The sequence below is a fragment of the Roseateles sp. YR242 genome, assembly GCF_900109745.1.
Lineage (GTDB): Bacteria > Pseudomonadota > Gammaproteobacteria > Burkholderiales > Burkholderiaceae_C > Roseateles.
Genome location: NZ_FOAV01000006.1, coordinates 226252 through 283922, shown reverse-complemented (window position 1 = coordinate 283922; position 57671 = coordinate 226252). Strand labels below are relative to the sequence as shown.

39 protein-coding genes and 1 pseudogene (2 of these 40 only partly in view) are annotated in these 57671 nt (G+C 67.1%); 20 read left to right on the top strand and 20 right to left on the bottom strand.

What is annotated here, in order from left to right; translation table 11 throughout:
* The 7 genes from BMY53_RS14210 to BMY53_RS14180 form a co-directional block, all read right to left on the bottom strand.
* A protein-coding gene (locus BMY53_RS14210) for an acyl-CoA dehydrogenase family protein (protein WP_092947123.1) crosses the window boundary here: on the bottom strand, window positions 1–226 show its beginning. It extends 1025 nt beyond the left edge of the window; the window shows 226 of its 1251 coding nt (coding positions 1–226); its start codon is at window positions 224–226; the stop codon falls past the left edge of the window.
* An 11-nt stretch (window positions 227–237) separates the two neighbouring features.
* A complete protein-coding gene (locus BMY53_RS14205; RefSeq protein WP_092947122.1) occupies window positions 238–1539 on the bottom strand; it encodes an acyl-CoA dehydrogenase family protein in 1302 nt (433 codons plus the stop codon).
* 68 nt (window positions 1540–1607) lie between these two features.
* On the bottom strand, window positions 1608–2060 hold the full coding sequence (locus tag BMY53_RS14200; RefSeq protein WP_092947121.1) for a GXWXG domain-containing protein: 453 nt from the start codon (window positions 2058–2060) through the stop codon (window positions 1608–1610).
* 25 nt (window positions 2061–2085) lie between these two features.
* Complete coding sequence (locus BMY53_RS14195) at window positions 2086–3249, bottom strand: NAD(P)-dependent alcohol dehydrogenase (protein WP_092947120.1); 1164 nt, start codon at window positions 3247–3249, stop codon at window positions 2086–2088.
* Complete coding sequence (locus BMY53_RS14190) at window positions 3246–4709, bottom strand: aldehyde dehydrogenase family protein (protein WP_255370197.1); 1464 nt, start codon at window positions 4707–4709, stop codon at window positions 3246–3248. The genes BMY53_RS14195 and BMY53_RS14190 overlap by 4 nt, the downstream gene beginning before the upstream one ends.
* Window positions 4706–5461 (bottom strand): tetratricopeptide repeat protein, encoded by a 756-nt coding sequence (locus BMY53_RS14185; protein ID WP_092947119.1) that lies wholly within the window; start codon window positions 5459–5461, stop codon window positions 4706–4708. The genes BMY53_RS14190 and BMY53_RS14185 overlap by 4 nt, the downstream gene beginning before the upstream one ends.
* Window positions 5461–7527, bottom strand: coding sequence for a rubber dioxygenase RoxA (locus tag BMY53_RS14180; RefSeq protein ID WP_218151234.1), 2067 nt, complete (start codon window positions 7525–7527; stop codon window positions 5461–5463). The genes BMY53_RS14185 and BMY53_RS14180 overlap by 1 nt, the downstream gene beginning before the upstream one ends.
* A 273-nt stretch (window positions 7528–7800) precedes the next feature.
* Between BMY53_RS14180 and BMY53_RS14175 the strand changes: the two genes are divergently transcribed.
* The 3 genes from BMY53_RS14175 to BMY53_RS14165 are packed head-to-tail and all read left to right on the top strand — an operon-like array spanning window position 7801 to window position 12159.
* The gene (locus BMY53_RS14175) at window positions 7801–9357 is read left to right on the top strand and encodes a long-chain-fatty-acid--CoA ligase (protein WP_092947118.1); all 1557 of its coding nucleotides are present in this window, start codon (window positions 7801–7803) and stop codon (window positions 9355–9357) included.
* 2 nt (window positions 9358–9359) lie between these two features.
* The gene (locus BMY53_RS14170) at window positions 9360–10523 is read left to right on the top strand and encodes an acyl-CoA dehydrogenase family protein (protein ID WP_092947117.1); all 1164 of its coding nucleotides are present in this window, start codon (window positions 9360–9362) and stop codon (window positions 10521–10523) included.
* 10 nt (window positions 10524–10533) lie between these two features.
* Complete coding sequence (locus tag BMY53_RS14165) at window positions 10534–12159, top strand: GMC family oxidoreductase (protein ID WP_092947116.1); 1626 nt, start codon at window positions 10534–10536, stop codon at window positions 12157–12159.
* 90 nt (window positions 12160–12249) lie between these two features.
* Here the strand turns inward: BMY53_RS14165 and BMY53_RS14160 are convergent, their stop codons facing one another.
* Window positions 12250–14967, bottom strand: coding sequence for a winged helix-turn-helix domain-containing protein (locus BMY53_RS14160; RefSeq protein ID WP_092947115.1), 2718 nt, complete (start codon window positions 14965–14967; stop codon window positions 12250–12252).
* Window positions 14968–15198: 231 nt separating this feature from the next.
* Between BMY53_RS14160 and fadB the strand changes: the two genes are divergently transcribed.
* From fadB to BMY53_RS14140, 4 genes are read left to right on the top strand one after another with little or no spacing between them, the layout of a single operon-like run.
* Window positions 15199–17454, top strand: a complete 2256-nt coding sequence (gene fadB / locus BMY53_RS14155; protein ID WP_092947114.1) for a fatty acid oxidation complex subunit alpha FadB — start codon at window positions 15199–15201, stop codon at window positions 17452–17454.
* Complete coding sequence (locus tag BMY53_RS14150; protein ID WP_092947113.1) at window positions 17451–18233, top strand: SDR family NAD(P)-dependent oxidoreductase; 783 nt, start codon at window positions 17451–17453, stop codon at window positions 18231–18233. Before fadB ends, BMY53_RS14150 begins: the two co-directional genes overlap by 4 nt.
* Before the next feature lie 32 nt (window positions 18234–18265).
* Entirely contained in the window at window positions 18266–19447 is a 1182-nt protein-coding gene (locus BMY53_RS14145; RefSeq protein ID WP_092947169.1) for an acetyl-CoA C-acetyltransferase, read from the top strand.
* Window positions 19448–19476: 29 nt separating this feature from the next.
* Window positions 19477–20307 carry an enoyl-CoA hydratase-related protein gene (locus BMY53_RS14140; RefSeq protein WP_092947112.1) on the top strand — a complete coding sequence of 277 codons (831 nt, stop codon included), beginning with the start codon at window positions 19477–19479 and terminating at the stop codon, window positions 20305–20307.
* A 174-nt stretch (window positions 20308–20481) separates the two neighbouring features.
* Here BMY53_RS14140 and BMY53_RS14135 read toward each other — a convergent pair whose 3' ends face one another.
* From BMY53_RS14135 to BMY53_RS14105, 7 genes are all read right to left on the bottom strand, one after another.
* Window positions 20482–22149, bottom strand: coding sequence for a PepSY-associated TM helix domain-containing protein (locus BMY53_RS14135; protein WP_092947111.1), 1668 nt, complete (start codon window positions 22147–22149; stop codon window positions 20482–20484).
* A gap of 6 nt (window positions 22150–22155) precedes the next feature.
* A complete protein-coding gene (locus BMY53_RS14130) occupies window positions 22156–22539 on the bottom strand; it encodes a DUF4134 domain-containing protein (protein ID WP_255370196.1) in 384 nt (127 codons plus the stop codon).
* Window positions 22536–22835 carry a hypothetical protein gene (locus BMY53_RS14125; RefSeq protein ID WP_143074074.1) on the bottom strand — a complete coding sequence of 100 codons (300 nt, stop codon included), beginning with the start codon at window positions 22833–22835 and terminating at the stop codon, window positions 22536–22538. Before BMY53_RS14125 ends, BMY53_RS14130 begins: the two co-directional genes overlap by 4 nt.
* Before the next feature lie 15 nt (window positions 22836–22850).
* Window positions 22851–25049 carry a TonB-dependent receptor gene (locus BMY53_RS14120; protein WP_143074073.1) on the bottom strand — a complete coding sequence of 733 codons (2199 nt, stop codon included), beginning with the start codon at window positions 25047–25049 and terminating at the stop codon, window positions 22851–22853.
* 234 nt (window positions 25050–25283) lie between these two features.
* Window positions 25284–27461 (bottom strand): S8 family peptidase, encoded by a 2178-nt coding sequence (locus BMY53_RS14115; RefSeq protein WP_177200878.1) that lies wholly within the window; start codon window positions 27459–27461, stop codon window positions 25284–25286.
* A gap of 380 nt (window positions 27462–27841) precedes the next feature.
* Window positions 27842–28456: a CAP domain-containing protein gene (locus BMY53_RS14110; protein ID WP_255370195.1), complete on the bottom strand. Its 615-nt coding sequence runs from the start codon at window positions 28454–28456 to the stop codon at window positions 27842–27844.
* 143 nt (window positions 28457–28599) lie between these two features.
* Complete coding sequence (locus BMY53_RS14105; protein ID WP_177200877.1) at window positions 28600–29187, bottom strand: alpha-ketoglutarate-dependent dioxygenase AlkB; 588 nt, start codon at window positions 29185–29187, stop codon at window positions 28600–28602.
* A gap of 94 nt (window positions 29188–29281) precedes the next feature.
* Here BMY53_RS14105 and BMY53_RS14100 point away from each other — a divergent pair, with 94 nt between their 5' ends.
* Window positions 29282–30787, top strand: coding sequence for a DASS family sodium-coupled anion symporter (locus BMY53_RS14100; RefSeq protein ID WP_092947106.1), 1506 nt, complete (start codon window positions 29282–29284; stop codon window positions 30785–30787).
* A 72-nt stretch (window positions 30788–30859) separates the two neighbouring features.
* Here BMY53_RS14100 and acpA read toward each other — a convergent pair whose 3' ends face one another.
* Window positions 30860–32569, bottom strand: a complete 1710-nt coding sequence (gene acpA, locus BMY53_RS14095; protein ID WP_092947105.1) for an acid phosphatase — start codon at window positions 32567–32569, stop codon at window positions 30860–30862.
* Window positions 32570–32803: 234 nt separating this feature from the next.
* Between acpA and BMY53_RS14090 the strand changes: the two genes are divergently transcribed.
* From BMY53_RS14090 to BMY53_RS14070, 6 genes and pseudogenes are all read left to right on the top strand, one after another.
* Window positions 32804–34210, top strand: a complete 1407-nt coding sequence (locus tag BMY53_RS14090; protein WP_092947104.1) for a cytochrome-c peroxidase — start codon at window positions 32804–32806, stop codon at window positions 34208–34210.
* 247 nt (window positions 34211–34457) lie between these two features.
* On the top strand, window positions 34458–36314 hold the full coding sequence (locus tag BMY53_RS14085) for a ShlB/FhaC/HecB family hemolysin secretion/activation protein (protein ID WP_092947103.1): 1857 nt from the start codon (window positions 34458–34460) through the stop codon (window positions 36312–36314).
* Window positions 36311–36379 (top strand): annotated as a pseudogene (locus BMY53_RS26810) (ESPR-type extended signal peptide-containing protein); the annotation flags it as partial. The gene BMY53_RS14085 and the pseudogene BMY53_RS26810, both read left to right, overlap by 4 nt.
* A 114-nt stretch (window positions 36380–36493) precedes the next feature.
* The gene (locus BMY53_RS14080) at window positions 36494–45907 is read left to right on the top strand and encodes a hemagglutinin repeat-containing protein (RefSeq protein WP_255370193.1); all 9414 of its coding nucleotides are present in this window, start codon (window positions 36494–36496) and stop codon (window positions 45905–45907) included.
* Window positions 45897–46412, top strand: a complete 516-nt coding sequence (locus BMY53_RS14075) for a hypothetical protein (RefSeq protein ID WP_092947101.1) — start codon at window positions 45897–45899, stop codon at window positions 46410–46412. The genes BMY53_RS14080 and BMY53_RS14075 overlap by 11 nt, the downstream gene beginning before the upstream one ends.
* Before the next feature lie 61 nt (window positions 46413–46473).
* Window positions 46474–47181 (top strand): glutathione S-transferase N-terminal domain-containing protein, encoded by a 708-nt coding sequence (locus BMY53_RS14070; RefSeq protein WP_092947100.1) that lies wholly within the window; start codon window positions 46474–46476, stop codon window positions 47179–47181.
* Window positions 47182–47256: 75 nt separating this feature from the next.
* Here the strand turns inward: BMY53_RS14070 and BMY53_RS14065 are convergent, their stop codons facing one another.
* The 4 genes from BMY53_RS14065 to BMY53_RS14050 all read right to left on the bottom strand — a co-directional run bounded on the left by BMY53_RS14065 (window position 47257) and on the right by BMY53_RS14050 (window position 51864).
* The gene (locus tag BMY53_RS14065; RefSeq protein WP_255370205.1) at window positions 47257–47457 is read right to left on the bottom strand and encodes a SlyX family protein; all 201 of its coding nucleotides are present in this window, start codon (window positions 47455–47457) and stop codon (window positions 47257–47259) included.
* A gap of 115 nt (window positions 47458–47572) precedes the next feature.
* Window positions 47573–49429, bottom strand: a complete 1857-nt coding sequence (locus tag BMY53_RS14060; protein ID WP_092947098.1) for a DUF885 domain-containing protein — start codon at window positions 49427–49429, stop codon at window positions 47573–47575.
* A gap of 238 nt (window positions 49430–49667) precedes the next feature.
* On the bottom strand, window positions 49668–51551 hold the full coding sequence (gene feoB, locus BMY53_RS14055; RefSeq protein ID WP_092947097.1) for a ferrous iron transport protein B: 1884 nt from the start codon (window positions 51549–51551) through the stop codon (window positions 49668–49670).
* Entirely contained in the window at window positions 51544–51864 is a 321-nt protein-coding gene (locus BMY53_RS14050) for a FeoA family protein (protein WP_092947096.1), read from the bottom strand. The genes feoB and BMY53_RS14050 overlap by 8 nt, the downstream gene beginning before the upstream one ends.
* Before the next feature lie 435 nt (window positions 51865–52299).
* Between BMY53_RS14050 and BMY53_RS14045 the strand changes: the two genes are divergently transcribed.
* The 6 genes from BMY53_RS14045 to BMY53_RS14020 all read left to right on the top strand — a co-directional run.
* Entirely contained in the window at window positions 52300–53280 is a 981-nt protein-coding gene (locus tag BMY53_RS14045) for a BMP family lipoprotein (protein WP_255370192.1), read from the top strand.
* Between the two features lie 16 nt (window positions 53281–53296).
* Window positions 53297–54910, top strand: a complete 1614-nt coding sequence (locus tag BMY53_RS14040; protein ID WP_092947094.1) for an ABC transporter ATP-binding protein — start codon at window positions 53297–53299, stop codon at window positions 54908–54910.
* Window positions 54907–56058, top strand: a complete 1152-nt coding sequence (locus tag BMY53_RS14035; protein WP_092947093.1) for an ABC transporter permease — start codon at window positions 54907–54909, stop codon at window positions 56056–56058. The genes BMY53_RS14040 and BMY53_RS14035 overlap by 4 nt, the downstream gene beginning before the upstream one ends.
* Complete coding sequence (locus BMY53_RS14030; protein ID WP_092947092.1) at window positions 56051–57016, top strand: ABC transporter permease; 966 nt, start codon at window positions 56051–56053, stop codon at window positions 57014–57016. Before BMY53_RS14035 ends, BMY53_RS14030 begins: the two co-directional genes overlap by 8 nt.
* Window positions 57017–57112: 96 nt before the next feature.
* Window positions 57113–57541 (top strand): cytidine deaminase, encoded by a 429-nt coding sequence (locus tag BMY53_RS14025; RefSeq protein ID WP_218151233.1) that lies wholly within the window; start codon window positions 57113–57115, stop codon window positions 57539–57541.
* A gap of 10 nt (window positions 57542–57551) precedes the next feature.
* Window positions 57552–57671 carry the 5' end (the start) of a purine-nucleoside phosphorylase gene (locus BMY53_RS14020; protein ID WP_092947090.1) on the top strand. 738 nt of this gene lie beyond the right edge of the window, so only the first 120 of its 858 coding nucleotides appear in the window; the start codon lies at window positions 57552–57554; its stop codon lies off the right edge, out of view.

Sequence of the window (57671 nt, the reverse complement as noted above, 5' to 3'; positions counted from 1 at the left end):
ATTCGGAGAAGCCCGCACCCAGCAGGCCCAGCTGTTGCGAGAAGGCGCGCCACAGCGGGGGCTCGTGATGGGCCTTGGCCAGCAGCTTCGCACGCGTCTCGATATCGAAATGATCACTCAGGAACCGCGACAGGCTGTCGCGCAGCATGGCCTGGGTCTCGTCCAGGGCAAAGGCGCTGGCGCTGGGGGCGGTGGGGGCGGCAGCGGTGCCGAAGGTGTCCGTCATGCCCGTTTCCTTCAATGGCCGGCCAGCAGATGGGCCGCGACGATGTTGCGCTGGACCTCGTTGGTGCCGGCATAGATGGAAGCGGCGCGGTCGTTGAGGTAGGCGGACATGGCAAACACTGAAGCCTCAGGGACGCCCAGTACCCTGGCGAGCGCCTCCCCATGCATCGCCTCATCCGCACCGGCCTCTACCCCTGCATCTACCCCTGCATCTGCCTCCTCCATGGGCAGCTTCACCTGACCGTAATGGGCCGCGATATCCAGCCCCAGCTCGGTGATGCGCTGTCGTGTTTCAGAGCCCAGCAGCTTGCCGATGGAGGGCCGCACACCTGCCGGTTCACCGCGCTGCTGCGCCGCAAGCGCTCGCAGCTCCATGGCCTGCACGGCGTCGACCTGGCAGGCGAGGTCGGCCAGCCGGGTGCGCAATTCCTCCCGCTCCGGGCTGGGTGCCGCGCTGGCTGCGAAGGCGTCGCCCAGCGCCCGCTTCAACCGCTGCAGCCGTGCGCGCAGCAACGGTGCCCAGGCGCTGCCACGTTCATGCTGAAGCAGGAACTTGGCAATGGCCCAACCCTGGTTCTCCTCGCCGATCAGGCCGGAGACGGGAACCCGCACGTCATCAAAGAAGACCTGGTTGAGTTCGTGATCGCCTGAAATGCTGCGGATCGGCCGTACCGTGACGCCCGGCTGCTGCAGATCCAGGCACAGGAAGCTGATGCCGGCCTGCGGGCGCCCGCCACCGGCGGTGCGCACCAGCAGGAACATGCGGTTGGCATGGTGGGCGTGGGTGTTCCAGATCTTGCTGCCGTTGACCACGTAGACATCGCCTTCAGCACTGCCTTCACCACTGCCATCACCGTTGCCCTTCACACCGGCCAGACGAACCGCCTTGCACTGGAGTGAGGCCAGGTCGGATCCGGCCTGCGGTTCGGAATAACCCTGGGCCCAGTAGTCACTGCCGCTGCGGATACCCGGCAGCCAGCGGCGCTGCTGCTCGGGCGTACCGAAGGCGATGATGACGGGCCCCACCATGTGCGTGCCCATGGGCGCCAGCGGCGGTGCGTCGGCCGCGGCCAGCTCGCTGGCGAACAGGTAGTGACGCAGTGGGGACCAACCCGTTCCCCCATGCGCCACCGGCCAGTGCGGCACGCTCCAGCCACGTTCGGCCAGGCGCCGATGCCAGCGAATGCCATCGGGATAGTCGCTGAAAATCCCGGAGCAGCGCCGGCCCGCTGCGCGCAGGTCCGGCGTCAGCGCCTCATCCAGGAAAGCCCGTACTTCGTCGCGGAAGGCCGCGTCCTCGTGGGTCAGGATCATGGTGAATCGAGTATCCGCGCTTCGCCTCGCTGCTGTCATCGTCTGTTGCGACGAAGCCTGCCACCGGCTCAGGGCAGGCGCCGCAGCCAGAAGTACAAGGGGCTGCTGTCCCCGCGCCTGTCCATCACGCCCAGCACGCTGTCGTTATCCAGGCGCTTGAAGTGGTCGATGATGGGGTGCACGTCATACACCATTGACGCGGTAGGCCCGGTGGCACCCGGTGGCACCACCATGCGCAACCGTGCCGAACCCATCACGGGGTTGACGACGCGCTGCCCTTGCGCGTCCTCGCAGACGATGGGGTCGACTGCCTCCGTGCTGTTGAAATTCTTCCCCACCCAGCGCAACTGGCCGAGCAAGGGCTCGCCGGGGTGGCCGGTGTTGAACACGCCGCCGCGCCAGCGTCCCAGCATGAAATCGGCCTCCACGGCGGGCAGGCTGGCAAACCAGCCGTCCAGCTCCGTCAGTCCGATGCGTTCCTGGGTGCTGCGCTTCAGCACCTGATCCAGTTCCGTGCTCATGGTTGCTTCTCCTGTGCGTGGATGCTCAAGGGCCGTCAACAACGGTGGCGTTGGATGGCGCTGACTTGACTGGTGCGTTGGAAGGGTCGGAAGGGTCGAACACCAGCACGGGCTTGATCACCCGGCCGGCGCTCATGTCGGCCACGGCGTCGTTGATCGCCTCGAACGGATAGGTGCGCACCAGCCGCTCCAGCGGCAGCAAGCCGTCCCGGTACCAATCGATCATGCGGGGAACGAACTGGACCGGATCGGCATCGCCTTCTATCGTGCCGCGCAGCGTCTTGCCGCTCAGCATCAGGGCATTGTGGTTGAGCGTGAGCGTGGCGTCTGGGCGGGCCACGCCGGCACAAACCATGCGACCCCTGGGCCGCAGCAGGCGCTGAAAAGTGGCCTCGATGACGGCCGGCGCCCCGGTGGTGTCCAGCGCATGGGTCAGCCCTTCCCAGCCTGCGACGATGGGGTGTGCCGCTGCGATGCCCTGTTCATCGGCCAACGCGGTGGCGGTCGCACCCAGTTCCATCGCCAGTTGCAAGCGCTGCGGCTGGAGGTCGATGGCCAGGATGCGTTCACAGCCCATGATGCGCGCCGCCATCACAGCGGCAAGGCCGACGCCACCACAACCGGAGACGGACACGGCATGGCCGGGCCCGACCGCCAGCACTTGTGCCATGGCACTCATGCCGGTGAGAAATCCGCAAGCCAGCGGCGCCATCAATGCCGGCGGCAGGTCTTCCGCCAATGGCACCAGATTCGTGCTGGCCACGATGGCATGCGTGGCGAAGCTGGACTGGCCGAAGAAATGTCCCGTTAACTGACCGATCGGCGAGCTTCCGTCCAACCGCTGACCCAGCAGGCAGAAGGTCGCCAGATGACGGCAGTACGCCGGTGCGTGGCTGGTGCAGCTGGGGCACTCGCCACAGGCCCCAAAGCTGGCCAGCACGCGCTGGCCGATAGCCAGGCCCGTGACCTCCGAGCCGATGGCCTCGATGACGCCCACGCCCTCGTGCCCCAGCACGGCGGGCAGGGGCGTGCGCAGGTGCTGGTCGCGTGCGGCCAGATCGGTGTGGCAGATGCCGCAGGCCAGCAAGCGCAGCCGCACCTCGCGCCGTTGCGGCTCGGCCGCGAGGATGCAGTCCTCGATGGAGAAGCGGGTGTCGCCCCGTCGCGCGATCGCGGCGCGAATCCTCATGGGGCGGCGGGGACGCTGGTGGGGCGCCGCATCGAAATCACGCGCGGCTGCGTGAACTCGCGCAGGCCCTCCACCCCGAACTCCACCCCCAGGCCGGACTGCTTGTGGCCGGCCATCGGCTTGTGGGGCGAGAGGGTATGGATCTCGTTGATCCACACCGTGCCGGCCTCCAGCCGCCGGCCCACCGCCAGCGCTCGTGCGGTGTCGGCGCTCCACACCGAGGCACTCAGGCCGAAGGGCGAGGCATTGGCACGCCGCACCGCATCGTCCACATCGGAGAACTTCAGCAGCGGCAGCAGGGGTCCGAAGGCCTCGCGCTGCACCACCGAACTGTCCTCCGGCGGGTTGTCCACCAGCGTGACCGGGAAGAAATATCCCGGCCCCGCAGGCAACACACCGCCGCACAGGAAGCGGTGGCCGCGAGCGCGGCTGTCGTTGAGCATGATGCGCAGCCGGTCGTGCTGGGCCCGGTTCTGGATGGGGCCCAGCAGCACGCCATCGCCGTTGCCGGGGCCCACGAGGGTTTGTTGGGCCAGTTGCACCAGGGCCTGGGCGAGCCGCGGGTAGACCTTCTCGTGGATATAAAGCCGCTTGATGGCCAGGCAGAACTGGCCGCTGTTGGCAAAGGCGCCCCAGAAGAGCTGCGGTGCGATGGTCTCCACGTCGACGTCGTCCAGCACGATGGCGGCGTCGTTGCCGCCCAGCTCCAGCGTCAGCCGTTTGAGCGTGGGCGCCGCATTGGCCATCACCTGGCGCCCGGTGGCGGTGGCGCCGGTGAAGCTGATCTTGTTGATGTCGGTGTGTTCGGTCATCCACGGCCCGAGGGCATGGCCGCCACTGATGACGTTGAGCACCCCGTCCGGCAGCACGCCGCGCAGCAGCTCGCCCACCCGCAGCATGATCAGCGGGGTGTAGGGGGACGGTTTGAGCACCACCGTGTTGCCCGCCAGCAGGGCCGGCGCTACCTTGAAGATGGCCATGGCCAGCGGGAAGTTCCAGGGCACGATGGCCCCCACCACGCCCAGGGGCAGATGCTGCAAGGTGGCGAGCGTGGTGCCGTCATCCACCAGCGTCTGGTCCGGCAGGTCCAGCTTGGCGGTTTCGGCACACCAGTAGGCGCTGAGCTGCACCTCTTCCACCGCCCGCGCCAGCGGCTTTCCCTGTTCCCGGGTGAGCAGGGCGGCCAGTTGGTCCTGATGGGCCATGAGGGTGCCGGCGATGGCGCCCAATGCCTCGCGGCGGTTGTGGATCGGCGTGGCGGCCCATTCAGGTTGGGCCTGCCGGGCCGCAGCGACGGCGGCGTCCAATTGCTCCGCGGCCGCATCCGGTGCGTGGCCGAACACCTCGCCCGTGGCCGGGTCATGGAGGGCCAGCAACGCCGGGGAGCTGACGGTTCGCCCACCAATGGTCATCAGATGCAGTGCTTTGGTGGCGGTGGGCTCGTGGATGGAAACCGTCATGGTGTTGCTGCTTTCTTGTTGGCCATGTTGTCCGCCAGCTCGATGGATTGGCGAAGCTGCTGCGCAAATGGATGACCGCTGTCTACGCCCTCGAGGGCCTTCTGCCAGTGACGTTTGGCGCCCGCCGCGTCACCCCGTTCCAGGTCGGTACGGCCCAGCAGCGCATGGGCCATCACGTTACCGGGGTCGAGTTCCAGCGCCTTGTGCAGCTCGCGGTCGGCCTCCGGGGTGAGCTTGCGGCCGTTGGCCTTGCCGATGGCGCGGCCCAGGTCGGCATGCGCCTGGGCGCGGGAGGCGTTGTCCGACGGGCTCAGGGCCACGAGGCGGCGGTAGATATCCACCACGTCCTGGTCCCGGCCCATCACGCCGTAGGCGCGGGCCAGCATCACCCAGCCCTCGCGGTCCTGCGGCTGCTGCCGCAGGCGCTGTTCAAGCTTGGCGACCATCGCGGCCGCATCGGGCCCTGGGCCCGCCGCGCTTGACGCCTGCGTGCGGGGTGGTTCGGCCTGGGGTGGTGCGGCGCTGAGTGGTGGTGTGCCGAGTTGTGGTGTGCCGGGAGGGGCGGTACCGAGTGGAGCGGTGCCGGCCTGGCCCACGGTCACGGTTGGGTCGTTGGGGGCCAGGTCCGGGTGCCGCAATGCCAGCGCGCTGCCGATGCCCACCATGGCCACCGCGCCGAAAGCGACGCCGGCCAGGCGGGACCACCGCAGCCGGTGCGGCGGGTCCTGACGTGTGCTGAGGGGGGTATTCATCACAGCGTCTTCAGGTATTCCAGGAGGGCCCAACGCTCCTGGTCCGTCAGCGACTGGGTGAAATCATGGCCGCCATTGCTCTGGCCATACAGGTAGGTGTTGAAGTGCATGCGCGACTTGATCTGCTTGTCGGTCACTGGCGGCGGTGACTGGTAGGCCAGCGAGTTCTGCGAGGCCACCACATTCGCAATGGAGGCAAAGACGATGTCGGCGGTGGCCATGCCGGGTGAGCAGGGCAGGAAGGGGTTGCTCAGCACGTTGTCGCTGCAGGCCACCGAGTTGTAGCGCCAGCCCAGCTTGCTGAAGTCGTAGGAGGCATAGCTGTGGTCGTAGCCTTCGTTCTTGCCGTAGATGCCGGCCGGCGTGGTGTAGCGCTTCCAGATCTTGGGCCGGTCGGTGGGCTTGAGCACGCTCCAGATGTCCGGCACCGAGCCGTTGTGGAAGTAGGGCGCCGAGCCCCAGGCGCCATACAGCGGCGGCGCCACATAGCCAAACGGCTTGATCCATTCATTGGGGCCCACCGGCGAGTAGACGGCCCCGCCCTGGTCATAGACCGAGCGCGGCACCCGACGCAGGGCACTGGTCACCAGGTCGTCGTAATAGGCCGTCCAGTCCTTGCTGAGCTCGTTGTAGGCCCACCAGCTGCTGTTCCAGGCGCGGCGCTTGCGTTCGTCGGCCATGAGGCCCACCCGTTGCGGGTCGGTGTTGATGGTGGCCATCGGGGTGATGACGCCGGCCACACCCTTCAGGCGCGGGTCCGGCAGGAAGGCCGTGTTGGCCGCGTAGCGAGGCGCGTAAACGCCGTGGCAGCTGGCACAGGAGCCATTGCCGGGCTGCTTGGGAATGGCGGCATTGGCGCCGTTGGCCCAGAGGTCTCGGGTATGGAAGATCACCGCGCCCTGTTCGGCCAGCGTGGTGTTGATGGTGCCCGGGTAGGTGGGCGGTGACAGCGACATGAAGAAGTTGTTGTTGTCCTCGAACTCGGGCGCCAGTGCACGGCGTTCGGCGGCACTGCGCGTCAGGTTGGCCACGCCGAAGGCCATCTCCGAGCGCACGTTGTCCGAGGTCAGCGCGCCGTCCCAGAACTGGCGTGTCTTCCATGCGCGGTGCCACCAGTTCGGGGCCTTGGACATGCCGGCGGCATGCGAGGGGAACCATTCCAGCAGGCTGGGCGCCAGCAGCAGCGAGTCCATGTCCCAGATCGCCGGCAATGCGTCCAGGATGCCGATGGCATCGGTGGTGCCGCGGCCGACACTCCAGGGCAATGGCGCCAGCTGCAGCGGGATCGTGATGACGTTGGCGCGGAAGATGTCCGACTGGGTCAGGCCCGCGTCGTTGGCGTCGTTGGAGCGACCATGCAGGAAGGCGGCTTCGGTCTTGGTGCCCAGGCGCGAGTCGTGGCAGGCCGAGCAGGTCGAGCCGATGGCGCCATTCCAGCGGCCGTCCGGCCCCTTGTCCTGCATGAAGCCGATGGGCAGCTTGCCGCTGCCGCCGTTGGTGGTGTTGGGGTTCTCACCGGGCAGTGGGTAGGGGTTGCTCCACGGCGCTTCGAAGGCGCCATAACGCTTTTGCACCTGCTCGTCGAAATCCGATGGGCGCAGCAGGTAGCCCCAGGTCAGGTGCAGGTTGTAATAGCCCAGCGCACTGGAGAAGGGCTGGAAATACTGCTTGCCCCGGATGTTGGCCTGGCCGCGCGCCACGCTGGCGCGGAATTCGCCGCAGGTTTTCACGCGTGGAGGCAGCTTGGAGACCCAGGGGTCCGGCGGGTTGTGCAGGTCCACATAGAAGGCATTGAACTGCACGGCGGCTGCCGTGTTGGTGTTCACCCCGGGCGTGACCAGCTTGCGGGGGTCCACCGGCAGCAGGGTGCTGTCGGGTTTCCCCTCACAGGCTGCGGTCCAGGGCGCCCGTATGGTCTGCTGGTCCAGCAGGGGCAGTTCCTGGGCGCGGGTGGTGGTGGGTAGCACGCCACACAGGGTGCTGAGGGCGGCCGTGACAGCGGCGGTCAGCGCGGGGCGCGCGACCGGCGCGGCCAACGCAGGGGAATGCGGGCGCAGGGCAGTCATCGGATGTCTCCATGTCTCGCCTTCATGTGTCGCCGGCAGCCAGGGCCAGGGCCGCGCCAGGAAGGCGTGCATCAACGCGGCCCGGGAACGGTAAGCCCGCGTCTCGGGGACGACCCTCGTCAGAAGCGACGATTTTGGGTGGCCACCCCGAGGCGGTGGTCTTGCGTACACCGCCTGACTTTCGTCGCTTCGGACGATGGCCGGGATCGCCCTTGGCACCGATGCTGGACATCACAACAACGGTCCTGTCGAGACCGGTCAGGAGACAAGGTCATGCATCTGACGCAGGCATTGCACAAGGCGCTTCGGGAGCAGCCCGATCGCGACGCGGTCATCTGCGGCGCCGAGCGCCTGAGCTTCCGGCGCTTTACCGAACGTGTGGCGCGCCTGGCCGGCGCGCTGAAGCAACTGGGCGTGGCGCCCGGAGACCGGGTGGGGCTGCTGGCACTGAATTCCGCCCGTTCGGTCGAGTTCCTCTATGGCTGCTGGTGGTCGGGCGCTGTCATCAATCCGGTGAATGTCCGCTGGACGCCCGGGGAGATCGCCTATTCGCTGGACGACTGCGACACCCGCGTGCTGTTGGTGGACCGCAGCTTCGCACCCATGATTGCTGCACTGCGTCAACAGTCATCGTCGCTGGCGACGGTCATCTACTGCGGAGACGGCCCCACGCCCGAGGGCCTGCTTTCCTATGAGGCCCTGCTGGAAGCCGCCACGCCGGTGGAGGATGGCCGCTTTGGGGGTGACCACCTGGCGGCCGTGATGTACACCGGCGGCACCACCGGCCGGCCCAAGGGGGTGATGCTGAGCCATGCCAATCTCTATCTGAACGGCCTGTGTGCCGCCGCGGCCGTGCCCCGGCCGGAGCGCGGCGTGGGCATGGTGGTGGCGCCGTTCTTTCATGTGGGGGGCTGCGGGCTGTCGCTGCAGATGATGCAGCGGCTGGTGACACAGGTGGTCATTCCCTTCTTCGACGAGGTGGCCATCTTCGAAGCCATGCAGGGGGAAGGGGTGACCGAGACCTTTCTGGTGCCGTCCATGATCAAGCGCCTGGTCGAACATCCGCGCTTTGGTGATTTCCGCTTCCCGCGTTTTGCCGTGATGCTGTATGGCGCCGCGCCCATCGATGCAACGCTGCTGGCCCAGGCCATGGACGCCTGGCCCGGCGCCCAGTTCAGCCAGGCCTACGGCATGACCGAGCTGGCGCCCACCATTTGCGTGCTCTCGGCCAGTGATCACCTGCCTGGCGCGCAGCAGGCCCGACGCCTGCGTTCGGCGGGCCGGCCGGTGGCGATTGCCGAGGTGCGCATCGTGGATGCCGAGGACCAGGAGCTGCCGGCCGGGCAGGTCGGAGAAATCGTCGCCCGGGGGCCGATGGTGATGCGGGGCTACTGGAACCGGCCGGAAGAAACTGCCCAGGCCCTGCGCAACGGGTGGATGCACACGGGTGATGGCGGTTTTATTGACGAGGACGGTTATGTACATGTCGTGGACCGCATCAAGGACATGATCGTCAGCGGCGGTGAAAACGTGTATTCCGCCGAGGTGGAGAATGCCATTGCCTTGCATCCGTCGGTCTCCATGTCGGCGGTGATCGGTGTGCCCGATGAGCGCTGGGGGGAGCGTGTGCATGCGGTGGTGGTGCTGCGCCCGGGGGCAGCCCTGGAAGAAACCGCCTTGATCACGTTCTGCCGTGACCATATTGCCGGCTACAAGGTGCCGCGCAGTGTGGAGTTCCGCACCGAGTTGCCACTGTCGCCCGCCGGCAAGCTGCAGAAGTTCGTGCTGCGCGAGCCCTTCTGGGCCGGCCGCGACCGCCGGGTGAACTGACGATGGCGCTCGATCTGCTCAAGCGCGCCTGGTCCGACCCGGACCTGGCCGCCTACCGGGATGCCGCTGCCAGGTTCATCGAGGCCGAGATGCTGCCGCAGGACGAGGCGGCGCGGCATCGGGGCCATGTGGGCCACGCCCTGTGGCGTCGCTGCGGGGAGCTGGGCTTCCTGTGTGCGGACATTCCGGAACAGTATGGCGGCGCGGGCGGAGATTTCCGCCACGAGGCCGTGTTCTACGAGGAGATGGCGCGACGCGCACTCACCGGGTTGGGCGCATCGGTGCACACCATCGTGGCGCACTACCTGCTGAACCACGGCACCGAGGCACAAAAGGCGCGCTGGTTGCCGCGCATGGTGAGCGGCCAACTGGTGGGTGCCATCGCCATGACCGAACCCGGCGCCGGATCCGACCTGCAAGCCATCCGCACCCGCGCAGAGCGAGGGGAGCGGGGGGGTGAGCCCGGTTACCGCATCAACGGCTCCAAGACCTTCATCACCAACGGTTTCCTGGCCGGCCTGGTGCTGGTGGTGGCACGGACCTCGGCAACGCCTGGCGCCAAAGGCACGTCGATCCTGGTGGTGGAAACCGACGCGTGCGCGGGCTTCCGGGTGGGCCGGGTGCTGGACAAGATCGGCATGAAGGCGCAGGACACGTCCGAGCTGTTTTTCGACGATGTCTTTGTGCCGGAGGACCACCTGCTGGGGGGGCGCGAAGGCCAGGGCTTCTATCAGCTGATGAGCGACCTGCCGTATGAGCGGCTGATCATCGGCGTGCTGGCCCTGGCCGCCATGGAAGGCGCCTATGCGCAGACCCTGGCCTACGTGCAGGAGCGCCAGGCCTTTGGCGCGCCGTTGGCGGCGCTGCAGCACACCCGCTTCAAGCTGGCCGAGGTGGCCACCACGCTGCGCGTCGGCCGCTCTTTCATTGACGACTGCGTGCAGCAGCTCGTGGCCGGCACGCTGGACACGGCGACTGCCTCCATGGCCAAGCTCTGGGCGAGCGAGGCCCAGGGCCGGGTTATCGACGACTGCCTGCAGATGTTCGGCGGTTATGGCTACATGAACGAATACCCGATCGCCCGCATGTTCTCCGACGCCCGGGTGCAGCGCATCTACGGTGGCGCCAGCGAGATCATGAAGGAAGTGATCGCCCGGTCGCTTTGAGGAGAGGCGCATGGGAATCGATGTCCTGATCGTCGGCGGCGGCTCGGCGGGCTGCGTGCTGGCAGCGCGGCTGAGTGAGGATCCCGCCTGCCAGGTGATGCTGCTGGAGATGGGCGGGGACGGGCGTGGCTGGCTGGTGCAGACGCCGGCCGCCACCGGGCTCATGCTGCCGCGCAAGCTCAACAACCATGCATTCGAGACGGTGCCGCAGGCGGGTCTGGATGGCCGCCGTGGCTACCAGCCGCGAGGCAAGGCGCTGGGTGGCAGCTCCGCCATCAACGGCATGATCTACATCCGGGGGCAGCATCAGGACTACGACCAATGGGCCGCGCTGGGCAACCCCGGCTGGAGCTGGCCGGACCTGCTGCCGTACTTTCGCCGTTCAGAGCACAACGAGCAGTTCAACGACGCCTGGCATGGCCAGGGCGGGCCGCTGAATGTGGCTGCGCTGCGGACCGGCAATCCCTTCCAGCAGGTCTTCCTGCAGGCGGGCCGGGAGGCCGGCCACCCGGTGCGGGACGACTTCAACGGCGAGGCGCAGGAGGGGGTGGGCCTGTTCCAGGTCACCCAGAAACACGGTGAACGCTGGAGTGCCGCGCGTGCTTATTTGTTCCCCCACCTGCCCGGCGGCGCAAGGCCACGGCGCAACCTGGAGGTGCGCACCGGCGTGCAGGTGTTGCGGCTGCTGGTCGAGCAGGGGCGGGTGGTAGGCGCGGAGGTGCGGGACCTGGCCACCGGTGCCGTACAGCGCCTGCTGGCACAGCGTGAAGTGGTGCTGTGCGCAGGGGCTCTGCAATCGCCGCAGGTGCTGATGCTGTCAGGCATCGGGCCCGGCGAACATCTGCGCCAGCAGGGCGTGGCGCCGGTGGTGGACCTGCCGGGGGTGGGTGAGCATCTTCAGGACCATCCAGACTTCATCCTCGCCTATCGGGCTCCCAGCCTGGATCTGATGGGGCTGAGCCCCGCCGGGCTGTGGCGTCTCTGGCGCGAGATCCGACGCTATCGCCGTGCTCGCGTGGGGGCCGTCACCAGCAACTATGCCGAGGCGGGGGCCTTCCTGCGCAGTCGTCCAGAGCTGGCGACCCCCGACCTTCAGCTTCATTTCATCCTGGGCATTGCCGAGGACCATGCGCGCAAGCTGCATGCGGCGCATGGCTATTCCTGCCACGTCTGCCTGCTGCGGCCACGCAGCCGGGGTAGTGTGAAGCTCGCCGGACCGGATCCGTTGGCCGCGCCCAGCATCGACCCGGCCTTCTACCGGGACCCGCGCGACCTGGATGACATGGTGGCGGGCGTCAAGCTGACACGTGCGCTGATGGACATGCCGGCCCTGCGATCCCGGCGGCATGCCCGGCACCATGAAGAGCTGTTCAGCGCCCACGCCCGCAGTGACGACGAGATCCGCCAACAGCTGCGCCAGCGCAGCGACACCTGCTACCACCCGGCGGGCACCTGCCGCATGGGGCCCGACCCTTCCAGGGGCGACGTGGTCGATGCACAGTTGCGGGTGCACGGCGTGCGCAGCCTGCGGGTGGTGGATGCCTCCATCATGCCGACGCTGGTGTCCGGCAACACCAACGCCCCGGTGATCGCCATTGCCGAGAAGGCGGCGGACCTGATCCGCACGGCGGCCTGAACGCCGCGCGGTGCCTGGTGCCCGCGCTCTCAGAGGTTCCCTGAGGAACCTCTGCATCACTCCCGCGAACCGCGGTGACCCAGGGGTTCCTTAACCCACCACGCCGAGCCGCCGCGCCAGGGCCACCGCCTGCGTGCGGCTCTTCGCGCCGAGTTTCTGGTTGATGTTGCGCAGATGGGTGCGCACCGTGCTGTCGGAGACAAACAGCTTCTCCGCCATCGCGTTGTTGGAATAACCCTCGGCCAGCAACTCCAGGATGCGGATCTCCTTGCGCGTAAGCGGTTCCGCCAGGTCCGGCAGCGGCATGCCCGCCATGCCCAGGGGCCCTTCCGGGTCCACCGGTGCCGGGCCAGCCGCTTCCTGCAGGCGCTGCAGGTAATCATCCAGCAGGGGCGGTGTTCCTTCGGGCAGCCGGCAGCGGTGCAGCAATTGGGCTGCGGCAGGGCCTTCGTCCAGGTAGAGCCGCAGATAGCCCTCCGCGCAGGTGTCGGCCAGCAGCGCCAGCAGGGTGCGGTGGGCGGCGGCGGCGTCCCCCGCCCGTTGCTGGGCCAGCGCCAGCAGCCAACGCAGCTTGAAGACACGCAGTTGGCGGCCGCTTCGCTCGCCATGGCCGATTTCCGCCTGGAGCCGGGACAGCACGGCCGCCGCCGCTTCCGGCGAGGTGGCAGCGCCGATGTCCCAGCGCAGGCGGCCCACCACCAGGTCCTCGCATTGGTGCGCGGGCAGATGCAGGCGCTCCACACGGGCCCACAGCGCTGTGTCTTCGGCGCGGTCGAGTTCGTCGCGGGCCGCCTGCACATGGCCCTGCAGCATCAGCAGCCGGGCGCGCTCCACCTTGGCGGCCGCAGCCACCCGAGGCAAGCGGCGCTGGTGGCCCAGGTATTCCAGCTCGGTCAGGCCTTCGAAGGCGCGGTCGATCTCGCCGTGGGCAAAGGCGATGCGCGAGCGGATCAGGTGGCCGATGATCATGTGGTCCGGCAGGCCGATCTGGCGGGCGGGCGGCAAATAGAGGTCGAGCAGCTCCCGGGCCTGCGCCAGCTGGTTCTGTTCGTAGACGGCGCCCGCATACAGCACACCGGCCCATGCATTGCCGCTGTGGCCGCCGCCCAGGCGGGCGTTGTGGGTCCCCTGCAGCACCAGCCGGTAGCGGGCACCCGCCTGGCGCAGGCGGCCCTGCTGCAGGTCCAGCAAGGCTTGCATGGCTTCGGTGAATCCGCGCTCGAAGCGGCTGCCCTCGCTGGTCTGGCGCGCGGCATCCAGCAGGCGCTCGGCCTCGGCGTCCTCGCCCATGACGGCGGCCACGCTGGCCATGGTGTTGATCAGCGCGCGGTCGGCAAAGGGGCGCTGGGTCGGCAATCGGGCCAGGCTTTCCCGGCCGATCACATAGGCCTCGTCATAGCGGTCCATCATGCTCAGCAGCAGCGGCCGCAGGGCACCGGCATGGGCAAACACGGCGGGGTCGTGGATGCGCGGCCAGTCCATCGCTTCGAGATGACGCATCGCTTCCCATGGCCCCTGCGTGAAGCAACTGGCCCAGACCGCCACCACCTGCAGCGTCGGATGCTCGGCCAGCAGGTTCTCGCCAGAGCGGGGCAGGGCGTTGAACCAGCGCACCAACAGCTGCATGCGGCCGGCGGAGAGCATCGGTTCGGCATGCCGGGCCAGCAGGTCCAGCGCATACGGCGCGTCGCCACCCACCAGGGCGTGGTCGATTGCCGGCACCGGGCGCCCTTGTGATTCGTACCAGCCGGCGGCGGCCAGGTGCAGGCGTGCCAGTTCGTCGGGCAGCTGGCGTGCGGCCTGCGCCTGCAGGAAGTCGGCGAACAAGGCGTGATAACGCCAGGCGGGCGGCTCGCCGGGCGCCGTGGGCAGTGCACTCAGGAAGATGCTGTCCGATTCCAGCCGCGCGAGGATGCGCGCGCAGTCCGCCTGCCGGGCCCGTGGCATCAAGGCCTGGCACAGCGGCAGATCCAGTTGCCGCAGGATGGAGGTGCGCAGCAGGAACTCACGCACGTCCTCGGGCTGGCGGGCCAGTACGTCTTCGGCCAGGTAGTCGGCCACGGCGCGTTCGCTGCCGGAGAAGCGCGCCACAAAGGCTTCGGGCTCGGGGTGGCGCTCCAGCGCCAGCGAGGCCAGCCACAAGGCGGCCACCCAGCCCTCGGTCTTGGCCAGCAGCAGCGCCAGCGTGGCGGGTGCCAGCGCGGGCAGGCCCCGCCGCCGCAGGAAATCAGCCGCATCGGCGGGGCCGAAGCGCAGGCTGTCCGTGTCCACCTCGGTCAGTTGGCCCAGCACCCGCATGCGGGCCAGGCCCAGGTCCGGCAGCGTGCGTGAACCCAACACCAGCCGGGCGCGGCGCGGCAGCTTGTCCAGGATCTGCCGCACCAGGCCCAGTACACCGGCCTCCTGTAATTGCTCGAAGTCATCCAGGAACAGCACCAGCGGTGTTTCGTGAGCGGCGAGCAGCGCCAGCGGGTCGGCGGTGGCGCCGTCACCCGCGAGCCAGGCGAGCGCCTGGGCCAGCCGGGTCAGGAATCGGGGGACGTCGTTGTCCGCCCGCTCCAGCGTGAGCCACGCGGTTTCCACCTCGGGCTGGCGTTGTTCGATCAGAGCGCGGGCCTGCTGCATGGCCGTGGTCTTGCCAAAACCCGCCGGGGCCCGCACCAGTACCAGGCGCGCAGCGTCGGGCGCGGCGATGCGGTCGCAGACGGCATCACGCCACACATGGTCGCTGCGGGCGCCGGGCCAATGGGGGGGCGGCTCGTGAGGGGGCGAATCTGGGGGGGCGGACGGGAACTCGTTGCTGCGCATGGACGCGGCGCTCCTAGGGGCCTTCGGTCCTTGTACCGCAGGCACGCGGGGCGCTGCATCCGGGTGTTCCCCGGCGAGGGTGCCGCCCAGGTGTCTCCCAGGCGTCGACCCTGCCGGGTGGAGGCACAGCATTCGTCGCTTGCGACGATGGGCATGGCCGGGGCCGCTGCCTAGACTGGCCTTCACACAGGGACGGCACGACGATCCGTCGCGACCACAGGGAGAACTACCGTGTTTGAAGGTCAAAACTTGCGGCTGACCCGTCTGCCGGGCGAGGCGGGCCTGGTTGAACTCTGTTTCGACCGGCAGGGCGACGTGATCAACAAGCTCGATGAGCGCACCGTGGCGGAGTTCAGGCGCGCCGTCGCCTGGCTGGGCACGGAAGCGGCCGCTTTGCAGGCGCCGCTGCGTGGGGTGCTGGTCACCAGTGCGAAGGACGGGTTCATCGTGGGCGCTGACATCACCGAGTTCAGCCGCATGTTCGAGCAACCCGCCCACGCGATCGCCGAAGACGTCTTTGCCAAGAACCAGATTTTCAATGCCTTTGAGGATCTGCCGCTGCCCAGCGTGGTGGCCATCAATGGATTTGCGCTGGGGGGCGGATTGGAATTGGCGCTGGCCGGTGCCTTGCGCGTGATGAGCACCTCTGCGCAGATCGGCCTGCCAGAGGTGAAGCTGGGGCTGTTCCCAGGTTTTGGAGGCACCGTGCGCTTGAGCCGGGTGGCCGGCCCCAAGGTCGCTGTCGACTGGGTGGCGGGCGGGCGCAACCAGCGGGCAGACGCGGCCCTGGCGGCCGGTGTGGTGGACGAACTGGCCGCCCCCGAGCAGTTGCGTGAAGCGGCACTGGCCTTGCTGCGGCGTGCGGCGGCGGGCGACACGCGCTGGCAGGCCGCGCAGCAGGCCAAGCGGGCCTCGGTGCCCCCGGATGAGGGCCTGCGGGAATGGTTCGAGCAGGCTTTGAGGTCGCTGGAGAAAACCCGTCAACAGCATCAGCCCGCGGCCTGGACGGCGGTGGACATGATGTCCCGCGCGGCCTCCCAATTGCGCGACGGCGCCTTGCGCCTGGAGGCTGAGGCCTTCGCGGCGATCACGCAGACGCAGGCCGCTCATGGCCTGGTGCAGGTGTTCCTCAATGAGCAGGCGGTCAAGAAGCGGGCAAGGACGCAACGCCTGGTCAAGCCGGTGAAGCAACTGGCCGTGTTGGGGGCCGGCATCATGGGTGGCGGCATTGCCTACACGGCCGCGCTGCGCGGCACGCCGGTGCGTTTGAAGGACATCGCCCCCCAGGCGCTGGACGCCGGGCTGGCCGAAGCGGCCAAGCTGCTGAATCGCCAGGTGGCCCAGGGCCGCCTCACGCAGGACCGCGCCGCCGCGGTGCTGGCCACCATCGGCACGCAAGCGGACGATCAAGGCTTCGGTGAGGTGGACCTGGTGATCGAGGCCATCGTCGAACGGCTGGACGTGAAGCAGCAGGTGCTGGGGGCCTTGGAGAATTCCGTCCGTGAGGACACGGTGATCGCCAGCAACACGTCCAGTCTGCGCCTCAGCGATATTGGCGCGCATCTGCGGCATCCCGAGCGTTTTGTCGGCATGCATTTCTTCAACCCGGTGCCGGTGATGCCACTGGTGGAGGTCATCCGTGGCGCCCGGACCTCCGAGCAGGCGGTGGCCACGGCGGTGGCGCAGGTGCTGGCCATGGGCAAGACACCCATCGTGGTGCGGGACGGCCCCGGTTTCCTGGTCAACCGCATCATCTCGCCCTACGTCCTGGCGTTCTCACGGCTGGTGGCCGAGGGCGGAGACTTCATCGAGATCGACCGTGTGATGGAGGCCTTCGGCTGGCCCATGGGGCCGGCCTGGCTGCAGGACGTGGTGGGCATGGACGTGGGCGCGCATGTGGGCGAGGTGATTGCGGCCGGCTATCCCCAGCGCATGCAAGCCGTCGCGGGCGACCCCATCCGCGCCATGGTGGCCGCCGGTCGATATGGACAGAAGAACGGGCGCGGCTTCTACCGCTACACCCGTGATGAGGCCGGAAAGCCTCAGAAAAGTGTGGATCCGGAGGCACGCGCCCTGGTGGCGACGCTGCAGGCCGATGGCCCGGTCGCCCTGGATGCCGACACCATCATCGAGCGGCTGATGCTGCCCATGATTGTCGAGGCGGCTCATGCGTTGGAGGACGGGGTGGTGGCCACCGCCGCAGAACTGGACATGGCGCTGCTGCTGGGCCTGGGCTTCCCGGCCCATGCCGGCGGTGTGCTGAAGTATGCCGACTGGATGGGGCTGGCCCATGTGGTGCAGCGCTGCGACCGGCTGGCCGGTCTCGGCCCTGCCTACGAGCCCACGCCGCGCATGCGGATGATGGCGGCCAGCGGTGCCCGCTTCCATGAGTCGGCCGGTGGCGTGAAGGCGCCTTCCCCAGTGGTCCTGAGCGCTGGACAGGCCGCGCGCAACGACCCTTCACATGTGCAGGAGATCAAGGCATGAAACTCGATGCGGATATCACCGCCGTGGTGACCGGCGGCGCTTCCGGTCTGGGCGCGGCCACCGCGCGCCGGTTGGCTTCCCATGGGGTAAGGGTGGCGCTGTTCGACTTCAACGCGGCGGCGGGTGAAGCCGTGGCGGCGGAGATCGGCGGGATGTTCTGCCAGGTGGATGTGACCCGGCAGGACCAGGTGGAGGCCGCCTTCGACCGGGCGCGCGGCAGGCTTGGCCAGGAGCGGGTGCTGGTGAACTGCGCCGGCACTGGCGATGCCATCCGGACCGCCGCGCGCCAGAAGGACACGGGCGACATCAAGCCATATCCGCTGGAGAAATGGGAGCGCACCATCCAGATCAATCTGATCGGCAGCTTCCGCTGCATTGCGCTGTCGGCCGCTGGCATGCTGACGCTGGACGCGTTGGCGGACGGGGAGCGCGGCGTGATCATCAACACCGCATCCGTCGCGGCACAGGACGGCCAGATCGGGCAGTCCGCCTATTCGGCCAGCAAGGCCGGCATCGTCGGCATGACGCTGCCCATCGCCCGGGACCTCATGGGCGAGGGCATCCGCGTCAACACCATCCTCCCCGGCATTTTCGATACCCCGCTGCTGCAGGGCGCGCCCGAACACGTCAAGGAGGCCCTGGCGGCCTCCGTCCCCTTCCCGAAGCGGCTGGGGCGGCCCGATGAGTATGCCCATCTGGCGGAGACGATGATCCTCAACGGCTACTTCAATGGCGAGAGCGTTCGGCTGGATGGTGCCATCCGGATGACGCCGCGCTGACCCAGCAATCCTTCAGGAGACCCCTCATGGCAATTCCCCAGGCCTACATCGTGGCGGTGGCTCGCACCGCCGGCGGCAAGCGCAACGGCCGTCTTTCCGGCTGGCACCCGGCGGACCTGGCCGGTCAGGTGTTGAACGCCTTGGTCCAGCGTAGCGGCATCGATCCGGCGGCCGTGGACGACGTGGTGATGGGGTGCGTCGGCCAGGCGGGCCAGCAGTCCTTCAACGTGGCGCGCAATGCGGTGCTGTCGTCGGTGCTGCCCGCGTCCGTGCCCGGCACCTCGGTGGACCGGCAGTGTGGTTCTTCCCAGCAGGCGCTGCAGTTTGCGGCGCAGGCGGTGATGTCGGGCACCATGGACGCGGTCATCGCCGCCGGTGTGGAGAGCATGAGCCGCGTGCCCATGGGCCTGCCGGCCACGCTGCCAGCCAAGCACGGCTTTGGCTTCTACGTCAGCGAGGAGATGGGGCGGCGTTATCCGGGCGTGGAGTTCAGCCAGTTCACGGGCGCGGAGCGCATGGCCCACAAGTACGGCCTCTCTCGGCAGATGCTGGACGACTACTCATTCAACAGCCACCAGCGTGCCATCGAGGCCGCCCGGGCCGGCGCGTTTGACCAGGAAATCGTGGCGGTGGCCGCGCGCAGCCTGGAGCAGGGCGATCTTGGCGAGCTGCACCGGGTGGATGAAGGCATCCGCTTCAACGTCACCCGGGAAGGCTTCGACACTGTCAAGACCATCCAGGAGGTGGACGGCCTGTTAACGGCGGCCAGCGCCTCGCAGATCAGCGATGGGGCGTCCGGCGTGCTCGTGGTCAGCGAGCGCGGGCTCAAGGCGCTGGGCGTGGAGCCGCTGGCGCGCATCCATCATCTCAGCGTGCTGGGCCACGACCCGGTGATCATGCTGGAGGCGCCCATTCCGGCGACGCAGCGCGCCTTGCAGCGTGCCGGCCTGGGCGTGAACGACATCGACCTGTACGAGGTGAACGAGGCGTTTGCGTCGGTGCCATTGGCCTGGCTGAAGGCGTTGGAGGCCGACCCGGCGCGGCTGAACGTGCATGGCGGCGCCATCGCGCTGGGGCATCCGCTGGGCGCCTCCGGCACGCGGCTGATGAGCACGCTGGTGCAGGCGCTGCGCCGCCGTGGGGCCCGCTACGGGCTGCAGACCATGTGTGAAGGCGGCGGGCTGGCCAACGTCACCATCATCGAGCGGCTCTGATCCGGGCGGCAGGCACAAGAGCCACATCCATGATCAACACCAAACCGGGCGATGCCGCCCAATCCCGCCTGGAGCGCCATGGCGAGGTGGCGCTGCTGCGCATGGTCAACAGCGCACGCATGAACCCGTTGACGGATCAACTGCAACGGGAGCTGCTCGCGCACCTGGACGCCGTGGCAACGGATACGTCGTTGCGTGCCTTGGTGCTGACCGGGGAGGGGCGCGCCTTCTGTGTGGGGGCGGATCTCGCCAGCATGGCGCGTGTGCCGGCCAACGGCCGCACCCTGGGGCAGGAAACCGGCGAACTCATGCGCAAGGGCACCAACCCGCTGGTGCTGGCGCTGCGGCGCTTGCCGGTGCCGGTGGTGGTGGCGCTCAATGGTGCGGCCGCAGGCGCCGGCGTGGGGCTGGCGCTGGCCGGGGACCTGACGATCGCCTCGATGGACGCCTACTTCCTGATGCCATTCCTGCCCCGGCTGGGCATCGTGCCGGACATGGGCAGCAGCTGGTTCCTGGAGCGCCGTGTGGGGCGGGCCCGTGCCATGGGCCTGGCGCTGCTGGGGGACCGGCTTGACGGACCCACGGCCGCCGCATGGGGCCTGATCTGGGCGTGTGATGCGGCCGACGGTGCGGCGCTGGACAGCCAGGCGCTGGCCTTGGCCACACGCCTGGCCCAGGCACCGGCCCATGCGGTGCAGGAAGCACGTGCCTTGTTTGATGCCGCCGCGTCCCAGGCCCTGCCGGAGCAATTGGCCTACGAGGCGGACCGGCAGGAACTGCTGATCGACCGGGAGGCGTTCAGGGAAGGCGCCACCGCCTTTGTGGAGCGGCGGGAACCGAGATTTCCGCGCCGTGCCTAGTCGCGGGCGCCGGTCGTGGGCGCTGGCCGTGGAGCTCAAAGTGCAGTCCTCAAAGTGCAGTCCTCTAAGTGTGGTCCTTTAAGCGTGGTCCTTTAAGCGCGGTCCTTTACACGCGGACGTCTAAGGTCGGCCGTCTAAGCTCGGTCGCCTAAGCGCGGCCCTCTATCGCGGACCTTACGCCGAGCTTCGCTGGCAGCCAGCCCCGTTCACTTCTTCGCTCGACGCCGCGCGCAGACCTGGCGGAGCCGACCAGACGCTGTCGGTGCGGCCGTGACGCACACGCCGGGCGGTGACACGGGCCAGCCACCACCAGATGGCCGCACCCACCAACGCCACCAGGTCCACGCCGAGAGCGGCGAGGCTGGTGTGAACCCAGCGCGTCGGGGAGGGCCAGAAGGCCGCTACCAGTGAGCTCAGCGGAATGGCCAGCGTGGTCAACGACGCTGCCCGCAGCAGGTGCACGCCAGCGCGGCCCGCACCCGCCCACAGCGCCCACGCGATGCTGCCAAAGAAGCAGGCGTAATAGGCGCCCATGTGCCAGGCCGGCAGGTGGTCCACCACCCCATACAGCGCCTTGGCAGAAACAATTGTGGCGGAGATGCCGATGACACTGCCCAGGCACACGCCAACCGTCAACGCCGCCATGATCGCTGTCGAGCGCGCTTGCACCGGCGCTGGCTGGCCGCGCCGCAGTGACTTGCGCCGGCTCTCCACCCACAGCAGATTGCCCGAATAGAACAGGAAGGCCCCGGCCAGGCCGAGCACGAAATAGATCCAGCGGACGGTGTCGCCGCCGAAGGTGGCGAAGTGCAGCGTGAAAAAGCTGGTGAGCGTGGCCGCCGTGGCGGACTGGTGGCCGGGCAGCAGGTCCTGGTTTTGCACGCGGCCGGTGTAAGGGTCCAGCGCCACAAAGCCGCCACGGCTGGAGCGTGCAATGTCCCGCGCGTCCATGCCCCAGACACGCACGCTCGGCTTCGGGCCGGTGACCTGCAAGTACTGCATGGCACGTGGCTGGAAGTCGGGGGCGAGCGTATGCACCTGGGCCAGCAGTTGGGCGGGCGGCAGCATGGTGGAAACATCTCGCGGCGGTGGCGGTGCGGCCGCTTTCGCCGCTGCAGGGCCGGCCCACACGGCGTTGAGGCGGCCGTGGTGGAACAGCTTGTCCTGGATGTCGTAGATGTCGTCGTGGAAGGCGAACACCACCGCCGTGAGCGCCATGACGATATGGAAAGGCAGGCTCATCAGGCCCACCACGTTGTGCGCGTCCAGCCACATGCGTTTGAGGTTCTTGCCCAGGCGCAGGGCGAAGAAGTCCTTCACCAGTGTCGGCAGCAGCACGATCAGGCCGGACACCAGCGCCACCGCGTAGAGCGCCGCTATCACGCCCATGAGGCGGCGGTGGTTGTCCGTGTCGGTCGGCAGGCCCACCACGCGGTGCAGCGTGTCGATGAAGTCGGGCAGGGCGGAGGGGGACTCGCTCTGGATGCGCAGCAGCGTGGCGGAGAAGTGCCGGGCGTGGCTGTCGTCGTGGTCCTCGCCCGGCGGGCCGGGCGGCCGTTCCGACCAACCCATGCGCGCCGGGACATGCTCACCGGGTTCGATGTAGAGATGGAAGTCCTTGGCCGCTTGCGGCCGCTGGCGCAGCGTGGCGTTGATCAGCGCAGGCGCGTCGGCCAGCGCGACCGTTTCGACGCCGGGGGAGGGGGGAGACGCCCAGCGGGCGATCGGAATCTTGAAGACGCTGAGGGCGCCCGCGTAGAAGGCGATGAAAAGGGCCATGCCGGCGACGATGCCGGTCCAGGTATGGACGCTCTTGTAGAGGCGGATGACGTCAGCGCGCATGCGGAATCAGAAGGTAGGCAAAGGCCGGCCGATGAAGAGCGCGGCGAAGGCTGCGGCATTGGCGGCCAGCAGCCAGGCCCAGGCGCGCCAGCCATTGCGGAAGAGGAAGACCAGACTCAGCACCGTCATCCAGACCGGTGCCACCATCCACATGGCAATCTGCGAGGTGAGCATGGGCGGGCCGCTGCTGAAGCGGCTGTAGACACCACCTGTCGCGATGCCCAGACTCAGTCCCAGCACCGCACCAGCGATGGTTTTGGCCCACCAATGGCGCTGGATGGGGGGCTCTCCCGGGCTCCTTGCGCTTCTGTGGTCGCTGCTGGGTTCACTGCTGTGTTCGCTGGTTTTCTCGCGGGTGTGCTCGCGGGTTTGCACGGTGTTGTGGGTCATCGGCTTTTCGTTCCGTCCATGGCGGGCCGCCGTTCCGGCGTGCCCCGCGTTTTGCGAACCTGGCACCAGGCCCCCACGGCCGGCAGCGCGCCGAACAGCAGCATGGACCAGGCGCAGCAGGCAAACACGGCGGCCAGTGGCCGCATGGCCTGCCACCAGGGAACCAGGGACAGCAGCCAGACGGCCAGGCCGCTCCAGCGTGCTGCCGGGGGCCATGCCACGGCGCACCACCGTTGGTGCGGTGAGGCCAGATAGACCATCACCGCACCGGCCAGGCCCTGCAACAGGGCGAGCATGAGCCAGGCCATCGGTCAGAACGCGACGGTGGCGCTCAAGCGCACCGTGCGAGGCGAGGACAGCATGGCGAAGCCATCGTTGAAGACGCCCGACCAGTAGTTCCTGTCCGCGACGTTCTCGACAAAGGCGCGCAGGGCCACGGGAGTTTGCGCGATCTTGGTCTTGTACGAGGCCCCCAGGTCCACACGTGTCCAGGCCGGCAGGCGCAGTGTGTTGGCTGAGTTCAGCCACTGCTCACCGGTATGGATCACGCGGCCGTTCAGGCTGACGCCGGGCAGCGGTGTCTGCCACTCGGCGCCCAGGCTGATGGCTTGTGTGGGCACGCCATAGGCGCTCTTGCCGGTCAGCGACGCGGTGGCGCTGCGCTTATAGACCGCTTCGGTGTAGGACCATCCGCCCTGCAGGGTGAGGTTGCTCAGCAACTGGCCGGCGACGTTCCACTCCAGGCCCTGGTTGCGTTGCTTGCCGTCCACCGTCTGTGTGTTGGTGGCGGTGTTGGTGACCACCGAGGGCTTGGTGATGTGGAACACCGAGAAGGTGTGGGTAAAGCCCCCCTGGCGCAGCTTGAGCCCGGCCTCCATCTGCTCGGTCTTGTAGGGCGAGAAGGTCTCGCCGGCATTGGCATAACCCACGCCCACAGTGGCGCCGGGCGACAGGCCCTCGATGTAGTTGGCATACAGCGAGGCGTTCTCGCCGAAGGGCTTGGCCACCACCGCCACCGCCGGGCTGAAGGCATGCTCGCTGTTGACCCGCTGGTAGCGGCCACCCACGGTCACCAGCAGGCGGTCATTCAGCATGGCCAGTGTGTCGGCCATCGCCAGGCCACTGTATTCGTCGTCACGGCTCTGCGGCACGGTCGTCGGCGTGGCCGGGAACACCGGCGTTACCGGGTTGTAGATGTTCTGGGCGTAGTTGGTGATGGCGACATTCGCGAGCCAGTAGTCGTAGCTCATGAAGTTGGCCGCCAGGTTCAAGCGATGCTGGACGACACCCGTATCGAACTGGGCATTCAGGCCCACTTCCCCCGTGCGTGAATGGGTGATCTGGCTGATGTTGTAGATGTAGCCCGCCGCGTCGCCCGCCGTGTTCTTGACGATCACGCGGGTGCCGAACTGCAGGCCATCCGCCGTGGTGTTGGAGCCGCCGACACTCGCGTAGGTGCTGAGCTTGTCATTGATGCGGTACTCGCCACGCAACAGGGCGCCATAGGCATCCGCCTGGCCGTGCGTGCCACGGAACATGTTGGTGTCGGAGTCCGGCGGGGTCACGACCTGGCCCAGCGTCGTCATCTGATACATGCCGGGGCTGCCGTTGTCGATGGTCTCGCGGTTGGCATAGGCGTCCAGCGAGGCGTTCCAGTCGCTGCCCTGGTAGTCCAGCGCCACAGCCATCAGCTTGCGGCCCTTCTCCTGGTCCTTCACGCCCGTCTCGCCGTCGCCGTAGACGGCGTTGACGCGTACGCCCAGCTTGTTGTCCAGGAAGCGGCGGCCCACATCCAGCTGCACCTGGCCATACGAGCCGGAGGAGTAGGAGGTGGTCAGTTCCGTCAGCGGCGTGGTGCCGGCGCGCTTGGTTACCAGGTTGATCATGCCGCCCACGCCGCCGCTGGGCGACAGGCCACCCAGCAAGGCATTGGGGCCCTTGAGCAGCTCGACACGCTCCAGGAGTTCCACCGGTACATGGTTGGTGGAGAGCAGGCCATAGCTGCCGTTCAAGGCCAGGTCGGTGGCCGCGACGTCGAAGCCGCGGATGGTGAAGTTCTCGATCAGGTGGCCGCTGTTGGTCGTGTACTGGACGGAGGGATCATTCAGCAGCACATCACCGACGGTGCGTGCTGCCTGGTCCTTCAGCAACTCGGCGGTGAAGCTGGTGATGTTGAAGGCAGCGTCCATGACGTCGGTGTTGCCCAGCAGGCCGAGATGGGCAGCGGTGGCGACCTTGCCGCCCGGGGCGACCTGGGCCTGGTCGTCCGACTTCCCGGACACCTTGACGGCCGGGAGGACGGCCTTGCCATCCGCCGGGGCGGAGGCGGAGATGGGCGTGGGCGGGGAGGCCGCTGCGGTAGCGGCTTGGGCTGAAGTGCCTGCGGCTGGGGCGGCCGGATCGTTGGCGGGATGGTTCGTGGCGGTGTCGGCCAGGGCGCCAAGGCTGCAGGTGAGGGTGGCAAGGCACGCCAGGGCCACGGCCCGGCGAGGTAACTGCGGAGTCATCATCGTGTGGTGGTCATGCTGGTAAAAACCCGCGCATTATCCCGGTCTAGATGAGAAACATTCGCATTTACATGGCGATAAACCCCTGACACGACTCTGTACAAAGCGAGGGGCCGCGCCCGACCTCCGTCCGATCGGGCGCCGACGATCGAGCCCGACTTTCGAGCCCGTGCAGCCGACCCGAGGCACCATGAAAAAAGCCGCCCGCAGGCGGCTTCTGACTGTCGAGCCTGGTGCTCAGCGGCGCTGGGCAACCGGGCGGCGGCCCAGCATCAGGGCCAGGATCAGCAAGCCCAGCGCCCACAACGCCGAGAACGCGCCGCCGCCACCGCCACTGTCGCTATTGCTCGATGTGGTGGTGTTGGCCGCCGAGGCGCTGACCGTCAGCACCTGGGTCGTGCTGTTGGTGTAGCCGTTGCTGTCGGTCACCGTCAGGCGCACGGTCACCGAGCCGGCGGCCGTGGCGCTGAGGGTGGTGCTGGCAGTGGTGGTCGAACCGCTGAAGCTGGCCAGCGAGGTCCCTGAGGTGATCTCCCACAGATATCCGGTGAGGCTGGCACCGGAGGTGGCCTTGGACGCGCTGCCATCCAGCGTCACCGTGGCACCGACGGAGGGCGTGGCGGTGGAGGCAGTGAAGCTGGCCGTGGGCTTGCCGGCCGCGACCGTGAAGGACTGGCTGGTGCTGGCGCTGTAGCCCGAGCTGTCGGTGACCGTCAGCTTCACGGTCACCGTGCCGGTGGTTGTGGTCAGCAAGGTGGTGCTGGCGGCGGTGGTGGAGCTGCTGAAGCTGGCGGAACCGCTGGTGATCTGCCACAGGTAGCTGGCCACCGTGCGGCCCGACGGGGCGGTGGAGCTGCTGCCGTCCAGCGAGAGGCTTTCTCCCACCAGCAGCGTGTTGGCGGAGGCGGTGAGCACCGGCGTCGGGGCGGTAGCCTTCGCGGCCACCACGGCCGCACCTGTGTTGAGCATGCCGGCGCCACAGGTGCTGGTCGTGCAGTAGCACTCGCTGGTCTGCGCGGTGCTGGTCGGTGCATGGCAGGCGGAGACACCGGTCTCGGCGCCCGGGAATGCCGTGGCCGAGCTCTTCAGCAGGGTGGTGACCTGGCCCGGCGTGAGGCTGCTGCTGGCGGAGAGCATCAACGCGGCCGTGCCGGACACCAACGGGGCGGAGAAGCTGGTGCCCACGCTGTAGTTGGTGCCGTCGCTGTAAGTGCTGGTGGTGGGCGAGGTGGTGCCGGTGTTGGTGGCGGTGATGATCGGGTAGACGCAGGTTCCGGAGCTGTTGACGCAGTTGCCGGCCGGCGCGCTGATGGTCACGGCGGTGCCCAGGTCCGAGAAGCCGACCTTGGTGCCGCTGTGGCGCAGGCCCGCCACGGCGATCACGCCGCTGCAGTTCGCCGGGGTGCCCACGGCCAGGCCATCGTTGCCGGCGGCGGCCACGACCACGACGCCTGCGGCGGTGAGGTCGGTGACAGCGCTTTGGTAAGCGGCGCTGCAGGTGCCGGAGCTGCCCAGGCTGAGGTTGAGCACCTTGGCTGGCGTGGTGGGCGCCGTGACGCCCGAGCCGGTGAGGCCACCGGCCCAACGCATGGCCGCGATGATGTCGGAGTCATAACCGCCGCACTTGCCCAGCACCCGCACTGGCATCAGCATCACATTGGGGGCCACGCCCGCCATGCCCACGCCGTTGTTGGTGGCCGCGCCGATCAGGCTGGCGGTCTGGGTGCCGTGCCAGCTGCTGTCGCCGGCACCGCAGTCCTTGAAGGTGCCTGATGCGTTCTCGGCGGTGGTGATCCAGTCGCCCGGGTCGGAGGGATCGCTGTCGCGGGCGTCGCCGTCATTGGCCACGCTGGTGTCGCTGACGAAGTCATAACCCGAGACCAGCTTGGAGGCCAGGTCCGGATGGGTCTTGATGATGCCGGTGTCCAGCACCGCCACCACCACGCTGCTGTCGCCCTGTGTGGTTGCCCAGGCGGTTTCCACGTCGATGGCGGACTTGATGCTGGTCGTCGGCGCGCGCAGGTACCACTGGCCGGCGACCGGCGTGGCGCTGCTCTGGCTGTCGGCATACAGCGGATCGTTGGGGGTGTAGGTGCCCAGCGCGAAGCGGCGGCCATCGACCACGGCCCATTCCACGTCGGTGTCAGTGGCGAGCTTGTCGGCCAGCACCTGCGAGCTCATGCCGCTGGCCATCAGCACCTGGCTGTTGGCGCTGAGGGGGCGGCCGTCGCTGAGGGCCACGCCCAGACGCCCACCCATGGTGGAAGCCAGTTGCGGGCCGGCATGGGCGCTGACGCTGCTGCTCTGTGCGGTGGCGCGGCCCGTGGACAGCACGGACGCGTTGTTGCGGTACTTGACGATGACCCGTGCCGAGGTGCTGGTCGCATCCACGGCGGGTGTACGCCTCGTGGGCAAATTGTTCTGCTCTCCGGAGGCCGCAGCCCCCAGTAGGCCGGCCACGACAAGCATGGTGGGCAATAGCAAAGAACGGCGCAGCAACGACATGAGATCCCCTACTTTACGCAGCACGATGACGCAGCACTATGCTGCGGAGCGCAGTCTATGCCGAGGGGTCTGGATACAAAGTTGCGAATGTTGAGGCGATCGTGTCAGGTTGAACACAAGCCTCATTCCGTAACCCGTAACCCGTAACCCGTAACCCGTAACCCGTAACCCGTAGGCCGTAGCCCGCAACCTGTAGCCGGTACGTTGCGGACAGCCGATCGTGAGGAATGCCCGGCCGGCACGGTGACCGAGGTCACCAGCGCGGGGCCGGGTGGAAGTGCTGCGTGCTGTTACTTTCGCGTGCCCAGATCCATCACCCAGTACGTCTTGTAGGTGTTGGTGGTGGCAGCGGCCAGCTCGCAGGCCACGCCCACTTCCTTGAAGGACGGGCTCATGATGTTGGCGCAGTGGCCCGGGCTGCCCTTCCAGGCGGCCATGACCGACTCGGCGGTGTCCTGGCCGGCGGCGATGTTCTCGCCCAGCGCGCTCCACGGGTAGCCGACGGCGGTGACCCGGTCCCCCAGGGTCCGGCCATCCGCGCTGGTGTGGCTGAAGTAGTTCTTGGCGGACATGTCGGTTGCGTGGTCGTCCGAAGCCTGGGCCAGCAGGTCGTTCCAGGTCACCGGGTCGGTGGCGGCAAACACACCGCCGGAGCCGCAGTCGGCGCCGGCCGCGCGCAAGGCATTGATGCGGGCCAGCAAGTCCTTCTGGAACTCGGAAGGGGTGGCCAGGCCGCAGGTGCCCAGCACATCCGGCGTGCCACCGGTGTCGGTGCTGTCGGCATCCTTGCCGCCACCACCGCAGGCGGCCAGCGTCAGGGTGAGCACCAGGGCGGGCCATGCGGCCTTGCGCAGGCGGCCCTGGGCAGGCGGGCATGCGCGCATTTGTGTCGAATGGGTGTCCATCGTGTGATCATAGGAAGCGATGGTTGAAACGTCTGGAACCAAACGTAGGACGTCCGATCCGCGCCACGATGCTGTGCGATTGTTCATGAATCTCCCCCTCGGGTGAGGACGCCGGGCGCGGTGTGGATGGCGCGGGCACGATTTCAGCGCCGACGGGCGGTGCGGAAGGTCACCGACCAGCGCTGCGCATCCACCGGCGCGACGCTGTGCTGCCACTCCCATCGCGCCGGGCCCGTGATGGCATAGATGGAACGTGGCGCCGGCGCCAGCCGGATGATGTCCTGGCGCCGGGGCTGTGTGGGCGGGTAGGGCCGGAAACGCAGCACGGCGCTGGCGCCCAGCGAGACACCGTACACCGCCTCGAAGTCCGGCACGTCCCGGTGCCAGCCCAGCGGCGTGCCGGGGGCGTAGGCCGCCACCAGCGCATGGACCAGCGCCTGCGGTGGCACGCCCGCCCAGGCCGCCACCTTGTCGCGCAGCGGATGCAGGGCCTCGATGAGCGGTTGGGCGGGGTCCAGCCGGTTGGCGTCGTAGTCGTAACTGCCGCCATAACTCAGCACCTGGCGGCGGGCGGTGTAGGCCTTGTATTTCGCCGCCGCCAGCGGCAGCGACTGCAGCAGGGTGATCAGCCCGGCTTCTTCGTCTGCGGACAGGAACGCCTCCTCATACCGCAGGCCCACCGGCAGGCTGTCGGCAGGGATGACCAGGTCGTCGAAGAGTCCGGACTGCATGCCTGGATTTTGTCCTGTCCGAGGTTCCCGCGACGGCCGCGGGTTTTGGCTGCGGCAGAATCGTTCGCATACCAGACATCAACAGGGAGAGCAGATGCTTGAGCGTGTGAAGTCGATGCTTCGTTATTTCAACGAAGCCGTTCCGTTCCGGCTGGTTCCAGCCCTTATCACCACGGCGGTGCTGTTCGGGTTGCTGCTGATTCCCTGTCCCGCCGGCCTCACGCCCAAGGCCTGGGGGCTGGTCGCCATTTTCCTCACCACCATCGTGGCCATCATCCTCAAAGTGATGCCCATCGGGGTGATGGCGATGATGGCCATCGTGATCGTGTCGCTGTCACAGGTCACGGCCAGTTCGTCCAAGGGTGCCGTGGCGGACGCGCTCAGCAGCTTCGCCAACCCGCTGATCTGGCTCATCGTGGTGGCCATCCTGATCTCGCGCGGGCTGAAGAAAACCGGCCTGGGCAATCGCATCGGCCTGATGTTCATTGCACTGCTGGGCAAGCGCACGCTGGGCATCGGTTACGGACTGACCGTGTGTGAACTGGTGCTGGCCCCCTTCACGCCCAGCAACACGGCGCGGGGCGGGGGCATCGTCCACCCCATCATGCGGTCGATCGCCGGGGCGTTTGATTCCGATCCCGCCAAGGGCACGCAGGGCAAGGTGGGCACCTACCTGGCGCTGGTGAACTACCACGCCAACCCCATCACCTCCGCCATGTTCCTCACCGCCACCGCGCCCAACCCGCTGGTGGTGGACTACGTGGCCAAGGCCACGCACCAGAGCTTCCACCTCAGCTGGACCACCTGGGCACTGTGCATGCTGCTGCCCGGCCTGCTGTGCCTGCTGCTGATGCCCCTGGTCATCTACTGGCTGTCGCCCCCCAGCCTCACCACCACGCCGGACGCGGTCACCTTCGCTCGATCGGAGCTGACCCGCATGGGGCCGCTGTCCGGCAAGGAGCGCGTGATGCTGGGCACTTTCGGGCTGCTGCTGGTGCTCTGGGCCAATGTGCCCGCCATGATCATGGGGCCCGCCTGGACGCTGGACCCGACGGTCGTGGCCTTCCTGGGCCTGTTCGCGCTGATCATCACCGGCACCATCGACTGGGACGACGTCCTGTCGGAGAAAAGCGCCTGGGACACCCTGGTCTGGTTCGGCGCCCTGGTCATGCTGGCCGAGCAGTTGAACAAGCTGGGTGTGATCAGCTGGTTTTCCGACGGCATGAAGAACGCCATCGAGGCCAGCGGCCTGGGCTGGCTGCCGGTGGCCACGGTGCTGGTGCTGGCGTTTGTGTTCTCGCACTACCTCTTCGCCAGCACCACCGCCCACATCAGCGCGATGCTGCTGGCCTTCCTGACGGTGGGCGCCCAGCTGCTGCCCCCGGCGTACGTCATTCCCTTCATGCTCATGATGACCGCCGGCTCGGCCATCATGATGACGCTGACCCACTACGCCACCGGCACCTCGCCCATCATCTTCGGCAGCGGTTACGTCACCATGGGCAACTGGTGGCGCGTGGGCTTTGTGATGTGCCTGCTGGAGCTGCTGGTGTTTGCCGTGGTGGGCAGCGCGTGGTGGAAGCTGCTGGGGTTCTGGTGATGCGTGCAGGCCGCACGGGCGCGGCCACGCTGACTGCCTGCGTCTGCGTGGCCGCGCGCCTGCGTCACCCGATCAGAGGTTGAGCGCGTTGGTCAGGTCGCCCATGGCCTTGCCGCCGTTGTCGGTCAGCGCCTTGTCCCGTGCCGCCAGGCCCGGCAGGGTGGAAAGGCCGAAACGCCGGGTGATCAGGCGCAGTACCGAGGCCGTGTCGTACTGGGTGTGATCCACCGTGGCCATCTTGGAGAAAGGCGAAATCACCAGCGCCGGGATGCGCGTGCCGGGGCCGAGCTTGTCGCCCGTCGGGGGCGCAACGTGGTCCCACTGGCCGCCGTTTTCGTCATAGGTGATGACGATCACCATGTTCTTCCACTGCGGGCTGGCCTGCAGCTTGGCCACCAGGTCGGCGATCTTCTGGTCCGCATTGGCAATGTTGGCGTAGCCCGGGTGTTGGTTGTAGAGGCCTTCGGGCTTGTAGAACGACACGGCGGGCAGGGCGCCTGCGGCGGCATCGGCCACCAGGTTGTCGTAGTCCTTGAGATGGGAGCTGCGGTCGGTGGCGTGTGTCACTGGATCCATGTTGGCGTAGTAGTTGAACGGCTGGTGGTGAGCCTGGAAGTCCACCGCATCGGTGCTGGCCACGCCGCTGCTGTTGGCCGCGTAGAGGACGGTGCGCTTGGCGGTGGGGGCCTGCATGCCGTCCTTCAGCGCATTGCTCCAGGAGCCGCCATACCAGGCCCAGCTCACGCTCTTGGCGGAGAGCAGGTCACCGATGTTCTGCTGGGTCTGCGCCGGCAGCGTGGTGGCCTTGCTGGTGTCGGCATACAGGGCGTTGTTGCCGGTCACGTCCGCCGGGGCATTGCCGCTGGGCTGGAAGGGCGGCTGCATGGTGTTGACGGCGTAGAACTTGCCGTCGCCGAAATAGTTGGCCGGCGTGATGTTGCCCGACAGCACGAACACGGGCGCGGCATCCAGCGCGGAAGCCTTGGACTTGGTGGTGTCCACCGTCAGGTGGCTGCTGAAGGAACCATCCGTGTTCTTGTCCAGAACCGTGATGGTGGGCTTGGCGGTGGCGGTATCCGCGCCGGGATATTCCGGTGCGCAGGCACAGATCAGGTATTGGTGGTTCAGGAACGAACCCCCGAATGCGCCCTGGAAGAAGTTGTCCGCCAGCGTGTATTGCTGTGCGAGCTTGTACAGCGGCGAGCTGCTGTAGTCGAAGTAGCCCATCAGCAGCGCGCCCGAGTCGCCCCAGGCGGCGAACTGGTCGTTCTTGCCGCCATTGATCTGCATCTGGTTCTCGTAGAAGCGGTGATACAGGTCACGCGTGATGACACTGCCGTCGATGGTGGCATTGGCGCTGGCCTGGAAGGCCGTGCCGATATTGAACGGCGCATTGGCCAGGCCTGCACTTTGGGCCTGCGTGACCGTGACCGAACTGCCGGCCGCCGTGACGCCACCCCAGACGGGTGGCAGCGTGGCGAGCGTGCTGCCATCGCGGTCCTTCTGCGCAATGTAGGCCGAGGTTACCGAGCCGTCGGTGTTGATGACGGTGCTCAGCCCGTTGGCGTTGGGGAAACGACCATACAAGTTGTCAAACGCACGGTTCTCGGCATAGATCACCACGATGTTCTGCACCTTGTCTTGCAGGGCAGCCGTGGTGTCCACCGAAGAACTGCTGCCACCGTCAAAGCAACCACCCAGTGTCAGCAGGGCGCCCAAAGCGATCGGCGTCAGCGCGGCCGTGAGGCGGGGCGAGCGGACTGGGCGGGAAGGGAACGTCATATCGGTCTCCTGAGAAGATCAGTTCGGAAAAAGCGAACGCCGCGCAGGTTGCTGCTGTCACATGACATGTACGTGTCACAACGCTTGGGTACACAGCAGGCGCGCACAGTGGGCAAAGCGCTTGTTGTGTTCTCGCCAGTTGTGTTGCTCGACGTGTTCTCTGTGTTTCTGTGAGGTTGCTTCGTGACCGTGTCATCGATTCTTCGTATTTCTGTGTTGAGGCGCCGAAAGGCCATGGCGGCGCTGCTGCTGACAGGAGTGGTCGCGCTGCTGGGGCCGGTCCTGCTGCATGCCCGCGCCGGCTGGGCGACGACGGCGGCTGCGCCTTCTGCACCTTCTGGGCCTTCTGCGACGGTTGCGACTGTTGCGACCGCTGAGACAAGACCTGCCCCCGCAACGCCGTTTTACGCCACCGTTTTTGAGCGCAAGCCGGATGCCGCCGCCTTGACCGCGCTTGGACGGCAGCTGTTCCGTGAGACCGCCTTGTCCGGCAGCGGCCGGATGTCCTGTGCGTCTTGCCATGACCCGGCCCACGCCTATGGGCCAGCCAATGCGCTGGCGGTTCAGCTGGGAGGCCCGGGTGGCGGCCAGCCAGGCTTGCGCGCAGTGCCTTCACTGATGTACCGGCAGACCACGCCGCCGTTCAGCGAGCACTTTTTCGACAACGACGGCAACGATGCCGAAGACCAGGGGCCCACGGGCGGGTTTGATTGGGACGGCCGCGCCAGCTCTGCGCACGAGCAGGCCGAGGCGCCGCTGTTGTCGCCCTTCGAGATGGCCAATACGGATAGGACGGCGGTGTTGCGCCGGCTGGCGGCGTCGGGCTCGGCAGCGGCCATGCGCGATACCTTCGGGCCGCACGTGTTCGAGCACGGCCCGCAGGCGTGGAATGGTCTGGTGCTGGCGTTGGAGGTGTTTCAGCAGAGCCCACGCGATTTCGCACCCTTCAGCAGCCGGTATGACGCCTACCTGCGCGGCAGGGCCGTACTGACGCCAGCCGAGGCGCGAGGACTGGCGCTGTTCAACGATAAGGCCAAGGGCAACTGCGCGTCGTGCCATCCGAGCGATGTCAAGCGGGGCGCCTTCCCGCTGTTCACCGACATGGGCCATATCGCGCTGGGTGTGCCCCGCAACGCCGCCATTGCGGCCAACCGCCAGGCGGGCTGGTTCGACATGGGTCTGTGCGGGCCGGTGCGTGAAGACCTGAAACAGCACGCCGAGTATTGCGGCCTGTTCAAGACACCTTCGTTGCGCAATGTGGCGACCCGACAAGTGTTCTTCCACAACGGCGTGGTGAAGGGCCTGGACGAAGCCGTGCGCTTTTATGTGCTGCGCGATGTGCATCCGGAGCGGTTCTATCCGCGTGATGGGCATGGCCATGTTCACAAGTACAACGACCTGCCTGTGGCCTACCAGGACAACATCAACACCGATCCGCCGTTTGGCGGCTCACCCGGTGGAAAGCCGGCGATGACGGAGCGGGAGATTGCCGATGTGGTGGCCTTCCTGAAGACCCTCAACGATGCGCCTGCTTCTGCATCTGCATCTGCATCTGCGCCTACGTCTGCGTCTGCGTCTGCGTTTACGCCAAAGGCAGCAGTAGCGGCGGCGCTTGCCGAGGCAGCTTTGCCGATGCGGTAAGGCGCTGGAGCCGTTGAGAGGCGGATCGACCGTTCGGGAGAGCGGTGGCCAATGAACGTCTCTGATTGGATCGGAGGGGGATGCAGCATCCCCCGCCAATGCCGCCTTCTGCGCGATGGGCAGCTGCGGCGCCAGTCTTCAAAGTCCCTGGTAACCCGTTGCGATCGGCCTTGAGCCGCATCGCAGCCGCCCGGGGCGGCACCGTTGCGTGCCAAGCCGGGCCTGTCCAACCCAGGTCTGGTGCCCGATGCCATCGCTTGTCTGCTCATGGTCTGCCGCGCGTGTTCTGCTGCTGTGCGCGGCCGTCGTCCTTGTCTCCTTGATCCCGGGCGGCGCCCAGGCGCAGGCCGGCGTTCCCTCTGCTGGTCCCTCGGCCGGCCCCTCGGATGGCCCGCTTCAATCCCAGGCGCAGCGGCAAGACCAGCAGTGGCGAGCGCAGGAGGAGCGCCGGCTTGAGCGCCAGGAGCGGCTCGCGCGGCAGCCCGACGTCACGCTGGAGACGCCAGATTCTGTGCAGGTGGCGTCACCGGCGGGCACCAGGCGCCTGCCACGCCACGAGTCTCCCTGCTTCCCCATTCTTCAGGTCCTGATCGAAGGCGTGGAAGCAGCACCAGCGCTGGCTCGGCACCGCCATGCGCTTGCCGGCACGAAGCAGGACGATGCACCGGAAGGTCGGTGTCTGGGTGCTGCGGGCATTGCCCTGTTGGCGGCCCGTCTGCAGGACGCGCTGATTGCGGCTGGCTACGTCACCACCCGCGTGCTCGCACCGGCACAAGACCTCAGCACAGGCCACCTGCGCTTGACCATCATTGCCGGGCGGGTTCATCGCATCCGTGTGGTGGCGGGCAGTTCGCCCGCCCTGCGCTTGGCCAATGCGCTGGATCTGGGCGAGGGCGACCTGCTGGACCTGCGCGAACTGGAGCAGGCGCTGGAGAACCTGCAGCGAGTGCCGGGTGTGTCCGCCGATCTCCAGATTGCGCCTGCTGCCGAGGAGCCGACCCCGGGGTACAGCGACATCCTGGTGCACTACCAGGGCGGACGCGCCGTCCGGCTGCAATGGACCTTGGACGACAGTGGCAGCGAAGGCACTGGGCGATTCCCCCTGGCCATCACGGGCACCCTGGACCAGCCGCTGTGGTTCAACGATCTGTTCTACCTGACCTGGCAACGGGATGCCGGCGATCTGGTGAGGACGATGCAGGGTGTGCCCGGGCCGCGCGGTGGCAGCCATGGGCTCTCCCTGCATTACTCGTGGCCCTGGCGGCATTGGCTGGTGGGGCTGAACCTGGGCCGGCAGGGCTATCGGCAGGTCGTGGCGGGTGCTTATCAGTACTACCTCTATCGCGGGCAGAGCGCACAGGGCGACCTCAAGCTGACACGGCTGCTGTGGCGGGATGGCCGGCACAAGTTCAGTGCATGGTGGCGGCTGACGGGACGGAGCTCCCGCAACTTCATTGATGACACCGAGGTGGACGTGCAGCGCCGCCGCGCAGGGGGCGTGGAACTGGGGCTGAGCCTTCGCAAGATGGCGGGCGCCTGGCGGGGTGAAGCCTCTGCCGGCCTGCGTCGGGGCACCGGGGCGTTCCATGCCTTGCAGGCGCCCGAGGAGACCTTTGGTGAAGGCTTTGGCCGCGCCCGTGTGGTCACCGGGGATCTCTCCATCAACGGCGGTGTCCCCCTGGGCGGGCGGCATATGCGCCTGTCTGCCCAGTGGCGCGGCCAGATGGCGCTGCGCGCCCTGATTTCCCAGGACCGCTTCTCTGTAGGCGGTCGCTACTCGGTGCGGGGTACCGATGCCCGCCACGCCTTGTCCGGCGACCACGGCCTGCTGGCACGCCATGAAGCCGAACTGCCCTTGTCCGCCCACAGCGCAGCGGCCGCCCTCTATCTGGCTCTGGACGCCGGTGCGGTGAAGGCACGCACGGCGGGCGCCAACGGCCGGCGCGTGCAGCACCTGGTCGGCCTGGCCTTGGGTCTGCGCCTGTCCGGCAGCCGCCCGCTTCCCTTCCAACTGGATGTCTTTGCCGGCGCCCCGGTGCGGGCTTCCGATTCCCACAGTGCCGCCCAGCCCCTGGCCGGCTTCAACCTGAGTTTCTCGCCATGAATCAACAGCAATACCGAATCATCTTCAACCGCTCGCGGGGCCAATGGATGGTGGTCTCCGAGGCCAGCCACAGTCACTCGCCCGGCGGTCGGCCGAGGGCGGCACGCCGGGCAAGGCGCGGCCCCTCGGGCCAGACACCGTGCCCCAGGCCAGCGCCTTCGCGCCCGCTTCGACATCCCATGCTGGCCACCATCGCCATGCTGATATGGGCCGTTCATCCCGGGGCCATCCGCGCGCAGGTCAAGGCCGACACCACTGCGCCGGGGCATCAGCAGCCGACGGTGCTGACCACCGCCAACGGCAAACCGGTGGTCAACATCCAGACGCCCAGTGCGGCGGGGGTTTCCCACAACCGCTACAGCCAGATGGATGTCTCTGGCCAAGGGCTCATCCTGAACAACAGCCGGGCTGCGGCGCAGACTCAACTCGGCGGTGCGGTGGCGGGCAACCCGTGGCTGACGCGCGGCGAGGCCCGCGTCATCTTGAACGAGGTACATAGCCTGCAACCGACGCGCTTGAACGGGTTTGTGGAGGTGGCGGGCAGAACCGCCGATGTGATCATCGCCAACCCGACGGGGCTGCAGATCGACGGTGGCGGCTTCCTGAATGCCAACCGGGTCACCCTCACCACCGGCCGGCCGCACTGGGGCGAGGATGGCTCGGTGCAGGGCTTCGATGTTCAAGGCGGGCGTGTGCAGGTCGATGGCCTTGGCCTGGACGCGTCACAAGCCGACTACACCGCGATCCTGACCCGGGCCCTTACGCTCAATGCAGGCGTCTGGGCCAAGGCGCTGGAGGTGCAGACGGGTGCATCGATGCCGGGGGCGACATCGCCTCCATCACAGGGATCCACGCCGCCGTCCACGTCGCCGTCCACGTCAACGTGGCCTGAATCCGCGCCGCTTCACGCCTTGGACAGCACAGCCCTGGGGGGCCTTTACGCCCAGCGCATCAGGCTGGTCGCTTCAGAGCAGGGGCTGGGTGTTCGCCACCACGGCCGGATGATGGCGGACCAACTCAGCCTGGACATTCATGGCCAGCTGCACAACGCCGGCAGCCTGCAGGCCCTGGCCACGACCGATGACGCCTTGGTGGTGCGGGCCGGTGAGCTGCGCAATGAAGGCTGGATCGCCGCTGGCGGCTCGGTCACGCTGCAGGCGGACCGCCTCACCGGCACTGCCGGCAGCGTGACGGCCGCCGGATGGCAGGCATCCAACGGGCAATTGGCGCCGCCAGGAGGCGCTGCACTGCGGCTGCAGGCGCAAGCCGGGCAGCAGCAGGCCGGGCAGCTGCTGAGCAGCGGGTCCTTGTCGGCCTCGGGCACGCAGCTGGATCTGAACCAGGCACAGGCCTTTGCGCAGCAGATCGATCTGAAGGCCGCACGGGTGAATGCCGAGGGCGCGGTGATGGCGGCTGCGGACCTCCTGCAGGTCCAGGCCAGTGAGGCCTTGAATAGCCCGTTGTCCCGATTGTCCGCCCAGCAGCTGGATCTGCAGTCGCCGCGCATCGATGGCCGTGGGGCGGAGTGGCTGCATCTGGGCCCTGCGCCGCAGGCCCTTGCTGCCACCGAAGTCCTGACGATTGACGGCGCGCGTATCGGCAGCAATGCGGCCTCGCTGAGCTTGAGCGCACCCGCCTTGAATGCGGATGGCGCCCGCGTCGAGCACCACGAGGGTCAAACGTTGGCGGTGGTGGCCGACCAGCTCTCAGCCAGAGGATCGCAATGGAGCGCCAATGGCCGCCTGACGCTGGAGGCGAGGGAAGCCGATCTGGCGCGGGCACATCTGCAGGGAGCCCAGCTCGCACTGCAGACCGCCGGTCTGCGGGCGGATGGCGCCACCCTGCTGTCCGGTGCGGACCTGCGCATCCAGGCGGATACGCTGCGCCAGGAAGGCGGCACGCTGCAGGCGCAGGACAACATCGTCCTACAGGTGTCTGACACCGCTGCGCTGGCAGGTAGCCAGTTGGCCGCGCGGGGGTGGCAAGTGTCGGCCGGGGCGCTGGACCTGACCACGGTCGCCGCCAAGGTCCAGGAGCGAACGGATCTTCAGATCCGGAACATGCTGCGTAGCGACGCGGCTGCGCTGGGCACCGGGGAGCTGCTCGTTTCGGCCGGGTCTTGGTCCCACGTGGGCGGTGGTCTCTGGGTGGACCGTGCGGCTGCGGTGCGCACGCAGGTTCTCGACAACCGCGACGGCCTGCTGCAGGCAGGGCAATGGACGGTGAAGGCCGACCAACTGCTCAATACCGGCAACGGCCAGGTCCATGCGGCCGGCGCCATGGGGCTGCAAGTGGATGAGCTGCAGCAGAACGGCGCGCTGATCGCTGGCGATCGCCTCGCTGTGGAGGCGAAAAATTGGCGCAACACCGGCACGGTTCTGGGCGGAGCCGACGTTCAGCTGCTCGCCCATCAGCTGGAGCACCACGGCACGGTCCTGGCCGGGGGCGACCTCCAGGTGCAAACGACGTCTTTGCAAAGTACAGGTGCGTTTGCAGCAGGGTGGGAGGAGGCGCAGCCGCATGCGCGTGGCTCGGGGGGCTCGCTTCATCTGGTCTCCACCGGGACGCTCTCGCACACCGGCCTACTCATGGCAGACGGTCAGGTGAGCGTGCAGGCACCATCCATGGACCTGCGCGGCAGCCAGATGGCTACCGACTCGCTCACGCTGCTGGCGAGCCAGGGTGCGCTGCTGCTGGACAACGCCAGGCTGGAGGTCGGCCAGGTCTTTCAGCTCGACGCCGCCGGCCAGGCCTCACTGCGAGGCGCCATCACCCAGGCTGGCGAGGCGCATTGGGGCGCCGACCATATTGATCACCGCGGCGCGTCGTTGTCCACCAAGGGTGATGTGTCCATGCACAGCCAGTCTCTGCTCAATGCGGACGGTGGCCGAGTGCGTGCGGGAGGCACCGCCGTTGTCGGTGTTGAGCGCCTGGACAACAACCAGGGCGCGCTGGTGGCCGACGGCGGCCTGACCATCCATGCGCGAGAGGACGTGACCAACCAGGGCGGCACGCTCATGGCGGCAGGCGCGGTGCATCTGGAGACGGGCCGAAATATCGACAACACCGCAGGCCTTATCGCCAGCAGTGCCGCCGACGTCAATGCGCGAGCGGGAGCGGATGTGTCCAATCACGGCGGCAGCATGGTGGCGGCTGACCGGATCACCTTGTCAGCACTCCTGCTGGACAACACATCGGGCGAAGTCGCCGCAAGCGCTGTGCAACTGTCGCTGAAGGACACCAATGGCGAAAGCGGGGTTCTCAACAATCGGGACGGGCGGCTGCTGGCCGATGAATGGCTCAGCCTCAACGCAGGGGCACTGGACAACACGGGTGGCCAGGTGCTCAGTGCGGGTGATCTGCAACTGACGCTGGCGGGTGACCACACTCATCGCCAAGGCGACCAATTGGCGTCAGCCGGCGCTGCGGCACTGACGACGACGGGCCGTTTCATCAATGAGGGCCAACTGCACGGTGGCCAGTCGCTGGACATCACCGCACGGGAAGTCGAACTGCTCGCAGGCAGCGCGCTGTCAGCCAATGAGCTGGCCGTGTCCACCACTGGAACCCTGATCAACCGTGGCACGGTGGATGGGGGTGCGGTTCGGGTGGATGCTGGCGAACTGCTCAACCTCGGAACCGGCCAACTGTTTGGTGATGAGCTGAGCATCAAGGCTGGGCAAATGCTCAACGGCGAAGAAGGTGGACATTCGCCCGTGGTGGCAGCCCGTGAGACGCTGGCCATGGACGTGGCTGGGGAGTTGGTGAACCGGCAAGGTGCGCTGCTGCTCTCGGAGGGGCGCATGGATCTGAATGCGGGTTCGCTGCGCAACGAAAACGCCAACATCGAATCCGCCGGTGACATGCGTCTGAGCCTGCAGGACCGCCTGGACAACCTGAGCATCCATGCCGGGGCCGACGCGGCAATGGCGGATGGAGAGTCGCCCCGTGTACTGGAAAGCCTGGCCTCCATCAGTTCAGGTGGCAGCATGGCCATCACTGCCCAGACCGTGGTGAACAGCGGTGGCACCCTGGATGTGCGAGGCGACCTCGACCTGCAAGCGGCCAGTCTGCACAACCTCAATCCGTATTTGCAGTGGGCGTTGACAGAGACCTCGACGCGCGACACGCATTTTGAGCTGCCGGACGGCAAGGGAACCTACCGGCCCGATGAAGTCCGTGTGCTATGGAAGGTCGGGGAGATTCCGGAAGGCTGGTACAGCCCCTGGGGAAGCCAGGCCCAGGATTCGCTGGAGCCCTTTGTTTATGAGTTCACGCCAGCGCAGAGCGGCTGGTCCCAGGATACCTACAACCGCAAGCTGCTGCTGCCGTCCGCTCAATATCCCAACGAGATCTTCAACCGCTACCTGGGTGGTGACGGTGGGGAGCTGGGCGGCAGTGCCGATCGCGCCTTTGTCTGGTTGCGCAGTGCGGACTACGTGAAGGAAGTGTGCGGCGGCGAATGCAACGTCGTGCTCATGAAAGGGCAGCACTACGCGCATGACGACCGCATCTGGTCAGACTTCGGGGTCACCCCCGGGAACGACACCGCTCTGGATGACGCGATGGCCGCGTTCTATGAGGATGCGAACCAGCGTCTGGTGGGCGGGTTCAGTTTTGTGGATGTGACCACCACGAAGCAGCAGGCCCGGGTCACCCAGAGCGCGGCGGGCCGCATCGTGGTGGGTGGTCAGCTCTCTATCCGTGGTGGAGAACTGGTCAATCAGATGAGTCAGGTGGTGGGCCGCGACGGCGTGGACATCCAGGCCGACCAACTGAGGAATGAAGGTGTTCTGGTGCAGTTGCAGGACAGGGAGGAGGGCGACCGCTACCGCACCTACAACCTGGGCAGCAGTGTGCCCAACACCGGTATCGACCATGCCAAGGTGCATGCCGTGACGGCCCATACCGTGTCCCTGGCCTTGCCCACGCTGGCACAGGCGGCGGGGTCTCGTCCGGCCCTTGGCGGCCGGCCGGCTGGGGGACCAGCAGATGCTGCCGACGGTGCGCAGGGCGCGCTGAACAGGCTGGAGCAGGCCTGGGAGGCTGGGAGTGGTTCGGCGGGCCCTGGTGGGGGTGCCGGGTCGTGGCCGTCAATGGGCGTGGGCGACGGTGGCTTGCCGGGTGGCTTACCGAGTGGTTTACCGAGTGGTGGGGCGGGTGGGCCCCCCAGCGCGCTGCCGCTGCCTGGCCTTGGTGGCATCGGCAGCGGAAACGGCTCGCTGCAGGCCGTGCCGGTTGATCTTCGACTCCCCACCAACAGCCTGCATGCGGTGAGGCCGGAGGCGACAGCATCCTTCCTGATTGAAACCGATCCGCGATTTGTCGGGCAGCGTTCGCAGCTGTCGAGTGATTTCCTGCTGAATGCATTGGCGCTGGAGATCGAGTCCGCACAGAAGCGGCTGGGAGATGGTGCTTATGAACAGCGCCTGGTGAGGGAGCAGCTCCGGCGGCTCACCGGCAGCCAGTATCTGGATGGCTTCGATTCCGACGAGGCGATGTACCGCGCCCTGATGACCGAAGGTGCCAGCTTTGCGAGCCAGCATCAATTGCAGCCAGGTGTGGCGCTGAGTGCGGACCAGATGGCCCTGCTCACATCCGATCTGGTGTGGCTGGTCGAGCAGACGGTGACGCTGGCAGATGGCAGCCAGCAACGTGTGTTGGTGCCACAGGTCTATGTCGTGCCACGGCCGGAAGACGTGTCCGCAGAGGGCGCCCTGATTGCTGGGGACAGAATCCGCATCGCGCTTGGCGGGGAACTGTTGAACCAGGGCAGCATCCACGCCGGAGGTGCGCTGCAGGTGCAGGCCAAGTCCGCCACCCATTCGGGCAGCCTGCGGGCAGCGAGTCTGGCGCTCACCACCGAGGAGGATCTTCGGGTGCAAGGTGGCGCCATCAGTTCTACCGGCGACTTGCGTCTGCAGGCGGGTGGGGATCTGGCGCTGCGCAGCACAGCTGGCCATGCCGATACCGCGCAGAGCCATCGAACCGTATTGGACCGTCTGACCCGCCTGGACGCCGGCGGCAACATGGTGCTAACAGCCGGCCGCGACTTGACGCTGACGGCGGCGGAATTGCGGCAGACGGGGCAGGACGGCGGCATGGCATTGCAGGCGGGGCGGGACCTCGCGCTGGAAAGTCTGCGTGCCACCAGCAGCGACCAGTGGATCTTCAACAAGGACAACCATCAGGCGCAGCGCAGTGCTGCCGACATGGGAAGCCAACTGCAGGCCAAGGGAGCCCTGCAGGCCAGCGCAGGCCAGGACCTGAGCGGTCGGGCCGCTGTCATCGTTGGCGATGGCGCAGTGCAACTGTCCGCCGCCCGTGATGTGCGACTGGAGGCGGGGACGGCCGAAGTCTCCAGCGACAGCCAGTGGAAGACCACCCGCCGTGGTTTCCTGTCCAGCACGACCGAACGGTCGCAGTCCTCCGCCGCACAGACCTGGGCCATACCATCTTCTGTCTCTGGAGGCACTACCAGCGTGAGTGCGGGCAGGGACCTGAGCGTGATCGCGTCCGAAGTGGTTGCGGACGGTGCATTGCGCCTGGCGGCCGGACGGGATGTCGCCTTGACGTCGGTGATGGACAGCGAGAAGCGCAGCGAGGCCCGCAGTGTGGACCGGTCCGGCCTCATGGGCGCCCAGTCCGGATGGGGATTCTCGGTGGGGCGGCAATCTGCCAGCGGTGCCCAGGTCTCGGAATGGCAATCGGTGGCTGGCACCACGGTCGGCAGCGTGGCCGGTGATGTGGCGATTGTGGCGGGTGGCGACTATCGACAGTCGGGGTCTACCGTGGCGGCACAGCGTGGGGACATCGATATCACGGCTGCCCAGGTGAACATCGGGAGTGTGACCGCCACATCGACGCAATCCCGCAGTCAGTCGTCCCGGCAGAGCGGGCTGGCCATCTCCATCGGCAGCCCGGTCTTTGATGCAGTCAGCAGCCTGGCCCGCAGCGTGGGCAGTGCGGGAAGCGGGGCTGACCTGAAGTCCAAGGTGATGGGTGTCGCCACCGTGGCGGGGCGGGTGGTGCAGGCACCGGCGGCATTGAGCGAGCAACTGGTCTCGGGCGGCGGCCTATCGCTGGGCGCGTCACTGGGCAGCAGCCGCACCAGCAGCGAAGACCGCTGGCAAACCGAGGCGGCTCAGGCCAGCCGTGTGGAGGCCGGCGGTGACGTGCGCATCAAGGCTCAGGGCAACGGCGCTGACAGCACGATCCGCATCCAGGGCTCCGATGTCTCGGCGGGGCGCTTGGTGTCGCTGGCTGCCGAGGGGGCCATTGACCTGAGCAGTGCGCAGGACCGCACCTCCTCCCGCAACGACCATCACAGCAGTGGCGCATCGGTCGGTGCCAGCGCGGGCCTGGGCACCAATGGCATCAGTGCCGGCTGGACCGCGCAGGCCAGTACCGCAGTCAGCCATTCCAGCAGCGCGTCGGTCACCCAGCGCAATACGCACATCGAAGGGTCGTCTGTGGAGATCCGTACGGGGGCGGATGCGAGCCTGCGCGGGGCCGTGGTGGCGGGCGAGACCGTCCGCATGGATGTGGCGGGCCAGCTGCTGGTTGAGAGCCTTCAAGACAGCAACCGCTTCGACAGCCAATCGCATCAGGCGAGTGTGTCTTTGGGCGCCAACAAGTTGGCGGGCTCGGCCGGCAAGTCCAGCGCGCGCGGGGAGCAGGCAGCGGTGCGGGAGCAGAGTGGCGTGCGTGCCGGCAATGGCGGCTTCCAGGTAACGGTGGGTGGCCAGGCCGTGCTGCAGGGCGGTGTCATCACCAGCACCGAGGCCGCCGTGCAGGACGGCCAGAACAGTCTGCAGGCCGGTGGTGGCCTGGTGTTGAGTGATGTGCACAACCACAGCAGCCACAAGAGCCAGGCGCTGAGTGCGGCCGGCGGGCAGTCCACCTCCGCGCAGGGCAGGCAGACCACCAACGGGTCGGCGGGGGTGGCCGGTCATTCGGGTGGCGTGCACAGTGTGACGCAGGCGGCCGTGAGCGGACAGGCCGGCAACAGCTCAGCCCGCACTGGTGACCAGGCGCCCGACGGCTTCGCCATGCTGGACATGGCCGCCGAACAGCAGCGGGCACAGGCCCAAAGCCAGCGACTGCAGGAGTTCGGTTCCATGGCGTCGCAGGTCATCGGCGACTATGCCGCAGGCAAGATGGCCCAGGCGCAAGACCTGCGCGCCCAGGCCGACAAGGAGCCCAATACGGCCCGCCGCGATGCGCTGGCCCAGCAGGCCCTGCGGTTGGAGCGGGACTGGGGAGACGAAGGGAATCTCCGTCTGGCCGCGCATACGGCGGTGGGCGGCTTGTCGGGCGGAGTGTCCGGCGCGCTCAGTGCAGCCGCAGGCACCTGGATCGCGCCCCGCGTGGATGCCCTGCTGACCCAGGCCGGCGTGGATCCGACGCTGACGCAGGTGCTTACCGCCCTGGCCAGCTCGGCTGCTGGTGCCATGGTGGGTGGGGGCTCGGGTGCATCCGTGGCCTTCAACGAGGTGACCGGCAACTACCTTACCCACAAGGAGTTGCTGAAGCTGCGGGAGCGGTTGAACGACTGCCTCACCGAGGCCTGCAAAAAGGAGGCGCAGGCCGAGGCGATTCAACGGTCACAGCTGCGCAATATTGCGGTGGAGGACGCCTGTCTGGATGGTGGCAGCGAACTGTGCCGTGCCCAGTTGGCCAAGGTGAAGGAGCATCTGGCGGAGTTGCAGGCCAACCCTGACGGACTGGGCCAGATGCGCTTCCAGCCGGAAACTGCCAATCACATCGGCCAGGCGCAGGAGAAGTACAAGATCGGCCTGCAGTTGCTGGCCTACGAGGCGGCTGAGGCGCTGGGACGCACCTACATCTCGCCCGACGAACTCGCTCGGATGGGCCTGCTGACGGCTCAGGAGGCCAAGGACCTCCAGGACTTCCGCGCGGGTACAGGCGCTGATGTGCTGGGCGCCCTGGCGATGCTGGATGGGGCCGGCGCCCGGCCCAACCGACCCATGGCGCCAGGGGCCACCGCTGCGAAGATCGAAGCGCAGCGCAAGCTCATCCATGAGCAGCGGGTGCAGAACAACGCGGACCGGGACGGCGGCGCCGAGCCGCACAGTTCACATCCGAATACCGAGTCGACGCTGGCCTTGCGGGACAAGATTGAGATCGATCAAGCCAATGGCACTTCGAACCCGCATTACAGCGACAAACACGGTCCGTACGTGACACTGGCGCAGCAATATGAGCGCGCCATGACGGGGACGAATCCGCAGACTGGCAGGAAGGGTGCCCCGGTCAATGCTTCGAAGTTTTTCAATGCGACGGATATGGAGGTTGCCATTCGAGAGGCGGAAGCCATTTACGCGGCAAATCCATTGAAGTACGCCAATGAAGACATCCGTATCGTCTTTGCGAGACCGGTGGGTGAGGGCTATACCGGCAACACCAAGCGGAACCGAGAAACCGACGTTCCCATCGGCGAATACCGTTGGACCCAAAGTGTGTCAGTGCGCATCGACCCAAAGACCGGCAAGGCTTTCACCGCCTTTCCGGACATGACCACAGGCGTGGCAATGCCTGATCCACTGAAGAGAGGTCAAGATGTTCATTGATATCTCCACCAACCACACGACCGGCATCATGAATGACATCGATGTGGACAGCGCCGAGCACTACGGTTATGCCGACGAGTTCTTCGCGCTGGATCTTCGGGACGAAGCCCAGGCGCTCTACGCCATTCGGACCTGGCTGCTCCCGGGCACCGAATACTGGACACCGACGGGGCGCTATCAGCGCCGGGAGGCCTGCCGATTTGCGCTGATGCTGGGGCACGGGTTTGGTTGTGGCCGATGCTGGCTGCCGGGTATCGACACGATGCCCGACGTCGGGCCCGTGTCCGAGGCCCTGGGTACCCGCGCCTTCCGCCGGTTCCACTTTCTGGTGTGGCAGGAGCTGTTTCCGGAGGAACCCTTCCGGCCGAGACCATTGAGCGTCTATCGGCAACGTGTGGACCACGGCTTCGATGCGCATCCCGATTGGCCTGCGGACTGGGGAACCCCTCAATACAAGCCCTGGCCGCCCCATATCCTGGCGCCGGCAAGGTTTCTCCACCCATGACGACAATGGCCCGACTGGCAACGTGAAAACGCAAGCCTCTTCCTCAACATCCCTCACCACCATGACCGACCTGTCCAAGTTCCCGATCACCCAGAAGTGGCCCGCCCAGCACCCCGAGCGCCTGCAGCTCTACTCGCTGCCTACGCCCAACGGCGTGAAGGTGTCGATCTTCCTGGAGGAAGTGGGCCTGCCCTATGAACCGCATCTGGTCAGCTTCCAGACCAATGACCAGCTCACGCCCGCGTTCCTGTCGCTGAACCCCAACAACAAGATCCCGGCCATCCTGGATCCGGACGGTCCCAATGGCGAGCCGCTGGCGCTGTTCGAGTCCGGCGCCATCCTCGTCTATCTGGCGGAAAAGACCGGACAGTTGCTGCCCAAGGACCCGGCGCGTCGGTACGAGACCCTGCAGTGGGTGATGTTCCAGATGGGCGGCGTGGGCCCGATGTTTGGCCAGCTCGGCTTCTTCCACAAGTTCGCGGGCAAGGAGTATGAGGACAAGCGTCCTCGCGACCGTTATGTGGCCGAGTCCAAGCGCCTGCTGGGCGTGCTGGAGCAGCGCATGACCGGCCGCGGCTGGATCATGGGCGATGACTACACCATCGCCGACATCGCCATCTGGCCCTGGGTCAACAACCTGGTGACCTTCTACGAAGCGGCGGACCTGGTGGGTTGGGGCGAGTTCAAGGAAGTGCAGCGTGTGCTGAAGGCCTTCCTGGCACGGGACGCCGTGCAGCGCGGCATGAATTCGCCGGCGCGTCCGGCCTGAGGACAGGGGCGCCGGGCGCAGGCATGCCCTTCTCGGGGATGCCGCAGCCCGGTGCCGGCGCTCCGGCAGGCAGTCTCAATAATGCGGCGGCAGTTCATCCCGCAGGCTGCGCGGCCCGTCCGTGCGGCCTTCGGGAACCTGACGCCGCAACTGGGTGATCTCCCGCACCAGCGCTTCGATCTGCTGATGCTGGAGGGTGACCTGCGCATTGAGCGTGTCCAGCAGGTCTTCGGTGAAGCTGGCCTTGATCTCCAGCTCCGTGATCCGCTGCTCCAGGTGCTCGACGCCCGGTGCAGTCGGAGACTGCCCGGGTGTCGCACCTGAGGTGTGCGGGGGCGTTTGGGATGCGGCGGCGGTGGAGAAATCCTGGCTCATGGCCAGGATTGGAACATCATCGCGGCCGACTCGCCTGCGGCCCCATCAGCTCCGCAATCACATGGACTGGCGCGCTCCCGTAGCTCAGGAACTCCTCATGGAAGTCCTTGAGCTTGAAGCCGTCGCCCAGCGCCGCCTTGCGCTGATCACGCAGTTCCATGATGTCGGAGTAGCCGCTGAAGTAGCTGGTCAGTTGCACCGAGGTCAACTGCACCCGGCGCCACTTCTCACGCGCCTCGCGCTCGGTCTGGAAGGCCTGGCGCATCAGCAGGTCCAGGGCCTGGTCCTGGCTCATGCCCAGCACATGCACGCTGTAGTCCAGGATGGTGTTGGTGACGCTGCGCAGGTTCCACTTGCTGTACATCAGCCACATCTCCGGCGCGTTGTCGCCGTAGCCCGACTCCAGCATCATGCGCTCGCCGTAAACCGCCCAGCCTTCCACCATCGCGCCGTTGCCGAACAGGGCCTTCACCAACGAGGGTGATTTGTTGGCATGCACCAGTTGGGTGTAGTGGCCCGGGACGGCCTCATGGATGTTGAGGATCTGCAGGATCCACTGGTTGTACTCACGCAGCGTGCTCTCGGCTTGCGCGTCGGTCAGGTCATCCAGCGGCGTCACGTTGTAGTAGGTACGGTCCTGCGGGCGGTACGGGCCAGGGGCCTCGATGCCGGCACCGGCCACGCCGCGCTGGTACACCGGTGTCTCGCGCACGATCAGGGGCTTGCTGGCGTCCATCGTCAGCAGATCGTGATCAACGATCCAACGCTCCAGCTGCGGAATCTGGCCACGGATCTCCTTGACGAAGTCTTCGCGCTTGACGTGTTGCGCAGACAGCGTGCCGATCACCGCACCAATCTTGGCGAATCGATCGGCGGGCTTGGGGGCATCGCCCTGGGTCTGGGTCCAGAGCTGGTCGGCGATGCCGTCCATGCGGGTCAGCAGCGCCTCGCGTGCCGCCAATGCCTTCTGGTACATCTGTTCGGCGCTATGGGCGGACTGGATGTCGAAGCCGAACTTCTTCTCGTAGAGCGCCTTGCCCAGGCGGAAGCTGCGGGCCTGGCCGTCGGTCTTGAGCGTGGCCAGGCGCTTGGTCAGCGCACTGCGGTAGTTCAGCACCGCGCTGCGGGCAGCTGCCAGGCGCTGGGTGAGCTGCTGCTTGTCTGCAGCGCTCAGGCCCTTGGCCTTCTCTTCATCGATGGCCTTGCCGATCTCGTCCAGCACGCTCAACACCCCGGGGGCCTGATCAATGGCGAGTTGGGTGTGCTCCAGCGTGGGTGCGCGCAGGCTGGCTTCACCGGCCTTGTAATAGGCCGGTACCAGCGCCAGCCGGCTGCTCAGTGCCCGCAGGCGTTGGGGCAGGGGTGCGTAATCGGTGGAGAGGATGAGGTCCAGCTGGCCGGCCACATTCACATTGGACGGATTCCACTCGAACTCGCGCAGTTCGGTCAGCGCAAAGCGGTCGGAACGCAGTTTGTTGAGCAGTTGACCAAGATCGGTGCGGGACGCAGCGCCGAGTGATTCGGGCTTGATGGCCTCGAAGCGCTTGAGCCATTGCTGCGTGAAGGCGAGTTGGCGGGCGCGGGTCGCGTCATCCGGAATGTTGAGCTTGCCGGCAAACTCGTAACGACCCGCCGCCACGGCAGATTCGGGATCGAGCTTCCAAAAGGCCTCGATGTAGTCGTGGGCGAGGCGCTGGACCTGGGCGTCCGCCGCGGAGGCTTTGGCGGCCTTGGGCGTGGCTGCAGCGGATGCGGCACCGGTGGGAGCAGCGGCGGCGGCTGTAGTCGTGGCGGCCTGGGTCGGCGCGGTGGCGCAAGCCGCAGTCAAGGCGGCGGCCACCAGCAGGGAGCGGGGGAGGGGTGCAAATGTCATGGGGCGCCAGCATAGCGGGCGCCCCAGTCTTGCCAAGGCGGAGAACCCGGCCGCAGCGCATCGGGCTGGCGATCAGCGCACGAGGCTTTCTGGTCTGGCTGATGACAACCAGCGGGGTCAGCCAGTCTGTTAGCCGATCAGCCCACCAACCGCCAACCGATTACCGATCAACCGATCGACCGATCGACCGATCACCGATCAACCAATCAACCGATCAACCAATCAACCAATCAACCAATCAACCAATCAACCACCGGCTGATATGGAATGTCAGCCACGACGCCAGGTAGGCCAGGGCGAACAGGTAAGCCAGCATGATCGCCGGGATCTTGTAGCCGTTGGTCTCGCGCTTCACGGCTGCGATGGTCGAGAGGCACTGTGGCGCAAACACATACCAGGCCAGCAGCGAGAAGGCAGTCGGCAGGCTCCAGGTCTGCACGATCAGCGGCGTCAGGGCCTGTGCCGCATCTTCGGCGGTGGCCGACAGCGAATACACCGTGCCCAATGCGCTCACCGCGATTTCACGGGCCGCCAGACCCGGCACCAGCGCCAGGCTGATCTGCCAGTTGAAGCCGATGGGCTCGAAGATCACGGCCAGCGCCCGGCCCAGCATGCCGGCAATGCTGTATTCGATCGGCGCACCGGTCGCACCCGGCGGCGGCGCGGGGAAGCTGGAGAGCAGCCACAACAGCAGGGTCAGCGCCAGAATGATGGTGCCCACCCGCTTGACGAAGATCTCGGTGCGCTGCCACAGGCCCAGCGCAATGCTGCGCAGATGCGGCCAGTGGTAGCTGGGCAGTTCCATCATCAGCGGGCGCACTTGCCGGCCGCTGTCGGTGAAGCGTTTGAGCACCCAGGCCACCGCCATGGCGGCCACGATGCCGGCCATGTACAGGACAAACAACACCAGCCCCTGCAGGCCGATGCCGCCCCAGACGTCCCGCTCGGGAACAAAGGCGCCAATCAGCAAGGCATACACCGGCAAGCGCGCGGAGCAGGTCATCAGCGGCGCAATCAGGATGGTCACCAGCCGGTCGCGCGGATTGGCGATGGAACGGGTGGCCATGATGCCGGGGATGGCGCAGGCGAAGCTCGACAGCAGCGGAATGAAGCTGCGGCCCGACAGGCCCACCGAGCCCATGATCCGGTCCAGCAGGAAGGCTGCGCGCGGCAGGTAACCCGACTCTTCCAGGATCAGGATGAAGAAGAAGAGAATGAGGATCTGCGGCAGGAAGACCAGCACCGACCCCACGCCGGCGATCAGACCATCCACCACCAGGCTGCGGAAATACCCTTCCGGCAGCAGGTTGCCGGTTTGCTCACCCAGCCAGGCAATGGCGCCTTCAATCAGGTCCTTGGGCGGCTCGGCCCAGGAGAACACCGCCTGGAACAGGAAGAACAGCAGCACGGCCAGGATGATCGGGCCCAGCACCGGGTGCAGCACCACGCGATCCACCTTGTCGCTGGGCAACTCCCCCTGAAGACCGTCCAGCTTCAGTTCACGCAGGACGGCGTTGATGCGCTGCTGGTCGTCACCTTCGGCCGACGCGGCGGCCGCATAGGCCTCGATCGCCCCCTGGCTCCAGGACTCGGGCTTGTCCAGCAGCGCGCGCAGGTCGTCCAGCCCGGCGCCGTCAGTGGCCACGGTCCGCACCACCGGCACGCCCAGCAGTTCGCTCAGGCGCTGGGTATCGATCTGGATGCCGCGTCGGGCTGCCAGGTCGGACATGTTCAGGGCGACCACGCAGGGCACGCCCTGCCGCTGCACGGAGAAGAACAGGCGCAGGTTGCGGCGCAGGTTGGTGGCGTCCAGCACGCAGACCACCAGGTCCGGCCGCTTCTCGCCCTGGGCACGTCCGGCCAGCACATCCACCGTCACCCGCTCGTCGGGCGAGCGGGGGTAGAGGCTGTAGGTGCCAGGCAAGTCAAGCACGCGCAGCAGCTTGCCGGCCGCGGTCTTGAGCCTGCCTTCCTTGCGCTCCACGGTGACGCCTGCGTAGTTCGCCACCTTCTGGCGGCTGCCGGTCAGGCCGTTGAAAAGCGCAGTCTTGCCGCAGTTCGGGTTGCCGACCAGCGCCAGCAGGGGGCCGGCGGGGTGCAGGTGAACAATGGCCTCACGCATGGTTCGCTCCCTGATGGCCATTCGTGGCCGGGGCTGCTGCGAGGCAGGAGGCGTCTTCGTCCTCACCCAGCAGTTGCACGCAGTCCGCTTCAGCGCGGCGCAGTGCAAAGGTGGATTGGCCAATGCGCACCACGAGCGGATCCCGGCCGGGCATGGCGCGTGCCAACACCGCCACGTGCTCGCCCGCCACAAAGCCGAGCTCTTCCAGCCATTGCTTCCATTCAGGCGCGTAGCTTGGCGCCAGCAGCGCCTTGACGCGGTGCGCCTCGCCGATAGCGGCGTGGGCGAGGGTAGAAATCGGGACAGCGCTCATGTGTGGGGATCCAGGCGAGCCGAAGAGCTAGCGAAAGGAAGGATTCTAAATGAAAGTAATTCTCAACTTAGTGGCGGCGTGTTGATCTCTCCCTTTGGAGGTGCTGGGCGATTGGCGCGCAATTTCGCTGCGGAAATTTGATGTGCGCACGTCGATGGAATCTCTTGCCCCTGGGTGTTCCATTCGAGAGCGCGGCCTGAAAAAGTTAGAGCCCGCGCCCCAGCACAGACCGGGCCGCAAACGTTTAGCGTTTTCCTTAGAGTCGCTTACACTCGCCGCTCCTAAAATCCGCCCCGCTCCGTCCAGCCCATGATGATGTTGAGTTCCGCACCCAGCCCGCAAGGCGGCGTTGGTGAGGTGGCCCAAATCGTGCATGCTGGAGGACTTGTGTTTGGACCACTCTCTCGTTGAATCGGGACTGCAATGAAGCCTTCCATGTCGCTTTCCTCGCTCATGACCGGCCTGGCGCTGGCGCTGATTTCGGGCACGGCCCTGGCGCAGGCCACCACGCCGGCGGTCATCTTTGACATGGGCGGCAAGTTCGACAAGTCCTTCAACGAGGCCGCCTACCGGGGCGTCGAGAAGTGGAAGGCAGACACGGGCGGCAAGTATTTCGAGTTCGAGATCAGCAACGAGACCCAGCGTGTGCAGGCCATCCGCCGCATGGCTGAACGGGGTGCCAGCCCCATCATCTCGGTGGGTTTTGCGCAGGCTTCGGCGCTGAACCAGGTCGCGAAGGACTTCCCCAAGACCAAGTTCGTCATCATTGACGAGAAGGTCAACCAGCCCAACGTGCAGTCCGTGCTGTTCAAGGAACAGGAAGGCAGCTTCCTGGTGGGCGCGCTGGCATCGCTGACCAGCAAGACCGGCAAGGTCGGTTTCATCGGCGGCATGGACATCCCGCTGATCCGCAAGTTCGAATGCGGCTACGAGCAGGGCGCCAAGGCAGCCAACCCCAAGGTTGATGTGTTCAAGAACATGACCGGCACCACCGCCACGGCCTGGAACGACCCCACGCGCGGCGGTGAGCTGGCCAAGGCGCAGTTCGCCAAAGGTGTGGACGTGGTGTTCGCCGCTGCGGGCGGTACCGGCGTGGGCATCTATCAGGCGGCCAAGGACGCCGGCAAGTTCGCCATTGGTGTGGACAGCAACCAGAACCACCTGCAGCCCGGCACCATGCTGAGCTCCATGGTCAAGCGTGTGGACGTGGCCGTCTACAACGTGCTCAAGGAATGGAAACCCGGCATCCTGATCCTCGGCCTGAAAGAAGGTGGCGTGGAATACGCCCTGGACCAGGACAATGCCAAGCTGATTTCGCCCGCCATCAAGACCAAGCTCGATGCCTACAAGGCCGACATCGTCGCGGGCAAGATCAAGGTGGCCGATTACATGGCCGACAACGCCTGCAAGAACTGACCTTCCGGCGTCCCCCATGACAGAGTCTTCACGCGGCGGTGCCACGCCCGCGGTACGCCTGTGCGACATCTCCAAGCGCTTCGGTGCGGTGCAGGCCAACCGGGCGGTCAGCCTGTCGGTCTCGCCCGGCACGGTGCATGGGTTGGTCGGCGAGAACGGTGCCGGCAAGAGCACGCTGATGGCCATCCTCTACGGCTACTACCATGCCGACGAGGGCCACATCGAGATCAACGGCCAGCGCGTCCAGATCGCCAATTCCCATCAGGCCATTGCCTTGGGGATCGGCATGGTCCATCAGCATTTCATGCTGGTGGACACCTTGTCCGCGCTGGACAACGTGATGCTGGGCGCCGAGCCCGCCTTCTTCCTCTCCCGCGCCAAGCGCCAGGTGCGCCAGCAGTTGGAAGCGCTGATGCGCGACACTGGCCTGCAGGTGCGCCTGGATGCCACTGTTGCCGACTTGCCGGTCGGTGAACTGCAGCGGCTGGAGATCCTGAAGGCGCTGTACCGAGGCGCCCGGATCCTGATCCTGGACGAACCGACGGCGGTGCTTACGCCCCAGGAAACCGATCAGCTCTTCGAGGTGTTGCGTCGGCTGCGCGAGCGCGGCACCACCATCTTGCTGATCACGCACAAGCTGCGCGAGGTGATGGCGCTGTGTGATGCCGTCACCGTGATGCGCGCTGGTGCCGTGGTCAAGACCACGGCGATTGGCAGCACCAATGCCGAAGATCTGGCCGAGAGCATGGTCGGCCGCAAGGTCAACCTGGGCCGGGCCGGCGGCGCCGTCCAGCCGCAATCCCAGCAACCGGTGTTGAGTGCGGAAGGCCTGAGCGTGGCCAGCGGTGCCGGCGTGCATCTGCTGACCAACGTCAGCGTGTCCCTGCGTCCCGGTGAGATCGTGGGTGTGGCGGGTGTGTCGGGCAACGGCCAGAGTGAGCTGCTGGAGGTGCTGGCGGGCATGCGTGCGCCGGACGCCGGTGCCTTGCATGTGGCGGGCAGTGATTTCCGCGCCGCCAGCTGGCTGGACCCTCGTACGGCACGAGAACTCAAGCTGGCCCACGTGCCGGAAGATCGCCACCTGCTGGGCATGGTGCTGAGCTTCCCCGCCTGGGAAACCGCTGCGCTGGGCTATCACGAGCAGGCGCAATACGGCGCCGGCCCGCTGCGGCTGGCCATGAACCAGCGCCACCTGCGCGCCCAGACCGCGAAGATGATGGAGGACTTTGACGTCCGTCCGCGCAATGCCGAGCTGGGCTCCTCCAAATTCTCAGGCGGCAATCAGCAAAAGTTGATCCTGGCGCGCGAGATCGGGCAGCACCCCGCCGTGCTGCTGGTCGGCCAGCCGACCCGGGGCGTCGACATCGGCGCCATCGAGTTCATCCACAACCAGCTGCGTCGTCTGCGCGACGCGGGCTGCGCCATCTTGCTGGTCTCCAGCGAGCTGGACGAAATCCTGGCCCTGGCCGACCGAGTCGTGGTGATGAACGCTGGCCGCATCACTGGTGAACTCTCCATCGACCAGTGCACCGAAAAGAACCTGGGCCTGTTGATGGCCGCCACCCCTGATGCCGCGCCGCACACCGACCGCGCCAAGGCCGAAGAAGCCGCGAAAGCCACGACGTCATGAGTAGCCAAGCCTTGCAAATGCCGCGCTGGATGGATCTGGTGCTGTTGCCGCTGTGGAACCTGCTGATTGCCCTGCTGGTGGCCGGCGGCGTGGTGCTGCTGATCGGCGCGAGCCCGGTGCAGGCCTTGTCCGTGCTGCTGGAAGGCGCCCTGGGCAGCGCCCGCGGGCTGGGCTACACGCTCTACTACACCACCACCTTCATCTTCACCGGCCTGGCCGTGGCCGTGGCCTTCCACGGCGGCCTGTTCAACATTGGTGGGGAAGGGCAGGCGACGCTGGGCGGTGTGGGCGCCGCGCTGCTGTCACTGTGGCTGGGTCCCCGGCTACCGGCCGTGGTGATGCTGCCGCTGGCGGTGCTTGCGGCCGCGGCATTTGGCATGTTGTGGGCGGCGGTGCCGGGTTACCTGCAGGCCTGGCGCGGCAGCCATGTGGTGATCACCACCATCATGTTCAATTTCCTGGCCGCCAGCCTGAATGCCTATCTGCTGGTGAACTGGCTGCGCCCGGCTGGCTCGATGTCGGTGGAAAGCAGTGACTTTGCCGAATCGGCGCGCATGCCTGCCATCCATGAGCTGGCCGCGAAGCTGGGCTGGGAGATGCCCTCGTCGCCGCTGAACCTGTCCATCGTGCTGGCGGTGCTGGCCTGTGTCTTTGTCTGGTGGTTCCTGTGGAAGAGCCGGGCGGGCTACGTGCTGCGCGCCGTGGGAGCCAACCCCAACGCCGCGCACTACGCCGGCATCCGTCCGCGCTGGCAGGTGCTGGCCGCCATGGGGCTGTCCGGCGCGCTGGCAGGCCTGGTCGGCATCAACGAGATCGCGGGGGTGCAGGGCAAGCTGACCCTGGACTTCGTGGCCGGTGCCGGCTTCACCGGCATTGCGGTGGCCCTGATGGGGCGCAACCATCCGGTGGGCATCGTGCTGGCTTCGTTGCTGTTTGGCGTGCTGTACCAGGGCGGCGTCGAGGTGTCCTTCGAGGTGCCCGGCTTCAGCCGCGAGATGGTGGTGACGGTGCAAGGCCTGATCGTGCTCTTTGCCGGTGCCATGGCCATGGTGAGTGCACCAATGTTTGCAAGGCTCTATACCGGGCTGTCACGCCGCGCACGGGTCAGTGCGGCCACCGGCAAGGGCGAGGGGAAGACTCATGGATGAGGTGCTGATCGGGTCGGTCCTGGCCTCGACGCTGCGCGTCACCACGCCGCTGTTGTTTGCTGCCCTGGCGGGCCTGCTGTCCGAGCGCTCGGGCGTGGTGGATATCGGCCTGGAAGGCAAGATGCTGGCTGCCGCCTTTGCCGCTGCCGCCGTGGCCAGCGTGGCGCATTCGGCGCCGCTGGGCATTGCTGCAGCCATCGTGGTGGCGTGCGCCATGTCGGCGCTGCACGGTTTTGCCTGCGTGACGCACCGGGGTGACCAGGTCGTCTCCGGCGTGGCGCTCAACATGGTGGCGGCCGGCCTCACGGTGGTGCTGGGCATAGCCTGGTTCGCCCAGGGCGGCCAGACGCCGCCGATCGACGCCTCGCAGCGTCTCACCGGCCTGCTGCCGCAATGGGCCGAACCGGTGCCCGGCAGCTGGGCGGGTTCGGTGCTGGGCCATGGGCTGCTCAGCCACAACGTGCTGGTCTACCTGGCCTTTGCCCTGGTCTTTGTGGTGTGGTTCTTTCTGGAGCGCACCCGTCCTGGCCTGCGCCTGCGTGCGGTGGGCGAGAACCCGGCGATGGTGGACGCGGCGGGTGTGTCCGTGCCGCGCCTGCGCTACACGGCCCTCCTGCTCAACGGTGTGCTGTGCGGCCTGGGCGGTGCCTACCTGACGCTTGCGCAGAACGCCTCGTTCTCCCCCAACATGACAGCCGGCCGAGGCTTCATTGCCCTGGCTGCGATGATCTTCGGCAAGTGGAAGCCGCTGCCCACGCTGGCGGCCTGCCTGCTGTTCGGGTTCCTCGATGCGATGGCGATCCGCCTGCAGGGTGTCTCCCTGCCGGGCATTGGCGAAGTGCCGGTGCAGGCGATCCAGTCCTTGCCCTACATCCTGACCGTGGTGTTGCTGGCCGGCTTCATCGGGCAGGCGATTGCGCCCAAGGCGCTGGGCAGGTCCTACGTCAAGGAACGGTAGGCTCAACGGTAGGCGCTACACGCCGACGCAATGCACCCGCGTGCCGACGCCGCGGGAAGCCGGGCCTCTGACGCCTGGCGATAGAAGGGGATGGCAATGCAGATTCCAGGTTTGACCGATCAATTGGTGCAGCAACTGCTGAAGGCGGCCATGGACGCCCGCCAGCATTCCCACGCGCCGTATTCCAACTATCTGGTGGGCGCGGCGGTGCTGGACGAGCATGGCCGCATCCACGCGGGCTGCAACATCGAGAACGCCGCCTACCCGCAAGGCTGGTGTGCCGAGACGACGGCCCTGAGCCACATGATCATGGCGGGCGGCCGCACGGCCCGGGCCGTCATGGTGACGGGTGCGGGCAGCGAGATCATCACGCCGTGTGGCGGATGCCGGCAGAAGCTGCGCGAGTTTGCTCAGCCCACCGACCTGATTGTCATCGCCGGGGACGCCAGTGGCGTGCGCGCGCACTGGACGCTGGAGCAGTTGCTGCCCGCCAGCTTCGGCCCCGATCATCTCAAGAACGCCTGAAGGAGAACCCATGTCTTTGCCCTTGCAAGGCGCCGCGCTGGACGCCGCCATCACCACCAGCATCGCCACCCTGAAGGCCACCTTCGGTGACCAGGCGCCCGAAGTCGCCGTGGTGCTGGGTTCCGGCTGG

What these genes read in the sequence shown, in the direction of transcription:
- BMY53_RS14120 (WP_143074073.1), bottom strand. Translation starts at nt 25,049, where the DNA reads ATGATGACTCCGCAGTTACCTCGCCGGGCCGTGGCCCTGGCGTGCCTT.
- BMY53_RS14025 (WP_218151233.1), top strand. Translation starts at nt 57,113, where the DNA reads ATGCAGATTCCAGGTTTGACCGATCAATTGGTGCAGCAACTGCTGAAG.
- BMY53_RS14100 (WP_092947106.1), top strand. Translation starts at nt 29,282, where the DNA reads ATGCTTGAGCGTGTGAAGTCGATGCTTCGTTATTTCAACGAAGCCGTT.
- BMY53_RS14175 (WP_092947118.1), top strand. Translation starts at nt 7,801, where the DNA reads ATGCATCTGACGCAGGCATTGCACAAGGCGCTTCGGGAGCAGCCCGAT.
- feoB (WP_092947097.1), bottom strand. Translation starts at nt 51,551, where the DNA reads ATGCGTGAGGCCATTGTTCACCTGCACCCCGCCGGCCCCCTGCTGGCG.
- BMY53_RS14180 (WP_218151234.1), bottom strand. Translation starts at nt 7,527, where the DNA reads ATGACTGCCCTGCGCCCGCATTCCCCTGCGTTGGCCGCGCCGGTCGCG.
- BMY53_RS14160 (WP_092947115.1), bottom strand. Translation starts at nt 14,967, where the DNA reads ATGCGCAGCAACGAGTTCCCGTCCGCCCCCCCAGATTCGCCCCCTCAC.
- BMY53_RS14110 (WP_255370195.1), bottom strand. Translation starts at nt 28,456, where the DNA reads ATGGACACCCATTCGACACAAATGCGCGCATGCCCGCCTGCCCAGGGC.
- BMY53_RS14060 (WP_092947098.1), bottom strand. Translation starts at nt 49,429, where the DNA reads ATGACATTTGCACCCCTCCCCCGCTCCCTGCTGGTGGCCGCCGCCTTG.
- BMY53_RS14070 (WP_092947100.1), top strand. Translation starts at nt 46,474, where the DNA reads ATGACCGACCTGTCCAAGTTCCCGATCACCCAGAAGTGGCCCGCCCAG.
- BMY53_RS14105 (WP_177200877.1), bottom strand. Translation starts at nt 29,187, where the DNA reads ATGCAGTCCGGACTCTTCGACGACCTGGTCATCCCTGCCGACAGCCTG.
- BMY53_RS14040 (WP_092947094.1), top strand. Translation starts at nt 53,297, where the DNA reads ATGACAGAGTCTTCACGCGGCGGTGCCACGCCCGCGGTACGCCTGTGC.
- BMY53_RS14185 (WP_092947119.1), bottom strand. Translation starts at nt 5,461, where the DNA reads ATGAATACCCCCCTCAGCACACGTCAGGACCCGCCGCACCGGCTGCGG.
- BMY53_RS14050 (WP_092947096.1), bottom strand. Translation starts at nt 51,864, where the DNA reads ATGAGCGCTGTCCCGATTTCTACCCTCGCCCACGCCGCTATCGGCGAG.
- BMY53_RS14140 (WP_092947112.1), top strand. Translation starts at nt 19,477, where the DNA reads ATGATCAACACCAAACCGGGCGATGCCGCCCAATCCCGCCTGGAGCGC.
- BMY53_RS14125 (WP_143074074.1), bottom strand. Translation starts at nt 22,835, where the DNA reads ATGCTCGCCCTGTTGCAGGGCCTGGCCGGTGCGGTGATGGTCTATCTG.
- BMY53_RS14090 (WP_092947104.1), top strand. Translation starts at nt 32,804, where the DNA reads ATGGCGGCGCTGCTGCTGACAGGAGTGGTCGCGCTGCTGGGGCCGGTC.
- BMY53_RS14135 (WP_092947111.1), bottom strand. Translation starts at nt 22,149, where the DNA reads ATGCGCGCTGACGTCATCCGCCTCTACAAGAGCGTCCATACCTGGACC.
- BMY53_RS14085 (WP_092947103.1), top strand. Translation starts at nt 34,458, where the DNA reads ATGCCATCGCTTGTCTGCTCATGGTCTGCCGCGCGTGTTCTGCTGCTG.
- BMY53_RS14165 (WP_092947116.1), top strand. Translation starts at nt 10,534, where the DNA reads ATGGGAATCGATGTCCTGATCGTCGGCGGCGGCTCGGCGGGCTGCGTG.
- BMY53_RS14030 (WP_092947092.1), top strand. Translation starts at nt 56,051, where the DNA reads ATGGATGAGGTGCTGATCGGGTCGGTCCTGGCCTCGACGCTGCGCGTC.
- BMY53_RS14205 (WP_092947122.1), bottom strand. Translation starts at nt 1,539, where the DNA reads ATGATCCTGACCCACGAGGACGCGGCCTTCCGCGACGAAGTACGGGCT.
- BMY53_RS14150 (WP_092947113.1), top strand. Translation starts at nt 17,451, where the DNA reads ATGAAACTCGATGCGGATATCACCGCCGTGGTGACCGGCGGCGCTTCC.
- BMY53_RS14130 (WP_255370196.1), bottom strand. Translation starts at nt 22,539, where the DNA reads ATGACCCACAACACCGTGCAAACCCGCGAGCACACCCGCGAGAAAACC.
- BMY53_RS14035 (WP_092947093.1), top strand. Translation starts at nt 54,907, where the DNA reads ATGAGTAGCCAAGCCTTGCAAATGCCGCGCTGGATGGATCTGGTGCTG.
- BMY53_RS14170 (WP_092947117.1), top strand. Translation starts at nt 9,360, where the DNA reads ATGGCGCTCGATCTGCTCAAGCGCGCCTGGTCCGACCCGGACCTGGCC.
- BMY53_RS14075 (WP_092947101.1), top strand. Translation starts at nt 45,897, where the DNA reads ATGTTCATTGATATCTCCACCAACCACACGACCGGCATCATGAATGAC.
- BMY53_RS14195 (WP_092947120.1), bottom strand. Translation starts at nt 3,249, where the DNA reads ATGAGGATTCGCGCCGCGATCGCGCGACGGGGCGACACCCGCTTCTCC.
- BMY53_RS14080 (WP_255370193.1), top strand. Translation starts at nt 36,494, where the DNA reads ATGCTGGCCACCATCGCCATGCTGATATGGGCCGTTCATCCCGGGGCC.
- BMY53_RS14045 (WP_255370192.1), top strand. Translation starts at nt 52,300, where the DNA reads ATGTCGCTTTCCTCGCTCATGACCGGCCTGGCGCTGGCGCTGATTTCG.
- BMY53_RS14200 (WP_092947121.1), bottom strand. Translation starts at nt 2,060, where the DNA reads ATGAGCACGGAACTGGATCAGGTGCTGAAGCGCAGCACCCAGGAACGC.
- BMY53_RS14190 (WP_255370197.1), bottom strand. Translation starts at nt 4,709, where the DNA reads ATGACGGTTTCCATCCACGAGCCCACCGCCACCAAAGCACTGCATCTG.
- acpA (WP_092947105.1), bottom strand. Translation starts at nt 32,569, where the DNA reads ATGACGTTCCCTTCCCGCCCAGTCCGCTCGCCCCGCCTCACGGCCGCG.